55 protein-coding genes (2 of these 55 only partly in view) are annotated in these 55,227 nt (G+C 71.7%); 29 read left to right on the forward strand and 26 right to left on the reverse strand.

Annotated elements, in window-relative coordinates; genetic code table 11:
- Window positions 1–1,197, reverse strand: the 5' portion of a protein-coding gene (locus AB0J71_RS27270; protein ID WP_364416648.1) for an alpha/beta fold hydrolase. The gene continues 264 nt to the left of window position 1, outside the view; the window shows 1,197 of its 1,461 coding nt (coding positions 1–1,197); its start codon is at window positions 1,195–1,197; the stop codon falls past the left edge of the window.
- 92 nt (window positions 1,198–1,289) lie between these two features.
- On the reverse strand, window positions 1,290–1,502 hold the full coding sequence (locus AB0J71_RS27275) for a DUF2530 domain-containing protein (protein WP_352320918.1): 213 nt from the start codon (window positions 1,500–1,502) through the stop codon (window positions 1,290–1,292).
- A 154-nt stretch (window positions 1,503–1,656) separates the two neighbouring features.
- On the opposite strand from AB0J71_RS27275, the gene AB0J71_RS27280 reads away from it, so the two are divergent.
- The 4 genes from AB0J71_RS27280 (at window position 1,657) to thpR (ending at window position 5,479) form a co-directional block, all read left to right on the forward strand.
- Window positions 1,657–3,030 carry an NCS2 family permease gene (locus tag AB0J71_RS27280; protein WP_364416650.1) on the forward strand — a complete coding sequence of 458 codons (1,374 nt, stop codon included), beginning with the start codon at window positions 1,657–1,659 and terminating at the stop codon, window positions 3,028–3,030.
- A gap of 124 nt (window positions 3,031–3,154) precedes the next feature.
- Window positions 3,155–3,601, forward strand: a complete 447-nt coding sequence (locus tag AB0J71_RS27285; protein ID WP_352320922.1) for a MarR family transcriptional regulator — start codon at window positions 3,155–3,157, stop codon at window positions 3,599–3,601.
- Window positions 3,602–3,624: 23 nt separating this feature from the next.
- A complete protein-coding gene (locus AB0J71_RS27290) occupies window positions 3,625–4,866 on the forward strand; it encodes an MFS transporter (RefSeq protein WP_352320924.1) in 1,242 nt (413 codons plus the stop codon).
- Window positions 4,867–4,921: 55 nt separating this feature from the next.
- A complete protein-coding gene (thpR, locus tag AB0J71_RS27295; RefSeq protein ID WP_364416652.1) occupies window positions 4,922–5,479 on the forward strand; it encodes an RNA 2',3'-cyclic phosphodiesterase in 558 nt (185 codons plus the stop codon).
- 164 nt (window positions 5,480–5,643) lie between these two features.
- Here the strand turns inward: thpR and AB0J71_RS27300 are convergent, their stop codons facing one another.
- Window positions 5,644–6,612: an aldo/keto reductase gene (locus tag AB0J71_RS27300; RefSeq protein ID WP_364416654.1), complete on the reverse strand. Its 969-nt coding sequence runs from the start codon at window positions 6,610–6,612 to the stop codon at window positions 5,644–5,646.
- A 70-nt stretch (window positions 6,613–6,682) separates the two neighbouring features.
- On the opposite strand from AB0J71_RS27300, the gene AB0J71_RS27305 reads away from it, so the two are divergent.
- Complete coding sequence (locus AB0J71_RS27305) at window positions 6,683–7,954, forward strand: MATE family efflux transporter (protein ID WP_364416656.1); 1,272 nt, start codon at window positions 6,683–6,685, stop codon at window positions 7,952–7,954.
- A gap of 35 nt (window positions 7,955–7,989) precedes the next feature.
- Window positions 7,990–8,988 (forward strand): hypothetical protein, encoded by a 999-nt coding sequence (locus AB0J71_RS27310; protein WP_364416658.1) that lies wholly within the window; start codon window positions 7,990–7,992, stop codon window positions 8,986–8,988.
- A 4-nt stretch (window positions 8,989–8,992) separates the two neighbouring features.
- Here the strand turns inward: AB0J71_RS27310 and AB0J71_RS27315 are convergent, their stop codons facing one another.
- Entirely contained in the window at window positions 8,993–9,364 is a 372-nt protein-coding gene (locus AB0J71_RS27315) for a hypothetical protein (protein WP_352325024.1), read from the reverse strand.
- Window positions 9,365–9,437: 73 nt separating this feature from the next.
- Between AB0J71_RS27315 and lhgO the strand changes: the two genes are divergently transcribed.
- From lhgO to AB0J71_RS27345, 6 genes are all read left to right on the forward strand, one after another.
- On the forward strand, window positions 9,438–10,628 hold the full coding sequence (gene lhgO, locus AB0J71_RS27320) for an L-2-hydroxyglutarate oxidase (protein WP_364416660.1): 1,191 nt from the start codon (window positions 9,438–9,440) through the stop codon (window positions 10,626–10,628).
- Between the two features lie 17 nt (window positions 10,629–10,645).
- Window positions 10,646–11,338: a response regulator transcription factor gene (locus AB0J71_RS27325; protein WP_352361663.1), complete on the forward strand. Its 693-nt coding sequence runs from the start codon at window positions 10,646–10,648 to the stop codon at window positions 11,336–11,338.
- Entirely contained in the window at window positions 11,338–12,750 is a 1,413-nt protein-coding gene (locus AB0J71_RS27330; RefSeq protein ID WP_364416662.1) for a HAMP domain-containing sensor histidine kinase, read from the forward strand. The genes AB0J71_RS27325 and AB0J71_RS27330 overlap by 1 nt, the downstream gene beginning before the upstream one ends.
- An 83-nt stretch (window positions 12,751–12,833) precedes the next feature.
- Window positions 12,834–13,493 carry a response regulator transcription factor gene (locus AB0J71_RS27335; protein WP_357696674.1) on the forward strand — a complete coding sequence of 220 codons (660 nt, stop codon included), beginning with the start codon at window positions 12,834–12,836 and terminating at the stop codon, window positions 13,491–13,493.
- A gap of 109 nt (window positions 13,494–13,602) precedes the next feature.
- Window positions 13,603–15,393, forward strand: coding sequence for a GTPase domain-containing protein (locus AB0J71_RS27340; RefSeq protein ID WP_364416664.1), 1,791 nt, complete (start codon window positions 13,603–13,605; stop codon window positions 15,391–15,393).
- Complete coding sequence (locus AB0J71_RS27345) at window positions 15,390–16,997, forward strand: YfjP family GTPase (protein ID WP_352325029.1); 1,608 nt, start codon at window positions 15,390–15,392, stop codon at window positions 16,995–16,997. Before AB0J71_RS27340 ends, AB0J71_RS27345 begins: the two co-directional genes overlap by 4 nt.
- Window positions 16,998–17,033: 36 nt before the next feature.
- On the opposite strand, the gene AB0J71_RS27350 is transcribed toward AB0J71_RS27345, so the two are convergent.
- The 4 genes from AB0J71_RS27350 to tdh form a co-directional block, all read right to left on the reverse strand.
- Window positions 17,034–18,191: an MFS transporter gene (locus AB0J71_RS27350; RefSeq protein ID WP_364416666.1), complete on the reverse strand. Its 1,158-nt coding sequence runs from the start codon at window positions 18,189–18,191 to the stop codon at window positions 17,034–17,036.
- A gap of 69 nt (window positions 18,192–18,260) precedes the next feature.
- Window positions 18,261–19,163 carry a LysR family transcriptional regulator gene (locus AB0J71_RS27355; RefSeq protein ID WP_352325030.1) on the reverse strand — a complete coding sequence of 301 codons (903 nt, stop codon included), beginning with the start codon at window positions 19,161–19,163 and terminating at the stop codon, window positions 18,261–18,263.
- A gap of 13 nt (window positions 19,164–19,176) precedes the next feature.
- Window positions 19,177–20,349, reverse strand: a complete 1,173-nt coding sequence (locus tag AB0J71_RS27360) for a glycine C-acetyltransferase (RefSeq protein ID WP_352325031.1) — start codon at window positions 20,347–20,349, stop codon at window positions 19,177–19,179.
- Entirely contained in the window at window positions 20,349–21,377 is a 1,029-nt protein-coding gene (gene tdh / locus AB0J71_RS27365) for an L-threonine 3-dehydrogenase (RefSeq protein ID WP_352325032.1), read from the reverse strand. Before tdh ends, AB0J71_RS27360 begins: the two co-directional genes overlap by 1 nt.
- A gap of 170 nt (window positions 21,378–21,547) precedes the next feature.
- On the opposite strand from tdh, the gene AB0J71_RS27370 reads away from it, so the two are divergent.
- The 5 genes from AB0J71_RS27370 to AB0J71_RS27390 all read left to right on the forward strand — a co-directional run bounded on the left by AB0J71_RS27370 (window position 21,548) and on the right by AB0J71_RS27390 (window position 27,457).
- Window positions 21,548–22,681, forward strand: a complete 1,134-nt coding sequence (locus tag AB0J71_RS27370; protein WP_352325033.1) for an ROK family protein — start codon at window positions 21,548–21,550, stop codon at window positions 22,679–22,681.
- Window positions 22,682–22,832: 151 nt separating this feature from the next.
- Window positions 22,833–23,744, forward strand: coding sequence for an ABC transporter permease subunit (locus tag AB0J71_RS27375; RefSeq protein ID WP_352325034.1), 912 nt, complete (start codon window positions 22,833–22,835; stop codon window positions 23,742–23,744).
- A gap of 11 nt (window positions 23,745–23,755) precedes the next feature.
- Window positions 23,756–24,622: a carbohydrate ABC transporter permease gene (locus tag AB0J71_RS27380; protein WP_352325035.1), complete on the forward strand. Its 867-nt coding sequence runs from the start codon at window positions 23,756–23,758 to the stop codon at window positions 24,620–24,622.
- A gap of 16 nt (window positions 24,623–24,638) precedes the next feature.
- On the forward strand, window positions 24,639–26,261 hold the full coding sequence (locus AB0J71_RS27385) for a hypothetical protein (RefSeq protein WP_352325036.1): 1,623 nt from the start codon (window positions 24,639–24,641) through the stop codon (window positions 26,259–26,261).
- A 26-nt stretch (window positions 26,262–26,287) separates the two neighbouring features.
- Window positions 26,288–27,457, forward strand: coding sequence for a Gfo/Idh/MocA family oxidoreductase (locus AB0J71_RS27390; RefSeq protein ID WP_364416668.1), 1,170 nt, complete (start codon window positions 26,288–26,290; stop codon window positions 27,455–27,457).
- 46 nt (window positions 27,458–27,503) lie between these two features.
- Here the strand turns inward: AB0J71_RS27390 and AB0J71_RS27395 are convergent, their stop codons facing one another.
- From AB0J71_RS27395 to AB0J71_RS27425, 7 genes are all read right to left on the reverse strand, one after another.
- Window positions 27,504–28,589 carry an SPFH domain-containing protein gene (locus AB0J71_RS27395; RefSeq protein WP_352324977.1) on the reverse strand — a complete coding sequence of 362 codons (1,086 nt, stop codon included), beginning with the start codon at window positions 28,587–28,589 and terminating at the stop codon, window positions 27,504–27,506.
- A gap of 4 nt (window positions 28,590–28,593) precedes the next feature.
- Entirely contained in the window at window positions 28,594–29,025 is a 432-nt protein-coding gene (locus AB0J71_RS27400) for an NfeD family protein (RefSeq protein ID WP_352324976.1), read from the reverse strand.
- A gap of 90 nt (window positions 29,026–29,115) precedes the next feature.
- Entirely contained in the window at window positions 29,116–30,267 is a 1,152-nt protein-coding gene (locus AB0J71_RS27405; protein ID WP_352324975.1) for an Ig-like domain-containing protein, read from the reverse strand.
- A gap of 78 nt (window positions 30,268–30,345) precedes the next feature.
- Window positions 30,346–31,449, reverse strand: coding sequence for a fumarylacetoacetase (gene fahA / locus AB0J71_RS27410; RefSeq protein WP_352324974.1), 1,104 nt, complete (start codon window positions 31,447–31,449; stop codon window positions 30,346–30,348).
- The gene (locus tag AB0J71_RS27415) at window positions 31,446–32,219 is read right to left on the reverse strand and encodes a hypothetical protein (protein WP_352324973.1); all 774 of its coding nucleotides are present in this window, start codon (window positions 32,217–32,219) and stop codon (window positions 31,446–31,448) included. Before AB0J71_RS27415 ends, fahA begins: the two co-directional genes overlap by 4 nt.
- Entirely contained in the window at window positions 32,201–33,370 is a 1,170-nt protein-coding gene (locus AB0J71_RS27420) for a homogentisate 1,2-dioxygenase domain-containing protein (RefSeq protein WP_352324972.1), read from the reverse strand. Before AB0J71_RS27420 ends, AB0J71_RS27415 begins: the two co-directional genes overlap by 19 nt.
- Before the next feature lie 77 nt (window positions 33,371–33,447).
- On the reverse strand, window positions 33,448–34,077 hold the full coding sequence (locus AB0J71_RS27425; protein ID WP_352324970.1) for a helix-turn-helix domain-containing protein: 630 nt from the start codon (window positions 34,075–34,077) through the stop codon (window positions 33,448–33,450).
- 84 nt (window positions 34,078–34,161) lie between these two features.
- On the opposite strand from AB0J71_RS27425, the gene AB0J71_RS27430 reads away from it, so the two are divergent.
- From AB0J71_RS27430 to AB0J71_RS27440, 3 genes are read left to right on the forward strand one after another with little or no spacing between them, the layout of a single operon-like run.
- Window positions 34,162–34,800, forward strand: coding sequence for a hypothetical protein (locus tag AB0J71_RS27430; protein ID WP_352324969.1), 639 nt, complete (start codon window positions 34,162–34,164; stop codon window positions 34,798–34,800).
- A 39-nt stretch (window positions 34,801–34,839) separates the two neighbouring features.
- Complete coding sequence (locus AB0J71_RS27435) at window positions 34,840–35,994, forward strand: FAD-dependent oxidoreductase (RefSeq protein WP_364416670.1); 1,155 nt, start codon at window positions 34,840–34,842, stop codon at window positions 35,992–35,994.
- A gap of 57 nt (window positions 35,995–36,051) precedes the next feature.
- Entirely contained in the window at window positions 36,052–36,531 is a 480-nt protein-coding gene (locus tag AB0J71_RS27440) for a hypothetical protein (protein ID WP_352324967.1), read from the forward strand.
- Here AB0J71_RS27440 and AB0J71_RS27445 read toward each other — a convergent pair.
- The gene (locus AB0J71_RS27445; protein ID WP_352324965.1) at window positions 36,523–37,773 is read right to left on the reverse strand and encodes an MFS transporter; all 1,251 of its coding nucleotides are present in this window, start codon (window positions 37,771–37,773) and stop codon (window positions 36,523–36,525) included. The genes AB0J71_RS27440 and AB0J71_RS27445 overlap by 9 nt on opposite strands.
- Window positions 37,774–37,931: 158 nt before the next feature.
- On the opposite strand from AB0J71_RS27445, the gene AB0J71_RS27450 reads away from it, so the two are divergent.
- Both AB0J71_RS27450 and AB0J71_RS27455 read left to right on the forward strand, forming a co-directional pair.
- On the forward strand, window positions 37,932–38,075 hold the full coding sequence (locus tag AB0J71_RS27450; RefSeq protein WP_352324964.1) for a hypothetical protein: 144 nt from the start codon (window positions 37,932–37,934) through the stop codon (window positions 38,073–38,075).
- A gap of 140 nt (window positions 38,076–38,215) precedes the next feature.
- Window positions 38,216–39,502, forward strand: coding sequence for a hypothetical protein (locus AB0J71_RS27455; protein ID WP_352324963.1), 1,287 nt, complete (start codon window positions 38,216–38,218; stop codon window positions 39,500–39,502).
- A 36-nt stretch (window positions 39,503–39,538) separates the two neighbouring features.
- Here the strand turns inward: AB0J71_RS27455 and AB0J71_RS27460 are convergent, their stop codons facing one another.
- Both AB0J71_RS27460 and AB0J71_RS27465 read right to left on the reverse strand, forming a co-directional pair.
- A complete protein-coding gene (locus tag AB0J71_RS27460) occupies window positions 39,539–40,723 on the reverse strand; it encodes a helix-turn-helix domain-containing protein (RefSeq protein WP_364416672.1) in 1,185 nt (394 codons plus the stop codon).
- Between the two features lie 63 nt (window positions 40,724–40,786).
- Window positions 40,787–40,987 carry an EF-hand domain-containing protein gene (locus AB0J71_RS27465; RefSeq protein ID WP_352324961.1) on the reverse strand — a complete coding sequence of 67 codons (201 nt, stop codon included), beginning with the start codon at window positions 40,985–40,987 and terminating at the stop codon, window positions 40,787–40,789.
- A 142-nt stretch (window positions 40,988–41,129) separates the two neighbouring features.
- Between AB0J71_RS27465 and AB0J71_RS27470 the strand changes: the two genes are divergently transcribed.
- Complete coding sequence (locus AB0J71_RS27470) at window positions 41,130–41,369, forward strand: hypothetical protein (RefSeq protein WP_352324960.1); 240 nt, start codon at window positions 41,130–41,132, stop codon at window positions 41,367–41,369.
- Here the strand turns inward: AB0J71_RS27470 and AB0J71_RS27475 are convergent.
- Window positions 41,323–42,201 carry a LysR family transcriptional regulator gene (locus AB0J71_RS27475; RefSeq protein ID WP_352324959.1) on the reverse strand — a complete coding sequence of 293 codons (879 nt, stop codon included), beginning with the start codon at window positions 42,199–42,201 and terminating at the stop codon, window positions 41,323–41,325. The genes AB0J71_RS27470 and AB0J71_RS27475 overlap by 47 nt on opposite strands.
- Window positions 42,202–42,263: 62 nt before the next feature.
- Between AB0J71_RS27475 and AB0J71_RS27480 the strand changes: the two genes are divergently transcribed.
- Window positions 42,264–43,247, forward strand: a complete 984-nt coding sequence (locus AB0J71_RS27480) for an aldo/keto reductase (RefSeq protein ID WP_352324958.1) — start codon at window positions 42,264–42,266, stop codon at window positions 43,245–43,247.
- Here AB0J71_RS27480 and AB0J71_RS27485 read toward each other — a convergent pair.
- The 3 genes from AB0J71_RS27485 to AB0J71_RS27495 all read right to left on the reverse strand — a co-directional run bounded on the left by AB0J71_RS27485 (window position 43,213) and on the right by AB0J71_RS27495 (window position 46,113).
- On the reverse strand, window positions 43,213–44,631 hold the full coding sequence (locus AB0J71_RS27485; RefSeq protein ID WP_364416674.1) for an MFS transporter: 1,419 nt from the start codon (window positions 44,629–44,631) through the stop codon (window positions 43,213–43,215). The genes AB0J71_RS27480 and AB0J71_RS27485 overlap by 35 nt on opposite strands.
- Before the next feature lie 61 nt (window positions 44,632–44,692).
- Complete coding sequence (locus AB0J71_RS27490) at window positions 44,693–45,670, reverse strand: sigma-70 family RNA polymerase sigma factor (RefSeq protein ID WP_352324955.1); 978 nt, start codon at window positions 45,668–45,670, stop codon at window positions 44,693–44,695.
- 35 nt (window positions 45,671–45,705) lie between these two features.
- Window positions 45,706–46,113, reverse strand: coding sequence for an SgcJ/EcaC family oxidoreductase (locus AB0J71_RS27495; protein ID WP_352324954.1), 408 nt, complete (start codon window positions 46,111–46,113; stop codon window positions 45,706–45,708).
- Between the two features lie 166 nt (window positions 46,114–46,279).
- Here AB0J71_RS27495 and AB0J71_RS27500 point away from each other — a divergent pair, with 166 nt between their 5' ends.
- Entirely contained in the window at window positions 46,280–47,392 is a 1,113-nt protein-coding gene (locus AB0J71_RS27500) for an FAD-dependent oxidoreductase (RefSeq protein ID WP_364416676.1), read from the forward strand.
- Window positions 47,393–47,405: 13 nt separating this feature from the next.
- On the opposite strand, the gene AB0J71_RS27505 is transcribed toward AB0J71_RS27500, so the two are convergent.
- Window positions 47,406–47,867, reverse strand: a complete 462-nt coding sequence (locus AB0J71_RS27505) for a MarR family transcriptional regulator (protein ID WP_352324951.1) — start codon at window positions 47,865–47,867, stop codon at window positions 47,406–47,408.
- 162 nt (window positions 47,868–48,029) lie between these two features.
- On the opposite strand from AB0J71_RS27505, the gene AB0J71_RS27510 reads away from it, so the two are divergent.
- Window positions 48,030–49,694, forward strand: coding sequence for an alpha-amylase family protein (locus AB0J71_RS27510; RefSeq protein ID WP_352324950.1), 1,665 nt, complete (start codon window positions 48,030–48,032; stop codon window positions 49,692–49,694).
- Window positions 49,695–49,786: 92 nt separating this feature from the next.
- Here the strand turns inward: AB0J71_RS27510 and AB0J71_RS27515 are convergent, their stop codons facing one another.
- On the reverse strand, window positions 49,787–50,377 hold the full coding sequence (locus AB0J71_RS27515; RefSeq protein WP_364416678.1) for a TetR/AcrR family transcriptional regulator: 591 nt from the start codon (window positions 50,375–50,377) through the stop codon (window positions 49,787–49,789).
- A 67-nt stretch (window positions 50,378–50,444) separates the two neighbouring features.
- Between AB0J71_RS27515 and AB0J71_RS27520 the strand changes: the two genes are divergently transcribed.
- The 3 genes from AB0J71_RS27520 to AB0J71_RS27530 are packed head-to-tail and all read left to right on the forward strand — an operon-like array spanning window position 50,445 to window position 53,727.
- Complete coding sequence (locus tag AB0J71_RS27520; RefSeq protein WP_364416680.1) at window positions 50,445–51,167, forward strand: SDR family oxidoreductase; 723 nt, start codon at window positions 50,445–50,447, stop codon at window positions 51,165–51,167.
- A gap of 9 nt (window positions 51,168–51,176) precedes the next feature.
- The gene (locus AB0J71_RS27525; RefSeq protein WP_352328132.1) at window positions 51,177–51,950 is read left to right on the forward strand and encodes an alpha/beta hydrolase; all 774 of its coding nucleotides are present in this window, start codon (window positions 51,177–51,179) and stop codon (window positions 51,948–51,950) included.
- Between the two features lie 25 nt (window positions 51,951–51,975).
- On the forward strand, window positions 51,976–53,727 hold the full coding sequence (locus AB0J71_RS27530; RefSeq protein WP_352328131.1) for a 5'-nucleotidase C-terminal domain-containing protein: 1,752 nt from the start codon (window positions 51,976–51,978) through the stop codon (window positions 53,725–53,727).
- Between the two features lie 153 nt (window positions 53,728–53,880).
- Here the strand turns inward: AB0J71_RS27530 and AB0J71_RS27535 are convergent, their stop codons facing one another.
- Entirely contained in the window at window positions 53,881–54,621 is a 741-nt protein-coding gene (locus AB0J71_RS27535; RefSeq protein ID WP_352328130.1) for a cytochrome d ubiquinol oxidase subunit II, read from the reverse strand.
- A gap of 11 nt (window positions 54,622–54,632) precedes the next feature.
- On the reverse strand, window positions 54,633–55,227 hold the 3' portion of the coding sequence (locus AB0J71_RS27540) for a cytochrome ubiquinol oxidase subunit I (protein ID WP_352328129.1). It continues 656 nt past the right edge of the window; the window shows 595 of its 1,251 coding nt (coding positions 657–1,251); the start codon falls outside the window, past its right edge; the stop codon is at window positions 54,633–54,635.

Below are 55,227 nucleotides of genomic sequence, written 5' to 3' on the forward strand. Positions count from 1 at the left end.
CCAGTGGCCGCAGACGGTGGCGGTGCCCTCCGCCGACAGGATGGGGAAGATCTTCTTGATCCTGGCGTCGACCCGGGCCATGTCGGCGGCGGTCGGGCGCTCGGTGGTGTCGGCGCAGGTGATGGCCTGGAGGCTGGTCATCATGGTGGAGTAGGTGCCGTCGGGCCGCCGCCCGGTGTAGGCGTCGGCCAGGGCGAGCAGGGTGGCGCCGTCGCCCTTGATGCCGGCCGCGGCGGCCTGCTCCAGCACCGGCCAGGCCGACTTGGCGTACAGCGGGGTGATGACGGCGAGCTGGGCCAGGCCGTAGGTGAGCTGCCGGTCGCCGACCTTGAGCGGCTTGCTCCTGAGCCCGACGAGCAGCTTCTCGACGGCGCTCCGCACGGCGGCCGGGTCCTTGCCGAGGTCGCAGGTCTGCGCCACGCAGTCCTCGGCGAACGCCTCGAAGGCGTGGGCGAAGCCGGTGGCCTGGGTGACGGCGCGCTGCTCGAAGCTGACCGTGGGGTCGAAGGCGCCGTCGAGGACGAAGCGGCCGACGTTCGCGGGGAAGCGGGTGGCGTAGACGGCGCCGAGGTGGGTGCCGTAGGAGAAGCCGAAGTAGTTGAGCCGCCGCTCGCCGAGGGCCGTCCTGATGCGGTCGAGGTCCTGGGCGGCGTTCACGGTGCCCACGTGGGGCAGGATCGCGCCCGAGTCCTTCTCGCAGGCCGCGGCGAACTGCTGCGACATCGCCTCGCCGGCGGCCCCCGTGGGCCCGGCGAGGAGGGCGTCGAGCCGGCCGCCGCACCTGACGCCCGCGCTGCGCTCGACGCCGCGGGGGTCGAAGCTGACCAGGTCGTAGCGGGTGCCCAGGCTGCCGAACGCCTTCGCGGCCTGGGCCAGCGTGTCCACGCCGGACGCCCCGGGCCCGCCGAAGTTGAAGACCAGCGAGCCGAGCGGGTCGCCGGTGGCCTTGACGCGGATCAGCGCCAGATCGATCTTCCGGCCGCCGGGATCGCCGTAGTCCAGGGGCACCTGTACGGCCCCGCACTGGACGGCCTCGTCCTCGGGCAGCGGCTTGCTGTCGGGCCCGGTGAGCCCGGTGCACGGGCTCCAGGCGACGGCGCCCTTGCCGGGCCCGGTCTGCTTCGCGGGCTCACCTGTGGTGCCGCAGCCGGCGAGGACGGCGGCGCCCAGCAGGATCGTCAACATCGCCTTCTTCATGCTGACCAGCCTGCCGGGACGGTGTCCGCCCAGGTAGTGGAGGGAGACATGGGTTCCTGATGACTTCGGAGATGTCCGGAAGATGATGAATGTCAACCCCGGCGCGGGCGGCTGACGAACCACATGCCGAAGAGGCCGAAGCCGACCCCGGTGACGCAGGTCCAGATCCACCACGTGTTCTCGGGGGCCGGGCGGAAGATCAGCAGGACGATCAGGGCGACGGCCCACAGGGCGGTGCCGGCCCCGACGGCGGCCGTGTCGTTGGTCTTGATCGGCTCGGGATCGGGGCGCCACTGCTGCTTCACGTGTCCAGCCTAGCTTCCAATCGGGTCTCGATCCGATTGCGGACACTTTTCCCAGCTCACCACTACTGTCACTCTTCGGCGCGTGAGTGACATGCGTAATGCAATAGACCGTTTCTTCGCAATCTCTGAACGAGGCTCGACGATCTCCCGTGAGGTGCGCGGCGGCCTGGCCACGTTCTTCACGATGGCCTACATCGTGGTGCTGAACCCGATCATCCTCGCCTACGGCAAGGACATCGAGGGCCAGGTCATCGGTGACGGCACGACCCCGCAGGTGCCGCTGGTCGCCGCGGGCACGGCGTTCGTGGCCGGCGTCCTGACGATCATCATGGGCCTGGTCGGCCGGGTGCCGTTCGCGATGGCCGCCGGGCTCGGGCTGAACGCCTTCGTGACCTTCAACATCGCCACGATGATGACCTGGGAGGAGGCCATGGGCCTGGTCTTCCTCGAAGGCGTCATCATCGCGATCCTGGTGCTGACCGGCCTGCGGACGGCGGTGTTCCGCGCCATCCCGGCCCAGCTCAAGACCGCCATCAGCGTCGGCATCGGCCTGTTCATCGCGCTGATCGGCTTCGTGGACGCCGGTTTCGTGCGCAAGGCCGCGGGCACGCCGCTGGAGCTGGGCATCGGCGGCCAGCTCACCTCCTGGCCGGTGTTCGTGTTCATCGTGGGCCTGCTGGCCACGGCCGCCATGGTGGCGCGGAAGGTCAAGGGCGCGATCCTGATCGGCATCGTCGGCTCGACCGTGCTGGCGATCGTCGTCCAGGCGCTGACCAAGGTGGGGGCGGCCTCGCCCAAGAACGCCGGCGGCTGGCAGCTCAACGTCCCCGCCCTGCCCTCGGCCGACAAGATCTTCGGTTTCCACAACCCGCTGACGCTGTTCACGGAGTTCGACCCGATCGGCGCCTTCAGCCGGATCTCCGTGCTGCTGGCCGTGCTGTTCGTGTTCACCCTGCTGATCACCGACTTCTTCGACACGATGGGCACGATCGTCGGCGTCGGCCGTCAGGCGGGCCTGGTCCAGGCCGACGGCACGCTGCCGCGGACCAGGGAGATCCTGCTCGTCGACTCGATCGCCGCGGCGGCGGGCGGCGCAGGCTCGGTCTCCTCGAACACCACGTACATCGAGTCGGCCGCCGGCGTCGGGGAGGGCGCGCGGACCGGTCTGGCCAGCGTGGTCACCGGTGCGCTGTTCCTGGTCGCCATCTTCTTCGCGCCGCTGGTCGCCGTCGTGCCCTACGAGGCCGCCACGCCCGCGCTGGTCGTCGTCGGCTTCCTCATGATGACCGCCATCCGTGACGTCGACTGGGACGACTACGAGATCGCCATCCCGGCCTTCCTCACCATCGTCGTCATGCCGTTCACCTACTCCATCTCGAACGGCATCGGCGCCGGCTTCATCAGCTACGTGCTGGTCAAGGTCGTGCGGGGCAAGGCGCGCGAGGTCCACCCGCTCATGTGGGGCGTCACCGCGCTGTTCGTCCTGTACTTCGCGATCGGCCCGATCCGGGCCGCGATCGGTCTCTGACCTCGACACCAGGAGCCGCTCCGCGCATGTGGGGCGGCTTCGGGGTATCAAGGAGTGAGACGAACCTGACCTAGGGAAATATCTTGCCTTCGCATATAGTTAGCAAAGGTAATGAGACGTGCTAATGAACACCCAGCCCAAGATGGACCTGCGCAGCGACGCGGGCCTGGCCTCAGCCCTGCGCGTGTCGATGGCAAGGCTGACCAGGCGACTCCGGCGTCAGGCGGCGGCGCACTCGCTGACGCCCACCCAGTTCGCGACGCTCGCCGCCGTGGAACGGCATTCCGGGATAACCCCCGGCGAATTGGCCGAGCTAGAGAAGGTGCAACCGCCCTCGATGACGCGCGTGATCGCCGCGCTAGAGGAACGCGGCCTGGTCGCACGCACCCCGCACCCGACCGACCGGCGTCAGGTGACCGTGACCGTGACCGAGGCCGCCCAGACGTTGCTGAAGGAGGAACGCCGCCGCAAGGAGGCGTGGCTGACACAGCGGCTGAAGGAGCTCTCGCCGGAGGAGCGGTCGATCCTGCGGCAGGCGGCGCCGATCCTGGAGAAGCTCAGCAAGATATAGAGCCTGAGCAACCCAAGACCGGGATGTTCCGGTCGCTCAAGGTTCGCAACTATCGCATGTTCGCGGCAGGTGGCGCCGTCTCCAACGTCGGCACCTGGCTGCAGCGCACCGCCCAGGACTGGCTGGTGCTCGACCTGACCAAGGGCCCGCACGGCGTGGGGGGCAGCGCGGCGGCCCTCGGCCTGGCGACCGCCCTGCAGTTCCTGCCGATGTTGTTGTTCGGGCTCTTCGGCGGCGTGCTCGCCGACCGGTACCCCAAGCGGCCCATCCTCATCGCCGCCCAGTCGATGATGGCGGTGCTCGCGCTCACCATCGGCGTGCTGACCATGACCGGCGCCGCGCAGGTCTGGCACGTGTTCGTGATGGCGTTCCTGCTCGGCCTGATCTCCTGCGTCGAGGTGCCGACCAGGCAGGCGTTCGTGGTCGAGATGGTCGGACGGCAGGACCTGCCCAACGCCATCGCCCTGAACAGCTCCATCTTCAACCTCGCCCGCGTGGTGGGCCCCGCGCTGGCCGGCATCCTGATCTCGGTGCTGGGCGGCACCGGACCGATCTTCCTGATCAACGCGCTCACCTTCGGCGCGGTGATCTCCAGCCTGGTCTTCATGCGGAAGTCCGAGCTCAACCTGTCCGAGCCGGTGCCCAGGGCCAAGGGCCAGCTCAGGGAGGGCCTGCGGTACGTGCTGCGGCGCGAGGAGCTCCTCATGCCGATACTGCTGATCGCCTTCGTGTCGATGTTCTCGCAGTCGTTCTCGATGTCGATCGCGCTGATGGCCCGCGAGGTGTTCGGCGCGGGGGCGTCGTCGTTCGGGCTGGCCTCCAGCATGTTCGCGGTGGGCGCGCTGGGCGGCGCGCTGCTGGCGGCGCGGCGGGCCAGACTCTCGCGCAAGGTGCTCTTCTCCGGGGCGATCGGGTTCGGGCTGTTCCAGGTGCTGACCGGGCTGGCCCCCTTCTACCCGGTCTATCTGCTGCTACTCGTCCCGACCGGCATCGCGTTGATCACCATCAACACGGCCGCGAACGCCAGTGTGCAGATCGCCACGTCCCCCGAGATGCGGGGCCGGGTCATGGGCATCTACATGCTGGTCTTCACCGGGGGCGCGCCCATCGGGGCGCCGCTGATCGGGTGGCTGTCGGAGCTGGGCGGGCCGCGTACCGGCGTGCTGCTGTCGGGCGTGCTCGTCCTGGTGGGCACCGGGCTCGCGGTGCTGGTGACCAAGCTGATCGGCAACCGGATGGCCAGGCCGGCGCTCGCGATGGCATGACCCCGGGGGCATGACGATGGCGTGATCCGTCCCCGTCCGGGGACAATCGCATGACATGAGGCTCTTCGCGGCCGTGGTCCCGCCTGAGGAGGCGCTCGACGAGGTCGAGCGGGCCGTGGCGCCGTACGTCGGGCAGGTGCCGGGGCTGCGCTGGGCCGGCCGCCCGACCTGGCACGTCACGCTGGCCTTCTACGGCGAGGTGCCCGAACGGGCGCTGCCCGACCTCCAGGTGCGCCTGGAGCGGGCCGCCCACCGGCACACGGTGCTCGACGTGGCCCTCGCCGGGGCCGGGGCGTTCTCCTCGGCGCGGCGGGCCAGGGTGCTCTGGGCCGGGGTCGCGGGCGACCCCATGACCCGGCTGGCCGACTCGGCCCGCGCGGCCGGCCGCCGCGCGGGGGCCGTGCAGACCGACGAGAAACGGTTCCACGCCCACCTCACCCTGGCCAGGGCCCGGACCGACACCGACCTGCGAGAGCTGGTGGAGTCGCTGGCCGGGTTCGCCGGGTCGCCGTGGCGGGCCGAGCGGCTGCACCTGTTCCGCAGCCACACCGGGCCCCAGGTGAGGTACGAGTCACTCGGCGATTGGGCGCTCGCACCGGTGAAGCGGGGCTAGGCTCCAGGGCGTGGACCGTCCTCGCCCCTGGCTGCTGCCCCTCGTGCTCGGCCTGCTGTTCCTGATCGTCCTTCTCGGCGCCCTGCTGACCTGAGCCGCCTGCTGACCTGAGCCGCCCCGAGCGGCCGGGCCCGTGGTCGTGCCGGGCCCGGCCGGTCACGGCGTCACCAGGCGTAGTCCTCCGGGGCGGTGCGGTGGCCGGGGAAGATCTCGTCGAGGCGGGCCAGGGTGGCCTCGTCCAGCTCGATCTCCAGCGTGCGCATGCTGCCTTCGAGCTGCTCCAGCGTGCGCGGGCCGATGATCGGGGCGGTCACCGCGCGCTGCCGCAGCAGCCAGGCCAGCGCCACGTACGCCGGGTCCTCGCCCAGCTCGTCGCAGAGCTTCTCGTACGCCTCGATCTTGTCCCGGTGCTTGTCCAGCTCCCGAACCATGGTGTCGGAGGCGGACCGCCCCTTGTCGATCTTGCGCAGCACGCCGCCGAGCAGGCCGCCGGCCAGCGGGCTCCACGGGATCACGCCGATGCCGTAGTCCTCGCAGGCGGGCAGCACCTCCAGCTCCACCGCCCGGGTGAGCAGGTTGTAGTGGCTCTGCTCGCTGGTCAGCCCGAACGTGCCGCGCCGCGCCGCCGCCTCCTGGGCCTTGGCGATGTGCCAGCCCGCGAAGTTGGACGAGCCGACGTAGATGACCTTGCCCTGCTGCCGCAGGACCTCCATGGCCTCCCAGAACTCCTCGAAAGGTGTGTTCCGGTCGACGTGGTGGGCCTGGTAGATGTCGATGTAGTCGGTCTGCATGCGCTTCAGCGAGGCGTCGCAGGCCCGGCGGATGTTCAGCGCCGACAGGCGGCGCTCGTTGGGCCAGTCGCCCATGTCGCCGTAGAGCTTGGTCGCGATGACCGTGCGCTCGCGCCGGCCGCCGCCCTGGGCGAACCAGCGGCCCAGGATGTTCTCCGTGATGCCCTCGCCCCTCTTCCAGCCGTAGACGTTCGCGGTGTCGAAGAAGTTGATGCCCAGCTCGTGGGCCTTGTCCATGATCGCGAAGGAGTCTTCCTCCGAGGTCAGCGGGCCGAAGTTCATCGTGCCGAGGCAGAGCGGGCTCACCTGGAGGCCGCTGCGTCCGAGGTTGACATAGTCCATGGGGTCCACACTAAATACCTGGAGCGCGCTCCAGGCCATAGGGTGAGTTCATGATCTGCGCGGGGTCCTCGTGATCGCCCTGCTCCGCGCCGCGCTGCCGGTCTTCCTGGCGATGGTCACCGGCCTGATGGGCACGCTGGTGGTCACGTCCGTGCTCGGCAACCATGAGACGGTCGCGCTGGCCGCCTTCGCGGTGATGAGCGCGGTGCTCACCCCTGCCACCGCCGCCGTGCAGGGCGCGCTGCGGGGGCTCGGGCCGTTTGTGGCGCCGTACCGGGACGATCCGGGCGCGGCGGTGCCCGTCGTACGGGACGCGCGCTGGCTCAGCCTGGTCACGGGCACGCTGGGGGCGCTCGCGGTGCTCTGCGTGCCCGCGCTCGCGCGGGTGAGCGGGGTGCCCGGCGAGGTGGTCGGCGAGCTGGGCCTGCTGCCCTGGTTCCTGGCCGCCTACCTGCTGGTCTTCGCCACGACCGGCGGCGCGAGCACGATCCTGGTGGCGCTCGGGCGCAGCCGCGACGTGTTGTGGCCCAGCCTGACCTTCGGCGTGCTGCTGAGCGCGCTGACCGCGGTGCTGGCGCCGCGGCACGGCCTCGACGGCGTGGGCGTGGCCTGGGTGGCCGCCGGGATGGTGGCCGCGGTCGTGGCGAGCTTTCTGCTGCGCCGGGCGCTCGGGCGGCCGATCGGCCAGGGGCGGCCCAGGGTGGCCGAGATCGTCCGGCTGGCCAGGGTCAGCGTGCCGCTGGCGGCGACCGTGCTGATCATGTTCGGGGTGCTCGGCGTGGTCACGTTCGCCGCGGGCGCGACCGGCGCCCGCGACACCGCGGCGCACGCGGTGCTGACCACGCTCACCGGCCTCATCATGCTGGTCTCGCTCTCCGTCGCGCAGGCGTCGGTGCCCGAGGTGGCCCGCGCCGGCGACCCGGCCGGGGCGCGGCGGGCCAACCGCGCCGCCGCGCTGCTCGCCGTCGTCGGCACGCTGGCCGCGGCCCTGGTGCTGCTGCTGCTCGGCGAGCGCGTGCTCGGGCTGTTCACCGGCGACGCCGCCGTACGCGAGCGGGCCCTCGCGCTGCTGCCGCTGATGCTGGTGTCGTCGCTGGCCGACGCTGCGCAGGCGGTGCAGGGCATGGGGCTGACCGCGCTCAAGAGGTCCGGCGCGAGCCTGGCCTACTTCGTCCTCGGCTACGGCGTGCTCCTGGCGGCGGCCGTGCCGGTGGCGCGGACGTGGGGCATCACCGGGCTCTGGGCGGCCATGGCGGCGGCCAACGGCCTGCTCGTGGTGCTCCAGGGGGCCGGGTTCCGCCGTCACAGCGCCCGCGTGGGCACGGCCGAGGCGGTGGCCTGAGCCTCCCGGGCGCGGCCGTGGGGCATGATGGCGAGGTGGGGGATGTCGTGTTCCGGGTCCTGGCCGCCGTGGCGGCGACGTTCGCGCTGTCGGCGGCTCCGGCGTGGGCCGACGACGACGGGCCGGAGAAGCTGTTCACGTTCAAGGACCGCGCCATCACCGAGTCGAGCGGCCTGGCCGAGTCGCCCACGCACGACGACGTCTTCTACACCCACAACGACAGCTCCGCCGCCCCCGTCTTCTACGCGGTCGGCGCCGACGGGCGGACGAAGGCCACCTTCAACCTGCGCGGCGCGCAGGCCAGGGACTGGGAGGCCATGGCCGCGACCAGGGACCCGGACACCGGGCAGGGCACGCTCTGGTTCGCCGACATCGGCGACAACCTCGACGGCGCCTGGCCCGACGTGTCGATCTACAAGGTCGCCGAGCCGCGCACGCTCCGGGACGCCACGCTGCCGGCCACCCGCTACCGCTTCCGCTACGCCGGCGGCGGCCGCAACGCCGAGGGCATCATGATCAACCCGCGCACCGGCCGCCTCTACGTCGTGTCCAAGGAGTTCTCCGGGTCCGTCTACGCCGCGCCGAAGAAGCTCCGCACCGACAAGGTCAACATCCTGCGCCGGGTCGCCGCGGCCCCGATCATGGCCACGGACGCCGCCTACGCCCCCGACGGCTCCTCCTACGTCATCCGCACGTACTTCTCGGCCACCCTCTACCGCCCGTCGGGGGAGACGCTGGCCAGGGTTCCGATGCCGGAGCTGCGGCAGGCCGAGTCGATCGCCTACACCGCCGACGGCAAGGCCCTGCTGGTCGGCTCGGAGGGCCCGAACAGCCCGGTCTACCGGGTGCCGCTGCCCGAGCGCGCCCAGGCCACGCGCACCCCCACGCCGAAGCCCGTCGCGGCCCAGGAGAGCGCGCGGCCGTCCGACACCGGCGAGCCGAGCGGCCTGACCGCCAAAGACGTGCTGATCTGGCTGGCCGCGGCCGCGGGCGCGACCGGGGTGATCACCTTCATCGCGCGCCGCACCCGGTGAGCCGTCAGGGGTGGCGCATGGTCGCGGTGAACATGTCGCCGCGCAGCGCGCGCTCGACCACCTCGATCGAGCGCGACAGGCGCACCAGCCGCGGCCCCTCCTCGCGGTAGGCGTCGAGCACGGCCTCGACGGCGTGCGGCGGCAGGTGGCCCTTGAGATCGACGGCCGCGCCGCGATAGCCCGCGCGGGCGGCCTCCACCGCCGACCGGACGTGATGCCTGGCCATGCTGGCCAGGGCGACCGGGTGCCGCCGCAGCACTTCGTAGGCCCGGTAGTCGGGCGGCACCGCGTCGAGCAGCCAGGCCACCGCCGAGGTCTCCCAGTCGGGGACGCTGGGCGGGCGGACCTCGGCGGGCCACTCTGGCGGGACGTACATGAAGGCCATCGTACTCATGTTCGATTCGCCCAGGTATGGCGGCAGGGTGGCCTTTACCAGGAAAATCAGGTGTGTGACGGAAAAGATCGGTGTCGTCGGCGCCGGGATCGTCGGACTGGCCGTGGCGCGGGAGCTGGCCGCCGCCCGCGGCGCCGAGGTGACCGTGCTGGACAAGGAGCCGCGCGTCGGCGCCCACCAGACCGGGCACAACAGCGGCGTCGTGCACGCCGGGATCTACTACCCGCCGGGCTCGCTCAAGGCCAGGCTGTGCCGGGAGGGCGTGGCGCTGCTCAAGGCGTACTGCGCCGAGCACGAGCTGCCCTACCGGGAGGTCGGCAAGCTGGTCGTGGCGAGCACGCGGGCCGAGCGGGCGCCGCTGCGCGCGCTGGCCGAGCGGGCGCGGGCCAACGGCGTGCCGGACGTCGCCGAGCTGGACGGCCTCGGCCTGCGCGAGATCGAGCCGCACGCGGTCGGCGTCGCCGCGATCCACTCGCCGCACACCGCCATCGCCGACTTCCCCGCCGTCGCCCGCGCGCTCGCCCTCGACGTGGCCAGGGCGGGCGGCTCGGTCCGCCTGTCGCACGCCGTCCGGGCGATCCGCGAGACGTCGAGGGGCGTCGAGGTGCTGGCCGGGGGGCGGCGGTTCACCTTCGACCGGCTGGTGGTCTGCGGCGGCCTCGGCACGGACGCGGTCGCCAGGATGGCCGGGGCGGCGGGGGACGTGCGGATCGTGCCGTTCCGGGGCGAGTACTACGCGCTGGCCGGGACGGCCAGGGAGCTGGTGCGCGGGCTGATCTACCCGGTGCCCGACCCGCGGTACCCGTTCCTGGGCGTGCATCTGACCAGGCACATCGACGACGAGGTGCTGGTGGGGCCGAACGCGGTGCTGGCCTTGGCCTACGAAGGCTACAGATGGCGAGATGTACGAAATTTCGGTCAAATTGTGCGCTGGCCGGGGACACTTCGCATGGCTCGCACCCACTGGCGTACCGGGATCAGGGAGGTCTACGGCTCGCTCGTCAAGAGCGCGTTCGTCCGGGCCGCCCGGCGGTACGTGCCCGAGCTCACCGCCGCCGACCTCGTCAGGACCGGCGGCGGCGTGCGCGCCCAGGCCGTCGCCAGGGACGGCCGGCTGGTGGACGACTTCGTGGTGGACGTCCACGGGAGCGTGGTCCTGGTGCGCAACGCGCCCTCGCCCGCGGCGACGTCAAGCCTGGCAATTGCCCGGCATATTGCCGGAATTGTTCCAGCACTCTCCCGATGAGGGCATCCTTGGAGGTGATGGAATCACGCCTGCTGATAGTCGAGGACGACCCCAACATCCTCGAACTCCTCGCCGCGAGCCTGAGGTTCGCCGGCTTCGACGTGACCACGGCCAAGAGCGGCCTCGACGCCGTCAACGCCGTGCAACGGCACCGGCCCGACCTCGTCGTGCTCGACGTCATGCTGCCCGACCTGGACGGGTTCGAGATCGTCCGCCGGATGCGGAGCGGCGGCCTGCACACGCCCGTCGTGTTCCTGACCGCCCGCGACGAGACCGAGGACAAGATCCGCGGGCTCACGATCGGCGGCGACGACTACGTCACCAAGCCGTTCAGCCTGGAGGAGGTCGTGGCCAGGATCCACGCGGTGCTCCGGCGCACGAGCGGGGACGCGCAGGCCGCGCCGCCCAGGCTGACCTTCGCCGACATCGAGCTGGACGAGGAGAGCCACGAGGTCTGGCGCGGCGGCAACGCCGTCTCGCTCTCGCCGACCGAGTTCAAGCTGCTGCGCTACTTCATGACCAACGCCGGCCGTGTGTTGTCCAAGCCGCAGATCCTCGACCACGTCTGGGACTACGACTTCAGGGGCGAGGTGGGCATCGTGGAGTCGTACGTGTCCGTCCTGCGCCGGAAGATCGACAACCGTAGCCCCCGGCTCATCCACACCCTGCGGGGCGTCGGATACGTGCTGCGCCTGCCGCCGAGCCCCTGATGAGAGCCCTGCCGCTGAGGGTCAAGCTGATCGCGGCGATGCTGGCCCTGCTGGGCTGCGGCATGACCTTCGTCGGCCTGGTCAGCGTCTCGGTCCTGCACGGTTACCTCATGGACCGGGTGGACAGCCAGCTCAACCTGCTCAGCGTGCGCATGCACAAGAAGGTCGTCAGCGACTGGCGGCGGGACAGGGAGACCCCCGACCGCCCGATCCTCATCGAGTCCGACGCGATCGCGCTGGTCAAGGAGCCGGGTGAGGCGTTCGTCCCGATGTTGCGCGACCGCGACGTGGACGCCAAGCCCAAGCCCGTGCTGCGCGAGTCGCCCGGCGAGGACGCCTACACCGCGCCCGCCGCCGGCGGCGACGGCGAGTGGCGGGTGCTGCAGAGCGAGATCCAGCGGCGCACGCTTGTCGTCGCGGTGGACCTGGAGGAGGTGGACGCCATCACCCGGCGGCTCGTGCTGATCGAGCTGCTCGGCGGCGGCGGCATCCTGCTCATCCTGGCGGTCGCGGGCGTCACGATCGTGCGCCGCAGCATGCGTCCGCTCGGCCAGATCGAGCGCACGGCCGAGGCCATCGCGGGCGGCGAGCTCGGCCGCCGGGTGCCGGACGCCGACCCCCGCACCGAGGTGGGCCGCCTGGCCAGGTCGCTCAACGGCATGCTCGCGCAGATCGAGACCGCCTTCGCCGCGCGCTCGGCGTCGGAGGCGGCGGCCCGCCGCTCCGAGGACCGCATGCGCCAGTTCGTCGGCGACGCCTCCCACGAGCTGCGCACCCCGCTCACCTCCATCCGCGGCTTCGCCGAGTACGCCCGCCAGAACCCCGGCGCCGACCCCGCCGAGCTGATGCAGCGCGTGGAGAAGGCCGCCGGGCGCATGAGCCTGCTGGTGGACGACCTGCTGCTGCTGGCCAGGGTGGACCAGCAGCGCCCGCTCCAGATGCGCCCGGTGGACATGCTGGCCCTGGTCGCCGACGCCGTGCACGAGGCCAGGATCCTCGCCCCCGACCGTACGGTGAAGCTGGACGTGGTCGGCGGCGCGGCGCTCATCGTCTCCGGCGACGAGGTGCGCCTGCGGCAGGTCATCAGCAACCTCATGACCAACGCCATCGTGCACACCGAGCCCGGCACCCCCATCGTCGTCCGGGCCGGGGCGACCGACGACACGGTCTTCACCGAGGTCGTCGACAGCGGCCCCGGCCTGCCGCCCGAGCAGGTCGAGCGGGTCTTCGAACGGTTCTACCGCGCCGACTCCGCGCGCAGCCGCCGCCGCTCCTCCGAGGACCGCGGCAGCGGGCTCGGCCTGGCCATCGTGCAGGCGCTCGTGCAGGCCCACGGCGGGACCGTGACGCTGACCAGCTCGCCCGAGGAGGGCTCCACCTTCCGGGTCGAACTCCCACTCGCCTTGGAGTGAGCCTTCAGCTAACCCTCAGCTGCCTGGGTCACCCTGGAATCGTGACGAAACCCGAGCTCCGCGAGGTCCGCGAGGCGTTGATCATGGTGGTGGACGACGAGCCCAGCATCAGGGACCTGCTCTCCGCCAGCCTGCGCTTCTCCGGATTCGAGGTGCTGACCGCCGCCGACGGGCAGGAGGCCGTCGAGGTCGCCGAACGCGCCGCGCCCGACCTGGTGGTGCTCGACGTCATGCTGCCCGACCTGGACGGGTTCGAGGTGGCCAGGCGCATCGACGCGCCCGTGTTGTTCCTCACCGCCCGGGACGCCACCGAGGACAAGATCGCCGGCCTCCGGGTGGGCGACGACTACGTCACCAAGCCGTTCAGCCTGGAGGAGGTGCAGGCCAGGATCCGGGCGGTGCTGCGCCGTACCAGGACGGAGGGGGCTCCGGTCAGCCGGCTGAAGGTGGCCGATCTGGAGCTGGACGAGGACGCCCGCGAGGTCTGGCGGGCCGGCCGCCAGGTACGGCTGTCCCCGACCGAGTTCAAGCTGCTGCACTACTTCATGGTCAACGCCGGCCGCGTGTTGTCGAAGGCGCAGATCCTCGACCACGTGTGGAACTACGACTTCGGCGGCGACGCCGGCGTCGTCGAGTCGTACGTCTCCTACCTGCGGCGCAAGGTGGACGACGTCGAGCCCCGCCTGATCCACACGCTGCGCAGCGTCGGGTACGTGCTCAGGGAGCCGCCGCCCGCCGGTTGATCCCCGCCGCGCGGCCCCGGCCGGTGGACCGCCCCGGGCGCTCACCGTAGCGTGGACCTGCGGGCGCGAGGTGTCGAGCGGCGTACCGCGGGAAGCGGGGTTGGCACCTATGGATCTGCTGGGGGCGTTGGAGTCGTTGCGCCGCCCGCTCGATCGCGAGCTGTTCCCGCTGGCGATCGGCGAGGCCGCGGCGGACCGGCGTGCCCTGCGCGAGCGGGCCGGGCAGCTCGACGACTACCTGCTGCCGCGGCTGCGGGCGATCGACGCGCCGCTGCTGGCCGTCGTCGGCGGGTCCACCGGGGCGGGCAAGTCCACGCTGGTCAACTCGCTGGTGGGAGCCGACGTGGCCGAGCCAGGCGTGCTGCGGCCCACCACGCTGGTGCCCACGCTCGTCGTCAACCCGGCCGACCACGACTGGTTCACCGGCCAGAACGTGCTGCCCGGCCTGTCCCGCGCCACCGGCGACTCCGGCGGCGGCGCGGGCGCGCTGCGCGTGGTCGCCTCCGACGCGCTGGGCGCCGGGCTGGCGCTGCTCGACGCCCCCGACATCGACTCCGTGGTCACCTCCAACCGGGAGCTGGCCGCGCAGCTCCTCGCCGCCGCCGACCTGTGGCTGTTCGTCACCACCGCCGCCCGGTACGCCGACGAGGTGCCCTGGAGCTTCCTGCGCTCGGCCCGCGAACGCAGCACGGCCCTGGCCGTCGTCCTCGACCGGATCGCGCCCGAGGCCGTCGAGCCCGTCTCGCGCGACCTCGACCGGCTCCTGGTGGAGAACGGCCTGCCGGGCACCCGGCTGTTCACCGTGCCCGAGGCCGCGCTGCCCGACGAGAAGGCGCGGCTGCCGGAGGAGTCGGTGCGGCCCATCGTCTCCTGGCTCACGGGGCTGGCCGCCGACGCCGCCGAGCGGTCCCGTGTCGTCCGCCAGACGTTGTCGGGGGCCCTGGACAGCCTGGACACCCGCGTCCCCGCGCTGGCCACGGCCGTCGAACGCCAGCAGGCCGCCTTCGACGGGCTGCGCACGATCGTGACCGGCGCGTACGCGGGCGGCATGGCCGACTTCGACGAGGGCATGCGCGACGGGTCCCTGCTGCGTGGCGAGGTGCTCGCCCGCTGGCAGGACTTCATCGGCACCGGCGACCTCATGCGTTCCCTGGAGAGCCGGGTGGGATGGCTGCGCGACCGGATCGTCGGCTTCTTCACCGGCCGCGCCCCCGCCGTCGAGCTCAAGGACGCCCTGGAGAGCGGCGTCGAGTCACTGATCAGGGGCGCGGCCGACGGCGCCGCCGAACGCGCGCTCGAAGGGTGGTCGGCCGCGCCGGGCGGTGGCGGGCTGCTCGACCGGCTCGGCGCGATGGAGGCCGCGCGGCTCGGCCGGGCCTCTCCCGACCTCGCCGGACGGGCCGAGGCGGCGGTGCGCGGCTGGCAGGAGTTCGTCCTCGACCTCGTACGCGAGGAGGGGGCGGAGAAACGCACCACCGCCCGGCTGGCCTCGTTCGGGGTCAACGGGGCGGGGCTGCTGCTCATGCTGGCCGTGTTCGCCTCGACCGGCGGGCTCACCGGGATCGAGGTCGGCATCGCGGGCGGCACGAGCGTGTTGTCGCAGAAGCTGCTGGAGGCCGTCTTCGGCGACCAGGCCGTGCGCTCGCTGACCACGCGGGCCCGCGAGGACCTGCGCGAACGGGTGCGGGTGCTGCTGGCGGAGGAGGCCGCCCGCTTCACCGACCGGCTGGAGACCGTCGAACCGCCCAGGGGCACGGCCGAGGCCCTGCGCGCGGCGGCCCGCGCCGTCCACGACCACCGCGCCGAACTCCCCGCCGCCTCCGCCCCGACGGCGGAGCTGCCCGTTCCGCCGGCTCCCACAGCCGAGTTGCCCCCTCGCGACCGCTCGGAGGGGCCGTGAAGCTGCTGCGCCGCAAGGAGGGGCCCTCGCTCGACTCCCGGCTGACCGCCCTGCTGGAGGCCGCCGAGCTGGCCGAAGGACGCCTCCCCGAGCAGGACGTGTCCGCCGCGCGGTCCGTCGCCGAACGGGCCGGCGCCCGCCGCAGCCTCTCCGTCGACCACACCGTGGCCGCGCTCGCCGGCGCGACCGGCAGCGGCAAGTCCTCGCTCTACAACGCCCTGGCCGGCGAGGACCTGGCCGCCGTGGGCGTCACCAGGCCGACGACGTCCACCGCCCAGGCCGCCCTGTGGGACGGCGAGGGAGCCGGCCCGCTGCTGGACTGGCTCGACGTCCCGCGCCGCCACTCCGCCGCCGAGGCGCCCGGGATGTCGGGGCTCGTCCTCCTCGACCTTCCCGACCACGACTCCGTCCGGCTCTCCCACCGGCTCGAGGTGGACCGCCTGGTGGCGCTGGTGGACCTGCTCGTCTGGGTCGTGGACCCGCAGAAGTACGCCGACGCCGCGCTGCACGAACGCTACCTGCGCCCGCTGGCCGGGCACCGCGACGTGATGCTGGTGGTGCTCAACCAGGTGGACCGCCTGCCTCCACAGGCTGTGGACCGCTGCGTGGCCGACCTGCGCCGCCTCCTGGAGGAGGACGGGCTGGCGGGCGTGCCGGTGCTGCCGGTCTCCGCCACGACCGGGACGGGCTTGCCGGAGCTGCGCTCGCTCCTCGCCGACCGGGTCGCCGAGCGCGAGTCGTGGGCCGCCCGCCTGGCCGCCGACGTCACCGCCGCCGCCGGTCACCTGGCCGCGGACGGTTCGCGGCCGGACCCCGGCGACCGGCGGGCGGCCGGGCTGGACCGGCGGCTCACCGGCGCGCTCTCCCAGGCCGCCGGGGTGCCACTGGTCCTGGAGGCCGTGGCCAAGGGGCACCGGCACCGGGCCGTGGTCGCCACCGGCTGGCCGGTCACCCGCTGGTTGCGCAGGTTCCGTCCTGACCCGTTGCGCAGGCTCAGGATCGGGGTGGGGAAGCCGGGCAAGGAGATTGTGGGGCGTACGTCGGTGCCGGCGGCGTCGGCCGTACAGCGGGCGCAGGTCGAGACGGCGATCAGGGACGTCGGCGAGGCGGCCGCCGCGGGCCTGCCCGGCCCGTGGGCGGCGGCGGTGCGGCAGGCCGCGCGCTCGCGCTCCCCGGAGCTGGCCGACGCGGTGGACCGGGCCGTGGGCCGCACCACGGCGGGCACGACCCGCAGGCCGCGGTGGTGGCGGATGGTGAACGTGCTGCAGTGGCTGGTCTTCGCCGTCATGGTGGCGGGCGCCCTGTGGCTGGGCGTGTTGTTCGGTATGGACTACCTGCGCCTGCCGCAGCCGCCGCTCCCGACCGTGGGCGCGGTGCCCTGGCCGACCGTGCTGCTGGCGGGCGGCGCGCTGGCCGGGGTGGTGGTCGCGTTGTTGTCCAGGCTGGCCGCGTGGGCGGGCGGGCGGCGCCGGGCCAGACGTACGGCCCGTGCCCTGCGCGCCGCCATCGGCGAGGTCGCCGGGAATTACGTGCTGGCCCCGGTGACGGCCGAGCTCGACCGCTACGCCCGCTTCACCGAGGCCGTCACCACAGCCCGCTCCTGACCGCCGTCACCCGCGTCCCCGTGAGCAGGCCCGCCGTCACCCGTGCCTCCGGCTGAGCAGGGGGAGCGCGAGCAGCGCGCCCAGCAGGGCGGACGCCGCGCCCACCAGGAACGGCGCGGGCGCACCGAACCACTGCCCGGCCACCCCCGCCACCCCCGACCCGGCCGCGCCCCCCACCCCCACGGCCGTGGACAACCACCCGAACGCCTCGCCCTGTGCCCCCGGCGCGAACCGGTCCACCAGCAGCGACGACGTCGTCAACGCCGGATTCAGCACCAGCCCCCCGGCGAAGAGCACCAGCCAGAACACCGGCAACGCCCCCACCACCGCGAGCGGCGTCAGCACGACGCCGAGGGCCAGCATCAACCCCACCAGCCGCGCCGCCGGCGAGGACGCCCACGTACGGGCCGCGTACCCGGCCGCCCCGGCGATGCCGCCCAGCGAGAGCGCCGCCACCAGCACCCCGGTGGCGGCGGGCACGCCACGGGCGGCCGACAGCGCGGGCACCCCCACCTGCAACGCCCCGACGGTCCCGCCGAGCAGCAGCACCACGGCCAGCAGCACCGGCATCCGGCGGTCCGCGAAGACCCGCCCACCCTCCCGTACGGACGCCGCCCCGCCCGCCCGCAACGCCCGCGAGAACGCCAGCGTGCCCACCCCGGCCCCCACCGCCACCGCCCCCAGCGCCAGGGACGCCGAGGCCACCGCGATCACCAGCCCGAACAGCGGCGGCCCGGCCAGCATGGCCAGCTCCTGCACCAGGTAGACCAGGCTGTAGACGGCCGTACGGGCGCCGTCGGGCACCCGCCGCCCCCACTCGACGCGCATGCTCACCGAGATCGGCGGCAACCCGGCCCCGGCGACCCAGGCCAGCACCACGGACGTCCACACCGGCCATCCGGCCGCCGCCGCCGCGACGAGCGCGATCAACGCGACGACGTGCAGGAACGCCGTCGCCGCGAGCACCACCCGAGGTCCGCGCCGGTCCATGAGCCGCCCCTGGACGGGCCTGCCCATGCCCGCGCCCACCGAGAACGCCGCCGCGCAGGTGCCCGCGAGCGCCAGCGACCCGGTCGAGTCCTGGACGACCAGCACCATTCCCACGGGCGCGACCTGCTGGGTGAGCTGGGCGAGGAAGCCGGACACGGCCTGCGCCCCGGCCCCGGGCAGCCGGAACAGGTCCCGATACGGCATGTCCCTTCCCACCCGCCCACGCTAACCCGCAAGATCGCTCCCCGGCGACGCCCGGGATCGGCGGTGCGGTCAGTCGGAGGCGAGGGAGGCGGCGACCGTGCGCAACGCCGACAACAGCGGCTGGAGCAGGGGGTGCGCGTCGGCCCCGCGGCGGGTCGCGGCGAAGACGCGGCGGTCGGGGCCCGGCGTCTGGCGCACCACGACCCCGGCCAGCGCCATGTCCCGCAGCGCCAGCCGCGGCACGAGCGCCACCCCCGCGCCCGCCCCCACCAGCGCGACCACGGCCCGGAAGTCGTCGGAGCAGTGGACGACGTTGGGCGTGAACCCCACCTGCTGGCACGCGAACGTGATGACGTCGTGCACGGGGTTGCCCGGATAAGGACCGATCCAGGTGTCGGCGGCGAGCGACACCAGCGTGGCCGACCCCGCCTCCGGATGCCCCTCGGGCAGGACCAGGTCGAACGGCTCGGCGTACAGCGGGATGCGCGACAGCCGGCGGTCGGCGGCGTCGGGGCCGCCCCGGTACTCGACCGTCACCGCCAGGTCGGCCCCGCCGTCGAGCAGCATGGCCAGGCTGTGGTCGCCCTCGGCGTCGAGCACCCGCACCTGCAGGCCGGGCGCGGTGGCGCGCAGGGCGGCGATGGCGGGGGAGAGCACGGCGCTGATCGCGGTGGCGAAGCAGGCCACGGTCACCTCGCCGGCCTCGCCCGTGGTGTACGCGGCCACCTCGGCCTCGGCGCGTTCGAGCTGGGCCAGGACCTCGTTGGCGTGCCCCACCATGATCTTGCCCACGGCGGTGAGGCGCACGCCCCGGCCGTCCCGCGTGAACAGCCGGTGGCCCACCTCGTGCTCCAGCGCCACGAGCTGCTGGGAGACCGCCGACGGGGTCAGGTGGAGCGCCGCCGCGGCGGCGGTGACCGTGCCGTGGTCGGCCACCGCCCGCAGTGTGCGCAGCCGCCGCGTGTCAATCACGCAGCGAGGATACTCAACCCTGGCGTGCTTGGACGAAAGCCGCCACGGCCCGGTCGACGTCCTCGGTGGAGTGGGCCGCCGAGAGCTGCACCCGGATCCTGGCCTGGCCGTGCGGCACCACCGGGTAGGAGAAGCCGATCACGTAGACGCCCAGGTCGAGCAGGCGTTCGGCCATGGCCCCCGCCTCGGCGGCGTCGCCGATCATCACGGGCACGATCGGGTGCTCGCCCGGCAGGATGTCGAACCCGGCCCTGGTCATCTCGCTGCGGAAGCGCGCGGTGTTCGAGCGCAGCCGCTCGCGCGCCTCGCCGGAGGTCTCCAGCAGGTCGAGGATGCGCAGCGAGGCTGAGGCGATGACCGGGGCCAGGGAGTTGGAGAACAGGTACGGCCGCGACCGCTGGCGCAGCAGCTCGCAGACCTCCTTGCGGGCCGAGACGTAGCCGCCGCTGGCCCCGCCGAGCGCCTTTCCGAGGGTGCCGGTGATGATGTCGACCCGGTCGGTGACGCCGTGCAGCTCGGGCGTGCCGCGGCCGGTGGGGCCGACGAAGCCGACGGCGTGGGAGTCGTCCACCATGACCATGGCGTCGTACCGGTCGGCCAGGTCGCAGATCTCGCGCAGCGGGGCGAGGTAGCCGTCCATGGAGAAGACGCCGTCGGTGACGATCAGCCGCCGCCGGGCGTCGGACGCCTCCTTGAGCCTGGCCTCCAGCTCGGCCATGTCGCGGTTGGCGTAGCGGAAGCGCTGGGCCTTGGACAGGCGGATGCCGTCGATGATGCTCGCGTGGTTGAGGGCGTCGGAGATGACCGCGTCCTGGGCGTCGAGCAGGGTCTCGAACACGCCGCCGTTGGCGTCGAAGCACGAGCTGTAGAGGACGGTGTCCTCCATGCCCAGGAAGTCCGACAGGCGGGATTCGAGCTCCTTGTGCACCTCCTGGGTGCCGCAGATGAACCGTACGGAGGCCATGCCGAAGCCCCAGCGGTCGAGCGCCTGCTTGGCCGCCTCGACCACCTCGGGGTGGTCGGCCAGGCCCAGGTAGTTGTTGGCGCAGAAGTTCAGCACCTCGCGCCCGGCCACGCCGACCTGGGAGCTCTGCGGGGTGGTGATCACCCGCTCGGGCTTGAGCAGCCCGGCCTCGGTGATCTCGTCGAGCGTCGCACGCAGCTGCTCGCGCACGTTCGTGAACATCAAGCGCTCCAATCGAGGATGACCTTGCCCGTACGGCCGCTCGCGGCCGTGTCGAAGGCGGCGTCGAAGTCGTGGTACGGGAACCGATCGGTGATCACGGGGGAGAGGTCGAGGCCCTTTTCCAGCAGGACTGACATGTTGTACCAGGTCTCGAACATCTCCCGGCCGTAAACGCCCTTGATGGTGAGCATCGAGGTCACCACGGTGGCCCAGTCGACGGCGAACTCCTCGGCGGGAAGACCGAGCATCGCGATCTTCCCTCCGTGCGTCATGTTCGCGATCATGTCACGCATGGCCCCAGGGTTACCGGACATCTCAAGCCCGACGTCGAAGCCCTCCCGCAGGTGGAGCTGGCGCATGCCTTCGGCGATCGTCGCCCTGGAGACGTTGAGCGCGAGCGAGACGCCGAGCTTGCCGGCCAGGTCGAGGCGCTCGTCGCTGACGTCGGTGATCATCACGTTGCGCGCGCCGACGTGCGTGGCCACGGCCGCCGCCATCAGCCCGATCGGGCCGGCGCCGGTGATCAGCACGTCCTCGCCGACCAGCGGGAAGGACAGCGCGGTGTGCACGGCGTTGCCGAACGGGTCGAAGATGGCCGCCACGTCGGGATGAACGGGAACCCGGTGCACCCAGACGTTGGAGGCGGGCAGCGTGACGAACTCGGCGAACGCGCCGTCCCTGTTGACGCCGAGGCCGACCGTGTTGCGGCACAGGTGACGGCGTCCGGCCATGCAGTTGCGGCACTTGCCGCAGACGATGTGGCCCTCGCCGCTCACCAGGTCGCCGACGGCGATGTCCTCCACGCCGGGCGCGACCTCGACCACGTGGCCGGAGAACTCGTGCCCGACGACGAGCGGGAGCTTCAGCGTGTGCCGCGCCCAGTCGTCATATTTGCGGATGTGCAGGTCGGTGCCACAGATGCCGGTACGCAGCACCCGGATCTTCACCTCGCCCGGCCTGACCTCGGGCTCCGGCACGTCCACCAGCCAAAGGCCGGGCTCGGCCTTCTGCTTGACCAGCGCTTTCATCGCTTCACTTCCCCCTGCTCCGAACCTAACGCACTGTGCCCGCTCCCCTCGGAACATGTCCATCGAGGGATTCTTAAGTGCCCCCACAGCTCAGCTTCACGCGGCAGGGGGACCAGGCACAATTACGAAATAAGCTTGAAGATGACCTGCCCGGCGACTCGGAGGTATCGGTGCGACAGCAGAGCGGCGACGCCTCGCTTCTGCGCAAGCTCAACTCGGCGGCCATCCTGCGCGTGCTGCGCGAGGCCGACGTGGCCACGCTGTCGGAGCTGGCCAGGTCCGCCCGGGTGTCCAGGCCGACGGCCGAGGTCATCGTCGACGACCTCGTCGCCGAGGGCTGGGCGGAGGAGTGCGAGGAGGAGGCCGGCGACCGCCAGCGGGGGCGCCCGGCCAAACGCTTCAGGTTCCGCGCCTCTGCGGGGCACGTGCTGGGCGTCGGCATCGGCGGTTCCAGCCTGCGCGCCATGCTGGCCGACCTGAACGGCACGATCACCGTCACCCGCCGCGCGCCCAACCACCGCGACATGCCCGCCGCCGAGCGGCTCGACCAGGTCGTCGGGCTCGCCGCGGAGACCGCCGCCCAGGCCGGGCTGGCGCTGGCGGACGTCACCGTCGTCGGCGTGGGCACCACCGGCACGGTCGACGGCTCCGGGCGGGTCGTCAAGAGCATCGCCCTGTCCGACTGGACCGGCCTCGACCTGCAGGGCGAGCTGTCGGCCCGGATCCCCGCGCCGGTGCTGGTCGAGAACGACATGCGCCTGGCCGTCCTGGCCGAGCACTGGCGGGGCGCCGCCCAGGGCCGTGACGACGTCGTCTACCTGTTCACCGGCGACCGCATCGGCATGGGCCTGCTCATCGGCGGCCGGCCGTACCGGGGCGCGCACGCGGCCGGCGGCGAGATCGGGGCCCAGCCGAACAACAACTGGACCGCCTTCCGGCACGTCCTCGACTACGCGATGGCCGTCGAGCCGGGGGAGCTGCGCTCCAGCCGGCAGTGCGCCGAGTTCGCGATCGCCAGGGCCCGCGCCGGCGACGAGCGGGCGGGGCAGGCGGTCAGGGAGTTCGCGCGCGGCCTGGCCGCCGGGCTCGTCACGGTGGTCAACCCGCTCGATCCGGACATGGTGGTCATCGGCGGCAGCCTGTCCTCGGCCGGAGACCTGCTGGTCGAGCCGGTACGCGAGCTGTTCGAGGAGTACTGCCTCTACCCGCCGGAGGTGGTGGCGTCGGGGCTGGGCAGCGAGTGCATCACGCTGGGCGCTGTCCGGTTCGCCCTCGATCAGGCAGATCGCCTGCTCTTTACGTAGCCAACTTGGCTAATTAGGTCACCGTTCTGTCACAGCCATGTCGCTGAGCGACATCGATCCAGCAAGCATGCTCAGATCTGATCGCTTTAACCTAGTTATTTGCATAAATCGGTACTAGCCTCCAGCCATCCCGACCCGACTGGAGGTGAGCGTGGCCGCTGTCACCCTGCTTGAGCGGCTGAAGCGCGACTGGACGCTGCTGGCCCTGTGCCTGCCCGGCGTCCTGTACTTCGTGGCCTTCTTCTACGTGCCGCTGCTCGGCAACGTCATCGCCTTCAAGGACTACGCGCCGTTCCTCGGCATCGCCGGCAGCCCCTGGGTGGGCCTGGACAACTTCGTGATGCTGCTGGAGGAGCCGGAGTTCTGGAGCGCGGTCGGCAACACGCTGCAGATCACGGCGCTCCAGCTCGTCCTGTACTTCCCGGCCCCGATCGCGCTCGCGCTCCTGCTGAACTCCCTGATCGGCCACCGCGTCAAGCGGTTCATCCAGACCGTCGTCTACCTGCCGCACTTCCTGTCGTGGGTGGTCGTGGTGGCGATGTTCCAGCAGGTCATCGGGGGCGCCGGCACGGTCAGCTCGTTCCTGAACTCGCACGGCGTCACCATCGGCAACCTGATGTCGAACGCGGACACGTTCAAGCTGCTCGTGACGGCCCAGGTCATCTGGAAGGACTGCGGCTGGGGCACGATCATCTTCCTGGCCGCGATCACCGCGATCGACATGAGCCAGTACGAGGCCGCCGCCATCGACGGCGCCGACTGGAAGCGCCGCCTGTGGCACGTCACGCTGCCCGGTATCCGCTCGGTCATCCTCATGATGCTCATCCTGCGCCTGGGCGACATCCTGTCCGTCGGCTTCGAGCAGATGGTCCTGCAACGGGAGGCCGTGGGCGCCGGAGCAGCCGAGGTCATCGACACCTACGTCTACTACCACGGCATCCGTGACGGCGACTGGGGCATGAGCACCGCCGCCGGCCTCATGAAGGGCCTCATCGGCGCGGCGCTCATCTACGCGGCCAACAAGCTCGCGCACCGCTTCGGAGAGCAGGGGATCTACCGATGAGGCCGCCGTGGATGGAACGCCCGACCATCGCCGGGCGCACGCTCAAGTTCGTCGTGCTGACCGCGATCACCGTGGCCGTGCTGTACCCGTTCGGGCTGGCCGTCGGCACGAGCCTGATGGGCCGCGCCGAGAGCATCGCCAACGGCGGCAGCTACGTGCTCTGGCCCTCGCACCCCACCTTCGAGGCGTACTCGCTGATCCTGTCCGGCGGCGCGGTCACCCGGTCGGTGCTGATCAGCATCGGCATCACGCTCACCGGCACCGCGCTCAGCCTGATCTGCACGGTCTTCCTCGGCTACGCGCTGTCGCGGCGCGGCATGCTCGGCGGCAAGCCGATCCTGCTCATGGTGCTGGCCACGTTCCTGTTCACGCCCGGCATGATCCCGAGCTACCTCATGGTCAAGGAACTCGGCATGATCGACACCTACCAGTCGCTCATCGTGCCGGTGCTGGTCAACGCGTTCAACGTGGTCGTGGTCAGGTCGTTCTTCCAGAACCTGCCCGAGGAGCTGTTCGAGGCGGCCCGCATGGACGGATGCGGCGAGTTCCGGATGATGTGGCGGATCGCGATCCCGCTGTCCAAGGCGGTGATCGCCGTCGTCGGCCTGTTCTACGCGGTCTCGTACTGGAACACGTTCTTCACCGCGATCCTCTACATCAACGACCAGACCAAGCACCCCATCCAGGTCGTGCTGCGGCAGTTCATCTTCCGCGGCACCTCGGCCACGGGCTCCGACGTCGCGATCGTGCGTGACCTGCCCGCCTCGTCGGTGCAGATGGCGGTGCTCATCATCGCGCTCGTGCCGATCCTGCTCGCCTACCCCTTCCTCCAGAAGTACTTCACCAAGGGCGTCCTCACCGGCGCCATCAAGGGCTGAGAACCCGGGAGCAACCATGTCATCCATCATGTCCCGTCGTGGATTCCTCGGACTCGCGCTCGCCGGCGCCACCGTCGCCGGGCTCGCGGCCTGCGGCGGCGAGAGCGGCCCCGCAGGCGTGAAGAAGGGCGGCGCGGATCTGTCCAAGAAGCTGACGCTGCCGACGTACACCGCCGCCAAGATCCCCACGCCCGACCTGCCGATCGACGCCGGCCAGGACCCCGCGTACCTGAAGTACCCGAGCGAGCTGGTCAAGTCGGTCGCCACCCCGCCGGGCGACGGCCAGAAGATCACCTCGCTCACCCAGACGTGGGACGTCGCCCCGCCCGCCCCCGGCCAGAACACCTACCTGCAGGAGCTGAGCAAGGCCCTGGGCTCCGAGTGGAGCATGAACATCGTCGTGGGCGACGGCTACCCCGACAAGTTCAACGCCATCATCGCCAGCGACGACCTGCCCGACCTGGTCTGGTTCCCGCCGAACCAGGGCCTGCAGCGGGTGCCGGAGCTGCTGGCGGCCAAGTTCCACGACCTGACGTCGTACCTGAGCGGCGACGCGATCAAGAAGTACCCGAACCTGGCCAACCTGGGCGACGTGACCTGGAAGTCCGCCGTCACCGACGGGAAGCTGTACGGCGTCGCGGTCGCCTACAGCCGCTTCGGCCAGGTCTTCCTGGTCAACACCGACTACTGGCAGCCGGTCGGCGGCACCGAGTTCACCAGCGCCGACGACTTCCTGGCCAAGGCCAAGCAGCTGCTCGACGTGAAGAAGAACAAGTACCCGCTCGAACCGAGCTACTACAACCACGTGCACATGTTCAGCCACTGGTACGGCGCCCCCAACACCTGGAAGCTGACCGGCGGCAAGCTGATCCACCAGTTCGAGACGCCCGAGTACCAGGCGGCGCTGGAGCTGGCGGTCAAGTGCTTCAAGGCCAACCTGTTCTGGCCCGACCCCGCCCTGGCCACCATCAAGGACAAGGTCGCCAACGGCCAGATCGGCGCGTACGTCGAGTCGTTCCCCGGCTTCCTCAACGACGCCAAGACCCAGAAGTACAACCTGGGCGCGATCGTGCCGTTCGCGGCGACGCCGTCGTCCAAGCCGGTCTACAACGCCGGGCTCGGCTCGGTGGGCTTCACCTCGATCAGCAAGAAGGTGGACGCCAAGCGCATCGAGACCCTGCTCGGCGTGCTCAACTACCTGGCCGCCCCGTTCGGCACGGAGGAGTACGAGCGCGTCAACTTCGGCGTCGAGGGCACCCACTTCACCAAGAAGGACGGCGACCTCGCCTTCACCGACAAGGGCAAGGCCGAGGTGCCCACCACGCAGCAGCCGCTCTCGTTCGTGATCGGGTCGCCGTCCGCGCTGTTCCTGCCCGGCCAGCCCGAGCGCACCAAGCTCATCCACGACTTCGAGACCAAGATCGCTCCTATGCTTCAGGAGCGCGTCACCACCGGCCACTTCTCCGACACCTACACCCAGAAGAACGGCGAGCTGAGCACCATGGGCAAGGACATGGTCGACGACATCGTCACCGGGCGTAAGTCGATGTCGGACTGGCCGGCCTTCGTCAAGAAGTGGCTGGGCAGGGGCGGCGAGGCGATGCGGGCCGAGTACGAGGCCTCCATCGCCAAGGGCTGACCGTTCTACCGTTTGAAAGGACACTTGTGGAAGACCTGCGCATCGGAGTCATCGGGCTCGGCCTGCGGACGAGTCTCGCCCTGGCCGCCCACCGGCCGGGCGGGGGCTCGGTCGTGGCGGCGCTGTGCGACTCCGACCCGGCAGTGCTCAAGAAGCAGTCGGAGCGGTTCGAGGCGGGGTTCCTGACCGGGGAGTACCGCGAGCTGCTCGACCGGCCGGATCTCGACGCGATCGTCGTCAACACCCCCGACGACACGCACGAGCGCATCGCCATCGACGCTCTCCAGGCCGGCAAGGCCGTCTACCTGGAGAAGCCGATGGCCATCACCGTCGAGGGCTGCGACAACATCCTGCGGGCCGCCCGCGAGACGGGCAGCCGCCTGTACGTGGGGCACAACATGCGCCACATGGGCGTGGTGCGCCTGATGCGGGACATCATCCGCAAGGGTGTGATCGGCGAGCCCAAGACCGTGTGGGTACGCCACTTCGTGTCCTACGGCGGCGACTACTACTTCAAGGACTGGCACGCCGACCGCACCCGCACCACGGGCCTGCTGCTGCAGAAGGCGGCGCACGACCTCGACGTGATCCACTGGCTGGCCGGCGGCTACGCCACCCGCGTGAACGCCCTCGGCGACCTGATGGTCTACGGCGACCTGCCGCGCCGCGAGCCCGGGACGCCCCGGCCGGAGGGCTGGCTGCGGGAGTTCGAGTGGCCGCCCACACAGCGGCGCGACCTGAACCACGTGATCGACGTCGAGGACGTGTCGGTCATGAACATGCGCCTGGACAACGGCGTCATCGCCGCCTACCAGCAGTGCCACTTCAGCCCCGACTACGTGCGCAACTACACGGTCATCGGGACCGAGGGCCGGCTGGAGAACTTCGGCGACGGCCCGGGGGACACGGTCAAGGTGTGGAACACCGGCCCCACCTCCTACCGGGACGACTGCGACATCGCCTACCGGGTGCCGGCCGCGCAGGGCTCGCACGGCGGGGCCGACCCGCAGATCATGGCCGAGTTCTGCCGGTTCGTCAGGGACGGCGGGGCGACCGACACCTCACCCGTGGCGGCCCGGATGAGCGTCGCCGCCGGGTACATGGCCACGATGTCGCTGCGCGACGGCGGCATGCCGTACGACGTGCCGCCGCTGGACCCGGAGCTGGCCGCGTACTTCGACAACGGCCAGCGCTGAACGGCGCCGGGGCCGGGCGGGAGAGCCCGCGCGGCCCCGGCGGACGTCAGCGGCCGGTGTCCTTGGGCTCGCGCTCGCGCTCCAGGTCGGGGAACGGGGACGGCTCGTCGACGGCCTGGGCGATCTGGCGGGGGCCCTTGGGGCTCTCGGCCTCCTGCGCGTCGGCGACCGCCTCGGCCGCCGCCTCCGAGGCCGCCGCAATCTCCCTGTCCAGCTCCTCCGACGGCCGGGGCTGCTCCTCGCGGGTGGCGGCCGACTTCGGCAGCGCCTCGGTGAACGCCTTCGAGACGCCCTGCAACGCCGAGGTGACCTCGCTCGGGATGACCCAGAACGTGTTGCCGCTGCCCTGGGCGAGCTGCGGCAGCACCTGAAGGTACTGGTAGGCCAGCAGCTTGGGGTCGGGGTCGTTGCGGTGGACGGCCTGGAAGACCTGGTCGATGGCGCGCGACTGGCCCTCGGCCTCCAGGATGGCGGCCGAGCGCTGGCCCTCGGCCCGCAGGATGCGGCTCTGCTTGTCACCCTCGGCCGTGAGGATCTGCGACTGGCGCTGGCCCTCGGCGTTGAGGATCGCGGCCCGCTTGTCGCGCTCGGCCCGCATCTGCTTCTCCATCGCGTCCTTGATGGTCTTGGGCGGGTCGATGGCCTTGACCTCGACGCGGTTGACCCGGATGCCCCACTTGCCGGTGGCCTCGTCGAGCACGCCGCGCAGCTGGCTGTTGATGGTGTCGCGCGAGGTGAGCGTCTTCTCCAGGTCCATCGAGCCGATCACGTTACGCATGGTCGTGACGGTGAGCTGCTCTATGGCCGTGATGTAGTTGGCGATCTCGTACGCCGCCGCCCGCGGGTCGGTGACCTGGAAGTACAGGACGTTGTCGATCTCGACGACCAGGTTGTCCTCGGTGATGACCGGCTGCGGGCGGAAGGTCACCACCTGCTCGCGCAGGTCGATCATCGGGTAGACGCGGTCGACGTAGGGGATGACGAAGTTGAGACCCGGCTTGAGCGTGCGGTGGTAGCGGCCGAGCCGCTCCACGTTGCGCGCCCGCGCCTGTGGCACGATCCGCACGGCCTTGAGCACGGTGAACGCGGCGAAAAGGATGATCAGCAGTCCGGCTATCAGCAACGGGTCCATGCGGTCACTCCCGTGGATACACGAGGGCCGTGGCGCCCTCGATCTCGATGATGTCGACGGTCGCCCCGGTGGGGATCACCAGGGTCTCGTCATAAGCGCGTGCGGACCACTCCTCACCCCCGATACGGACCCGCCCGTCGCGGCCCGTGACCTCGGAGACCACGTACGCGGGCTTGCCGACCAGCGCCTCCACGCCGAAACGCTGCAACGGCGGCTGCTGAAGATGGCGGACGGCGAGCGGCCGGATGACCACCATCCCCGCCGCGGAGGACAGGGCGAACACGAGGATCTGCAAGGGGACGGGCAGCCCGACGGCGGCCGTCACGGCGGTCAGGAGAGCGGCCACGCCCAGGAGCCCGAGGGCCGCCGTGAGAGTGAACAGTTCGGCCACACCGAGGACGACTGCGAGGATTATCCAGATGACCCATTCATCCATGCTCCGGCCCTCCTGAACCTATAACGGGCCTGTGTGTGCGACTGGTTCCCCCTTACCACCGTAATCCCCCGTTCGTCCGCAGGGCACCCGTCACCGGCCGGCCGGCGGGGCCGCCAGGGCGCTTCCCAGCACCCACTTGTCCCACGGAAGTTGCCAGAAACCCCACCCGTTGTCCCATTCCAGCTGGCGGGCGGTGCCGGTGATCAGCACGGGGTCGCCGCGCAGCGAACCGGCGTAGAACCAGGCCGCCTGGTCGGGGCGCGCGTTGATGCAGCCGTGGCTGACGTTTTCCCTGCCCTGGGCCCAGACGTTGTCCTTCGCGTGCACGTACTCGCCGCTGTTGGAGATGCGCACGGCGTGCTCGATCAGCAGGTCGTAATAGCCGGGGTCGCCCTTGGTGCGGCCGGGGGAGATCATGCGGACCGGGTTGCCCTTGTCCATGGTCAGGTGCATGCCGCTGGTGGTGGTGTATTCGCGCGTGGTGGCCATGCCGGCGCTGATGGCCATCTGCTGCACCACCTTGCCGTCGCGGCGCACGACCATCTGGTGGGTGCGGGCGTCGACCGTGCTGGTCTGCCTGCGGCCCACGGTGAAGGCGAAGGTGGAGTCGAGGGTGCCGTAGACGCCGGGGGCCGGGCGCACCCCGGCCAGGTGGGCGCTGACCATCACCTGCTGCCCCGACGCCCAGAACCGGCGGGTGCGGTAGACCACCTGCGTGTCGCTGGTCCAGCGCCAGGCGCCCTCGGCCGGGGTCTTCGTGGTGACCTCCAGCGACCGCTCGACGGCCGCCTTGTCCTGGATCGGGGTGTCGAAGTCGATGACGACCGGCATGCCCACGCCGACGGTCTCGCCGGGCAGCGGCGCGGTGGCGGCCACCCCGAACGTGTGCTCGGCGGCACGGGTGCGGAAACGGCCCATGGAGACCGTGGACGGGCCGTTCTCGCCCGCGGCCGTGGCGGTGACGGTGTACTCGGTCGCGGGCTTGAGCGTCCAGTCGGAGCGCCACCTGGTGTGCGAGGCGTCGAGCCGGCCCGGGACGTGCTCGCCTCCCTCGTAGACCAGGACCTGGGTCAGCCGGCCGCCCTGCGCCGTGATGACCAGCCCCTTGTCGGGACGGGCCCGCTTGGCGTCGAAGGCGGGGAAGACGTGCACGACCGCGGGCGCGGCCGGGGAGTCGCCGACGGGACCGCAGCCGCAGCAGGCCAGGAGGAAGGCGACACACAGGATCGCGGCACGCCGCACGTCACTCTCCGAGGGCTTTCCGAGGGAAGGGGAGTTCCCAGGTTAGCGGTGAGTGACGGTCGAAGCACCTTGAGTTACTTATCCGATGGTTCCGGACACCTCGCCCAATGTCAGGCCGCCCGCGGTGGCCCGGATCGTCACCGTGTCGCCGTCCTGGAGGAAGGTGCGGGTGTCGCCGCCGGACAGCTTGATCGGTTCGGCGCCGTTCCAGGTCAGCTCGATGAGCGAGCCGCGCTCGTCGCGTTCGGGGCCGGAGATCGTGCCGCTGGCGAACAGGTCTCCGGTGCGCAGGGAGGCGCCGTTCACGGTCATGTGGGCGAGCATCTGGTCGGGCGTCCAGTACATGCTCGGGTACGGCGGACGCGAGATCACGTCGCCGTTGAGCACGACCTCGACGGCGATGTCCAGGCCCCAGTCGCCCTGCCTGCGCAGGTAGTCGAGCGGCTCGGGGTCCTGCGGGCGGCCCGGGATCCTGGGCAGCGCCTCCAGCGGCGTGACCCACGGCGAGACCGAGGTCGCGAACGACTTGCCCAGGAACGGCCCCAGCGGCACGTACTCCCACGCCTGGATGTCGCGCGCGCTCCAGTCGTTGACCAGCGTCACCCCGAACACGTGGTCCTCGAACGCCCCGGCCGGCGAGCCCAGCTCCGACGGCACGCCGACCACGAACCCCAGCTCTGCCTCGATGTCGAGCTTGGCGCACGGCCCGTAGACCCCGGCCCTGAGCTGGCCGTGCGGACGCCGGACCGGCGTGCCGGACACCACGACCGTGCCCGACCTGCCGTGGTAGCCGACGGGCAGGTGACGCCAGTTGGGCAGCAGCGGCTCGGCGTCGGGACGGAAGATGCGCCCGATGTTGCTCGCGTGGTCGAGCGAGCAGTAGAAGTCGACGTAGTCGGCCACCTCGAACGGCATGTGCAGTCGCACCTGGTCGAGTGGGATCAGGTGGCTCTCGGTGACCGAGGAGTCGCCGGTCAGCTTGTTCTGGATGAGGGTCCTGGTGTCGTGCCAGGCCGAGCGGCCCCTCGCCATGAACGGGTTGAGCGAGGGGGCGGCGAACACCTCGTCGTGCAGCGCGGCGGCCAGGTCGAGCACCTTGTCGCCGTACCTGACGCCCACTCTGGGCGATTCGCCCCGACGGGAGAACACGCCGTAGGGCAGGTTGTCCACTCCCCAGCTCACTGAATCACTCCTAGCGTCTGCAGGTCCTCGATGGGCGTGCCGGTGCTGCAGGAGCCGTAGCTCACCAGCAGCCGCCGCGCCCGCTTCGCGGTCTCCTCCGTCACGGCCCCGGCCAGCCGTACGAGGTGGCCGACGTCAGTGGTGCGCAGCACGGCCGCGGGGTCGCGGCCCTCCACAGCCTCGCAGACCGACAGCAGCAGGTTGAGGAAGCCGTGCCGGTCGACGCCGAGGCTCGGGTCGAAGTGCCGCACCGCGTGGTGCAGCCCGGCCGTGGCCTTGAACGGGACGTCGGCCTCGACGCAGCCCCGGACGAACGCCGCGAGGTGCTCCACCGACGGGAACGCCTCGGCCTTCAGCCCGCCGCAGCGCACCTTCAGCCCCACCCCGTCGGGCACGCCGGCGACCTTCCGGTCCGGCGGGACCTCGACGAACAGCCGCACGTGCGCGGGCAGGCCGAGGCGCCGGGCCAGCCCGGCGACGGACTCGTCGGCCCCGAGCGGGATCTCGACGAAGTCCACCGGCAGGTCGCCGAAGTCGGGAAGCTCGGGCGTGTCCACGATCAGCCCGATGCGCCGCGGCCGGTAGGCGTGCCCGCGCAGCCGGTCGAGCCGGCTGGCCGGGCAGAGGAAGCGGTGGGTGAGCACGCCGTTGCCGTGCTCCAGGTCGCGCTGGTTGCGGGCCAGCGCCTCGTCCATGTGCAGCGACGTCGGCGGGAACAGGCCCGCGTCGTCGACCAGTTCGGCGTAGAGACTCATCGTGCCCAGGTCCATGCGTAGCCGGGATCCTCACAGGACAGCGCGCCCGGCCCGAGGTCGAGCGGGCGGAAGGTGTCGACCATCACGGCCATCTCGCTCGTGGTGGTGACGCCGCGGGCGACCGCGTCGATCACCGCCTCGACCGCGCCGGGCTGCGGGCCGTGGGTGAAGCCGGCCGGGTGCAGCGAGACCGAGCCGACGTCGATGCCCGAGCCCTTGCGCGCGGTGTAGTCGCCGCCCACGTAGAACATGAACTCGTCGGAGTCCACGTTGTGGTGGTTGTACGGGATCGGGATGGCCTCGGGGTGGTAGTCGAGCGGCCGCGGGCAGAACGAGCAGACCACGAACCCGGGCCCCTCGAACGTCTGGTGCACCGGCGGCGGCGCGTGCGTCTTCTTCACGATCGGCTCGAAGTCGTCGATGTTGAAGGCGTATGGATAGAGGTAGCCGTCCCAGCCGACCACGTCGAAGGGGTGGTTGCGGTAGACGAGCCTGGTCAGGCCGCCGCGCGTGCGGACCAGGACGGGCACCTCCTCGCCCTCCACGAGCAGGGTCTGCGAGGGGGCGCGCAGGTCGCGTTCGCAGTACGGCGCGTGCTCCAGGAACTGCCCGTACTGCGACAGGTAGCGCTTGGGCGGCCTGATGTGCCCGGACGCCTCGATGGCCAGCACGTTGACCTGCCCGTCGGGCACCCAGCGGTGGATCGTGCCGGTCGGGACGACGACGTAGTCGCCCTCGCCGGCCTCGATGACGCCGTAGGTGGACTCGAAGCGGACCGAGCCGCGCTGCACGTAGACGCACTCGTCGCCCATGGAGTTGCGGTACAGCTCGCTGGGGCGGTCGCTGGTGGCGTACGACAACCGGACGTCGGCGTTGCCGGCGAGCAGGATGCGGCCGTCGACCAGGTCGCCGGCGCTGGACAGCTCCTGCGTGCGGAAATGGCGCGGGGAGAGCGGCAGGTTGGGCTCCAGCCGCGTCGCGGACGCGGGCGCGACCGCCTCGGCCTTGATGATCGCGGTGGGCAGGTGGCGGTGGTAGAGCAGCGAGGAGTCGGACGAGAAGCCCTCCTCGCCCATCAGCTCCTCGGCGTAGAGGCCGCCGTCCGGCCGCCTGAACTGCGTGTGCCGTTTGCGGGGCACTTCCCCAACGACGCGGTAGTACGGCATCCGCCCTCCATGTTGTCCGCTTACCGGACGCATGTGTCCTCTATGTGTGACTACCGTCCGACATCGGTGTGGAGATGTCAACCCAGCGCGGCGGCCAGCTCGGCGGCCGCCGCCACCACGCGCGGCCCCGTCCCCTCCTCCAGCGGGCCGAACGTCACCACCCCCACCGAAGCCTCCAGCCACGGCAGCCCGGTCACGGGGGCGGCGATGCCCCGCGCCCCCACCTGCAACTGCCCCTCCGTCACGAGGTATTCGTCGCGCCCCTCGCGCAGGGCCAGGATCGCCCGGCCCGCCGCGCCTTTCGCCAATGGATGGCGCGACCCCTCCCGGTAGGCCACGTGCAGGTCGGTCCAGGACGGCTCCACCACCGCCACCGCCAGCCCGTCGTCGCCCTCGGCCACGGTCAGGTGGGCCGTCGCGCCCACCTGCTCGGCCAGCCGCCGCAGGGTCGGCACCGCCGCCGCGCGCAGCAACGGCTGCACGGCCTGGGCCAGCACCAGCACCCCGAACCCGAGATGCACCCGGCCTTCGGCGTCGCGGCGGACGAACCCCTCGTTCAGCAGCGTCGTCAGCAGCCGGTAGACCACCGGCCGGCTCAGCGACAACTCGGTGCTCAGCTCGGTCGGGGTGCGCCCGCCCTTCCCGTCGGCGAGAAGTCGCAGCAGGCGCAGCCCGCGTTCGAGCGTCTGGGCGGATTCGGCGGCCATGACTTTGATTATGGAGTGACCGCTGACCAGTGAAAGAGCACGGTGAAGGGGTACGTAGGGACGAGAGGCGTCGGGGGGGTGGAGATGCGGCAGAGGTGGCTGTTCCTGGTCGCCGGGCTGGCTCTCTGCGCCCTGCCGCCGGCCGTGCCGTCGCTCACCACGCCGATCGCGTACATGGCGAGGGAGACCCTGATCGACCCGCCGCCGCGCGCGGAGGGCGACCGGCTGGTGGAGAACACCTTCTACCTCACCCAGGGCATCACGGTGAGCCAGTGGCTGCTGCCGGTCGCCAAGGGCGTCACCTTCCGCGCCGGTTACGTCGCCGTGGGGGTCAGCGTCGACGCGAGCGGGCGGCTGTCCGGCACGCCCTCGCGCGTGGGCACGTTCATCGCCCCGGTCCGGCTCTGCGCCGGGCACGCGTGCGAGGAGCAGCTCATCACCCTCGTCGTGCTCGGGAACGTTCCATGGGAGCCGCGCGAGCTGACCTTCCCGGGCCGGGCCGGCGTCCCGCTGGCCGGCGAGATCGGCATCAACGGCGGTCCCCCGGGCGTCGTCCCCACCTTCAGCGTGACCGACCACGCCAAGCTGCCCGTGGGCGTGACGATCGGCCCCGACGGGCACGTGGGCGGGGTGCCCCAGGCGGCCGGCATCTCCGAGGTCCCGGTGCGCGTCTGCGTGGCGGGCAACTGCGCGGGCGTCGTGGTCCGGTTGATCATCGTCTGAACCCTTGCGCGGGGCGGTTCCTGCGGTCACGGTGGTTCCATGAAATCGGTCATTGTGGTCGGAGCCGGTATATGGGGGTCGTCGCTGGCGTTGCGGCTGGCCGAAACCGGCTGGCAGGTGACCCTGGTCGAACAGCACAAGCCCGGACACGTCCGGCAGGCCAGCGCAGGGGAGACGCGGCTCCTGCGCTGCGCGCACGGCGCCGACGACTGGTACGCGCGGCTGGCCTGGGAGGCGCGGGAGGGCTGGCGGCTGCTGGGCGAGCGGGCCGGCGAGGATCTGTTCCTGGAGTCGGGCATCGTGTGGTTCGCGGCCCGGCCGGACGGGTGGGAGCACGCCAGCGCCCAAGTACTGAAAAATCTTGACATCCCGGTTGAGGTGCTCGACCCGGCGGACGGCCGGCGGTTCTTCCCCGACTACCGCGGCGACGACCTGAGCTTCCTGCTCCACGAGCCGCACGCGGGCGTGCTCAGGGCGCGGCGGGCGACGCAGGTGACCGCCCGGCTGGCCCTGGCGGCCGGCGTCCGGCTGGTCAGGGGACGGGCGGCGCCCGTGCCGGGGCTGAGCGCGGTCGAGGTGGACGGCGAGGTGCGGCGGGCCGACCGGGTCGTGTGGGCGTGCGGCGCCTGGCTGCCCGGCCTGTTCTCCGTGCCGGTCACGGTGACCAGGCAGGACACGGTGCACTTCGCCGCGCCCGCCGCGTGGTCGTCCCCCGAGACGCCCGCCTGGATGGACTACGGCTCCTCGGCCTACGGGCACGGCGACGTGGACGGGGTCGGCATGAAGGCCACCTCCGACGCCGAAGGGGAGCCGTACGAGCCGGAGGGGGGCAGCCGGGTGGTGCACCCGTCCGCGGTCGAGCAGGCCCGCGGCTACCTGCGGCGCAGGTTCCCCTCGCTGGCGGCCGCGCCGGTGCTGTTCAGCCAGGTCTGCCAGTACGCGCTCACCCCCGACGCCGAATGGATCATCGCCGAGCACGCGCCCGGCGTGTGGCTGCTCGGCGGCGATTCGGGCCACGGGTTCAAGCACGCCCCGGCCCTGGCCGCGTACGTGGCCTCGATCCTGGACGGCGAGCGCGCCCCCGAGCCGCGCTTCGGGCTCGGCCACGAGCGCGCGGTCGCCCGCGGCCTGCGCACGAGCGGAGACCTCGGGGTAGGGCCCGCCTCACCGGGATTCGGGGGACGACGGGCATGATCGGCGCGGGCCCGCGGATCAGACTTTCCCTGTAGCCGACACGACAGGGAGCCCGCCATGACCGCCGCCCTCGCCTCGCAGACCGCCGAGCCCCGTACCCCCCAGCCGCCGCCCGTCGTGCACGCCGCCGCGCTGCTGTGGATGTCCGCCGTCGCGGCGGGGGCGTTCGAGACCGTGCTCGCCGTCGGCAGGGAGCTCTACGAGGGCACCTCGGGCGTCCTGGACCTGCTGCCCGGCGCCGGTCTGCGGGTGGCCGTGTTCGCCGCGGCGGTCTTCCTGACGCTGCGGATGCGCACGGGGCGGAACTGGGCCAGGCTCACGCTGGCCGTCGGGCTCGGCGTCTTCGGCACGTTGTCGCTGGTCGTGGGGCCGATCCAGTGGCTGCTGCACGGCGGCTCGATCGCCGAGGCCGCCGCCGGGGCCGACGTGGTGACCTGGCTCTTCACGATCAGCCGGGTGCTGCACGTGACGGCCGTGCTCGGGGCCGTCACGCTGATGTTCCAGCCGAGGGCCAACGCCTGGTTCCGCTCAGAGTGAGACCGGCTCCGGCTCCGGCTCGGGGGCGCGCAGGTTGCGCACCCCCGGCGCGGCCAGCGCGGCGAGCGTGGACAGCACGACGAGGGCGGCGCAGCCGAGCAGCGCCCCCTCGGTGCCGAAGGCCACCGCCGCCGGCGCGGCCAGCATGAGCCCGATCGGCCCGAACATCAGCGACCCGAGCGCGTCGTACGAGCTGACCCGCGACAACGACTCCGCCGGGATCTCGCGCTGCATCGTCGTCTGCCACAACACGCCGAAGACGTCGAAGCACACGCCCAGCACGAACGCCCCCGCCACGATCGCCCACAGCGGCGCGTCGAGCCCGAGCAGCACGTACGGCAGCGCGGTCGGCAGGCACAGCAGCGTGCCGAGCAGGATCGGCCGGCGCGGGCGCAGCCGCAACGACACCAGCACCCCGGCGATCGTCCCGACGGCCTCGCCGGCCAGGAACGCCGACCAGGCCGCCGGCCCGCCCAGCGTCTCCTTGGCCAGCAGCGGCCCGAGCACGCCGTGCCCGGCCTGGATCGCCATCACCAGCACCGAGAACTGGGCGACCACCACCCAGATCCACTGCCGCGAGCTGAACTCCCGCCACCCGTGGCGCAGGTCGGCCAGCACCGAGTGCCGCTCGGCCGCCGCGCGCTCGGCGGGGGTCAGGCGCAGCAGCGCGATCAGCACGCCGGCCACCGCGAACATCGCGCCGCTGACCAGCAGGGCCCAGCCGCCGCCGAACCACAGCACTGTGGCGCCGCTCAGCACCACCCCGGTCACGCGCGAGGCGTTCGCGCCGAGGCCGAGCAGCGCGTTGCCGGCCTGCAGCCGGTCGGCGGGCACGACCTCGGGGATGATGCCGGTCAGCGCCGGGAACATGACCGCCGTGCCCACGCCGCAGGCCGCCGCCGCGACGCTCATCACGGGCAGCGGCGCCCAGCCGGTCAGCATCATCGCCGCCAGCGCGAAGTAACCCAGCGCCATGAGCAGCTCGCCGGCCATCATCACCCGCTGCCGCGGCAGCCGGTCCGCGATCACCCCGCCGATCAGCATGAACACGATCATGGGCAGCGACTCGGCGGTGAGCACCACCGACAACGTCGTGGCGCTCGCGCCGGGCAGTTCGAGGATGCCGAAGGCGAGCGCCACGGGCGCGAAGGCGCTGCCGAGCATGGAGATGGTCCGCGCGGACAACAACAGGGCGAACTTGCGGTCGCGGAGCAGCCCGAGGTCGCGAAGGTAGCTGTGCACTGGGCCGGTCCCCTCGAAAACGGTCAAATCCGTCCCAGTCTGCCGTTTGTGGCGGCGGGTTGTCGTCCCAATATTTGTCACGGCGGTGACAGGACCGGTCGGGAAAAGTGCGGGCGCCGGGCAAGAACCGTGCCCGGTTCCCGCGTAGTTTCCGAGGCATGCCTGACACGCAGGTCGATCACCCGTCCCGCCGGGAGGAAGCGCCGCCTACCGGGTGGGTCAGGGTCGTGCAGGGGCGTACGAGGGTGGTGCGGGAGAACCCGGACGGCTCGGGCTGGCACTGGGTGGAGGAAGACGGATGATCCCCCTCGCCGTCCCGACTGGGACGCCTACTGCCCGTCGAGAAGCGCGTGAGGACCGCCGTGGATCTCATTGAAGGTTGTTGATCGTCCAGATAGTGTGCTATTTGCCCACGATCGCCCCCCATGGGAGTAAAGGCGTCATGCGACTGCGGAAGATCTTCGTCATCGGACTGACCCTGTCGTTGCTCGGCGTCGGAGTTCCCGCCTGGTCGCAGGACGATCCACGGGGCTGCAACGACCTGATGTCCGCCGACACCCCGGCGTACGTCGTCTGCCGCTGGCTGGCCACCCCCGAGGAGGCCGCCGACATCGCCCGGTTCTGGCTGGACAACGACGGCAAGAACATGATCGACTCCGGCCCGATGCGCGAGATCGTGGTCGACTGCTCCGAGCCGGGCAACGAGTGCGCGACCGACTCCGAGGGCGACGGCGAGATGCACGACGTCGACTCCCCGGACGTCGACGGCGCCGAGGACGGCGGCACCCCCGACCAGTGCCCGGACGGCCAGAAGTGCCACGTCGACCCCGACGAGATCTCGGCCGCCGCCAAGACGGCCGCCGCCGAGAGCCCGGCGGGCCAGGCCGTGAAGACCGCGGTCGAGGCGGGCCTGCGGACCTGGATCGAGACCGAGCTGGCCGACGACTACAAGGCCGGCAAGCTGGCCGAGGCCGCCAAGAAGGTCGCCGCCCTGGCCGCGCGGCCGGGGGTCGCCGGGATCAGGTTCACCTCGCAGCTCGGCTACAACCAGACCTTCGCCACGGCCGAGGAGCTGGACAAGTTCGTCACCGAGGCCACGACCGCGCTGCGCAACCTCGTGCCGGGCAAGAAGCTGGCGGCGCACACGGTGGTCCCGCTGTTCGGCTGCGGCGCCAACGACGCCTGCAAGGCCGAGATGACCAAGAAGTACCCGCTGCTCGACCCCGCCCGCATCGGCGCCTGGCTCTCCGGCGGCCAGATCGACCAGCTGACCCTGGACACCGGCCACCTGGCCACCGAGTACGCCACCTGGAAGATCGACGCCGCCGAGGCCCAGCGCAACCAGTGGATCCAGGTCCGCGCCCGCGCCTGGGACGCCTACGCCCAGATCGCCGCCGAGGACGCCGGGTTCACCGCCGCCGGCACCTCCAAGCTCACCGCCGAGCAGGCCACCCAGGCCATCACCGACCGCATCGCCGCCCCGCTCCAGGCCGACGCCGCCGAGACCGTCGTCCTGTGGAGCCGCTGGCAGGACGCGCAGGGCCAGGTCAACCGCGTGTACGGCGAGAAGTGGGCGGCCAACCCCACCTGGGACCAGCTCAAGAAGCTCGGCACCGTGCGCCCGCGGCTGGCCACCGTCTACGACTACAGCAGCCCCGAGGCCGACGTCGCAACGGACATCAAGAACCTGTCCGAGGTCTTCGGCCAGGTCTACCTGCACACCGCCTGACGCGAGCCGCCGCGCCGGCCTGGCGCGGCGGGCCGGTCACGGCCGGGCGGCGATGAGGGCCTGGCGGGCCCTGAGCGCGATCTCCAGCTCGAACCGGACGTCGGGGTCGGCGAGCTGGTCGCCGTAGAGCTCTTCGAGCTGCCGCAGCCGGTAGCGCACGGTCTGCGGATGCACGTGCAGCCGGGCGGCCACCTCGCCGGCGCCCCGGCCGTGCCGCAACCAGGCGAGCAGCGTCTCGGCCAGCCGGTCCTGCTGGGCCGGCCGCAGGTGGGCCAGCGGCGCGAGACGTGCCTGCGCCATGGCGCCGACCAGCTCCTCGTCCTTGAACACCACGAGCGTGGCCATGTGGTCGGCGCAGCGCAGCAGCCCGCGCGGCAGCACGCCGCGCCCGGACAGCTCCAGCGCCTCGCGCGCCCACCTCAGGGACGTCGCCGCCGCGGCCAGCGGCACCGCCGGGCCGATCGCGGCACGGTGGCCGCGCAGCGCGTGGTCGAGCAGCTGCACCTGTCCCGGCCCGTCCGGGTCGGGCACCAGCAGGCACGGCGCGGGCCGCTCCAGCCCGCCGAGCACGTCCGGCGGCAGGACGGGCGCCCGGTACGTCCCGTGCCGGTCGTCCAGCGCCACGGCCGCCACGGTTCTCGGCAGCCGCCACCCGGCGGCCCTGGCCAGGTCGGCGACGGCCTCGGGGGCGGCGGCCGGGCGGCTGAGGAGCAGGTCGAGCAGCCGGTTGCGGCGGCGTTCGAGCTCGCCGGCGGCGTGCGCCCTGGCCTCGTCGAAGCCCTGGGCGGCGGCGTCGGCGAGCTGGTCGAGGCAGACGAAGATGGCCTCGCCCAGGTCGTACAGGGTCTGCGGGGTCAGGCCGAGCGGGTCGGCGATCTCCGTCAGCCGCCGCCAGCAGACGCGGGCGCCGAGCCGCATGGCCGTCTGCAGCGGCTCCAGGTTGCGGCCCTCGGCCGCCTCGCCCCTGCCGATCATGCGGAACGGCTCGGGGTCGAAGGGGGCGGCCGGGTTCTCGATGCGGTCGAGGAAGCCGTCGATGGCCTCCTCGACCGCCATCTTCACGACTTTGATGTAGATCTCGTCGGCGGGTCTGGCGTACTCGGGGATCCGGGTCCGGATCTCCTCGGTCACCTCGGCCGAGACCCTTCCGATGCCCGCCTTGAGCGTTCTCACGATGTCCGCGGGGAGCCGGGTTTCGCTGATGTCACTCTTGATGGTCATCGTCCCTCCTGTCGCCATTGTGGATCAGGCGACAAGAGTTTGCCTAGCAAGAGCTTGTTTCTGTCATTTCTGCAGGAATGCGCCGAACTCGTCCACGTCAATCAGGCCGTCGCCGTCCTTGTCCAGTTTCCGCACGCCTTCCTGGGCCGCGTCCAACGTGATGGGCTGGCCGAGGATCTCCATCAGGCGGACGAGTTCGACGGCGGAGATGCGGCCGTCCTTGTCGACGTCGATGAGGTCGAAGGTGATGGCGTGGTCGCTCATAGGGGGTGCCTTTCCTGTGTTACCGGTGCGTCGGGTCAGACCTTAGTGGCGACTTCCCGAAACGTGCCGATGAATTCGGGCTGATCGCCGGAAAAGCGAGCCTTTCCCTGATTTGCGGCTCCCGGGGTGAGAGCACGGATGGATGCGCATCCGGAAGGCGACCCCGGCCGACGCCCAGGCGATCGCCGAGATCCACGTACGGTCCTGGCAGGCCGCCTACCGCGGGCTGCTCCCGCAGGACCACCTCGACGGCCTGGACCCCGCCGCCCGGCGGCCCGGCTGGGAACGCCTGCTGGCGGCTACCGGCGCTCGCTCGGCTGACCGGCCGGGCCGCGTCAGACCGTGGCGGCGGCCCGTTTCAGGGCCTCGACGAAGGCGGTGACGTGGGGACGGGCGTCCCCGCGGCGCCAGGCGATGGCCAGCCGGCCCGGCTGGAGACCCGTCACCGGGCGGTAGACCATGCCTGGACGCTTGTAGAGCGCCGCGTTCCCCTCGGCCACGAGGACGACGCCCAGACCGCTGATCACGGCCTCGAACACCTCCTCGGGCGTGTTCGCCGTGACGCCCACGACCGGGTCGTCGTCCCGGGCGTCGCGGGCGAGCCAGAAGTCGCGCAGCGGGCCGGCCGCCGCGGGCAGCGCGATGAACGGCTCGTCCCGCAGCTCGGCGAACGGGACCTCGGCCAGGCCGGCCAGCCGGTGCCCGGCGGGCATCGCCACCCCCCGCTCCTCGGTGACCAGCACGTACGTCTCCAGCCCCGGCGGCACCGGCAGCCAGATGAACGCCACGTCGGAGGAGCCGTCGGCCAGGCCGCCGCTCGGGTCGTCCCAGCCCACGAGCCGGAGCGACACCTCCCAGCCCGGCCGGGCCTGCCGGAACAGCCGCAGCGCCTCCTGCTGCAACCCCCGGCCGACGGCCGTCTGCATGCCGATGACCAGCGTCCCGGCGGGGGCGGCGGCGCGGGCCGCCTCCACGCCGGCGGCCCAGCGTCCGAGCAGGTCGCGGGCCACCGGCAGCAGCGCCTCGCCCTGCCGGGTCAGCGTCACGCCGCCGTGCACGCGGTCCAGCAGCGCGAAGCCGAGCTGCCGCTCCAGCACCCTGAGCTGCTTGGACAGGGCCGGCTGCGAGACGAAGAGCCGCTCGGCGGCGCGCGTCACGTTCAGCTCCTCGGCCACCGCGACGAAGTAGCGGAGCTCCCGCAGGTGCACGTCCATAACCGATGGTTATAGCAAAGGGTCTTGGACGCCGGGCGTCCGCCGGCGGCACGATCATCGTCATGAAGACACGCGAACTCGGAACACTGCAGGTCCCCGCGCTCGGTTACGGCGCGATGGTGCTCTCGCCCGGTGTGTACGGCGACATCGACGACACCCGTGCAGAGAAGGCGTTGCGGGCCGCCCTCGACGGCGGCGCCACCCACGTCGACACCAGCGACGCCTACGGGGTGGACGGCCACAACGAGCGCCTGGTCGGCCGCGCGCTCAAGGGACGCCCCCGCGACGAGGTCGTGGTGGCCACCAAGTTCGGCCTGGCGATCCCCGAAGGCGAGCCCAGCCGCCCGTACCCGGTCGGGTACGCGTTCAACGAGCTGCGCGTGAACGCCGACCCGCGCCTGGTCCGCCGCTACGCCGAGCGCAGCCTGCGCAACCTGGACACCGACGTGATCGACCTGTACTACCTGCACTACCCGGACCCCGGCGTCCCGCTGGAGGAGACCGTCGGCGCGATGGCGGACCTGGTGCGCGACGGCCTGATCAGGCACATCGGCCTGTCCAACGTGACGGCGGCCCAGCTGAGGGCCGCGCACGCGGTCCATCCGGTGACGGCCGTGCAGAACGAGTGGTCGATGTGGCGGCCGGTGGAGCCGGACCTGCTGGCCGCGGCCCGCGAGCTCGGCGTCGGCCTGGTGGCCTGGAGCCCGCTGGGCAACGGCTTCCTGACCGGTACGGTCCAGCGGCTGGAGGAAGGCGACTTCCGCCACAACGCGCCGCGGTTCTCGGCGGAGAACCTGGCCGGCAACAACGACAGGTACGCCCCCGTCCGCACCCTGGCCGCCAGCCTCGGCATCACCCCCGCCCAGCTGGCCCTGTCCTGGCTGCTGCACCAGGACGAGCACGTGGTGGCGATCCCGGGCAGCCGCACCCCGGCCCACATCGAGGAGAACCTGGCCGCCGCCGACCTCACCCTGCACCCGGACACCCTGAACCGGATCGACGAGGCGCTGGTCAGGTTCGACGTCTCCGGCGGGACACTCCTGTGAACGCCGGGCCGCTCCCCAGGGTGGCCCGGCCGGCGCACAGGGCCGCGCCCACGAGCAGGGCGGCGACCGCGCCGACGACCCGCAGCAGCCCGTCGGCTGAGGACGGCGCGGCGAAGTAGACGCTGCCGAGCCCGGCGACGGCGGTCACCCCGGCCAGCACCGGCCCGGTGGCGTTCAGCGCCGAGATCGCCGACGCCAGCCGCGGCTCGACCAGCGTGGTGACGCGGGCGATCAGCGGGCTGTACCCGGCGGCGTGCCCGGCCCCGGCCAGGAGCAGCAGCGGGACGGCCACGTCCGGCCGCCACTCGTCCCGGCACAGCAGCACCAGCAGGCCCGCCCCGGCGGCGAAGGCGACCGGCCCCGCGACCGGCAGGACCCGCTGCAACCCCTGCGGATACCGGGTCCAGCTCAGACTCAGCGCGCCGAACCCCAGCGCGTACGGGACGAAGGCCAGCCCCGCCCACAGCGGCGAGTACCCCAGCGCGGTCTGGAGGTGCAGCGTGAGGGTGAGCAGGAAGACGGTGTAGCAGCCCATGACGATCCAGCACGCCGCCAGCCCCGGCCGCACCCCGCGCGGCCGTACCGAGGCCAGGTCCAGCAGCGGGTGCCGGGCTCTGCTCTCGTGCCGGACGAACACCGCCGACAGCGCGGCGCCGCAGGCCAGCGAGATCCACATCCAGAGCGGCCGGCCGAGGTCGGGGCCGAAGATCAGCGGGACGGTGATCGCGGCCATGGCCGCGGTGAGGATCGCCACGCCGCCCGGATCGAGGCGCGCCCGCGCGTCCACGGGCGAGGGCGGCAGCAGGCGCGGCCCCACGGCCAGCGCGAGCACGCCGATCGGGATGTTGATCAGGAACACCGGCCGCCAGGACAGGCCCAGGAGGTCGGCGCTGACGACCAGCCCGCCGACGACCTGCCCCAGCGCGACGCCCAGGGCGAGCACCATGCTGTACAGGCCGATCGCGCGGCGGCGGGCCTCGCCCTGCCAGTGCGTCTGGATGAGCGCGAAGATCTGCGGGGTGAGCAGCGCCGCCCCGGCGGCCTGCGCGACGCGCGCGAGCACCAGCACGCCCACGTCGGGGGCCAGCCCGCACAGCAGCGAGGCGCCGGTGAACCAGCCCAGCCCGAGCAGGAACGCGCGCCGCTGCCCGACGAGGTCGCCGATCCGCGCGCAGGTGACCAGGAGCACGCCGACGGTCAGCAGGTAGCCCGACACGACGAGCTGGATCGCCGTGCCGCCGGCGTGCAGGTCCTCGCGGATGGTCTGCGCGGCGACCGACACGATCGAGCCGTCCATGGAGGCCATGACCTGACCGGTGAGCAGCACGGCGAGCATCGGGCCACGGCGCACGCCGGTCACCGGGGGAGAAACGGGAGAAATCACCCGCCCAGCATCGGCCGTGCGCCTCCGCCCGGTCTTGAAGAAACTTGCAGGCCCACCTGGGTCATCGGGGCGCGTCGAACCCGGCCGCCAGACCGAAGGCCGCGAAGATCTCGGTCCCCTGGAACACCGAGTTCCGGCTGATGCCCGCGGCGGTGACGGTGAAGAGCTGGAGCGTGTGGGGCTCGTACCGGTCGCCGGCGCGGCGGAAGGCGCCGAACCCCGGCTGGCCGTTGGCCGTGACCGCCTCCAGCCGCCAGTCGGTGCCGGCCGCCTCGAAGACCCAGTCCATGAACAGGCCGTAGTTGCCGCGCCCGGCGAACCAGTTGAGCATCGGCGGCATCTCCATGACGACGTCCTCGGTGAGCAGCCGTTTGAGCTCCTCGACGTCGGCCTGCTCGAAGGCCCGCATGTAGCGGTCGACCCACGCGCGCTGTTCGGCCAGCGGCGGCTCGCCGAGCGGTTCCGGCCGGACGCCGGCCTCCTTCACCCGGGCACGGGCCCGTTGCAGGGCACTGTTCACCGACACGACGGTGGTGCCGAGGATCTCCGCCGACTCCGAGGCGGAGAAGCTCAGCACGTCCCGCAGGATCAGCGCGCCGCGCTGGCGCGCCGACAGGTGTTGCAGGGCGGCGGCGAACGCCAGGCGCAGGCCGCTGCGCTCGACCACGGCGCCGGCCGGGTCGCCCGCGTCCAGCATCGAGTCCGGCAGGGGCTGGAGCCAGGCCAGGTTCTCCCCCTGGACGAGCGGCGCCAGCGGGTCGGACGCGGCCACCAGCCCCGACGGCAGCGGCCGGCGGCCCCGGACCTCCAGGGCGGTCAGGCAGGCGTTGGTCGCGATCCGGTAGAGCCAGGTGCGCAGGGAGCTTCGGGTGCCGTCGTACTGCTCCCGCGCCCGCCACGCCCGCAGGTACGTGTCCTGGACCAGGTCCTCGGCGTCGTGGGGCGAGCCGAGCATCCGGTAGCAGTACGCCAGCAGCTCCTTGCGGAACGGCTCGATCCGGCGATCGAAGCCCACTTCTCCCGGCGTCACCACGTCCACGCCCCTGCCCTGCCTTCCGCCTGCCTGTGGGTGCCTCAGCCGGCCACGACGGCCGGGCTGTTGTGGTAGGCGGCGAGCCGCCAGGCGTCGTCCCGCTTTTCCAGCACCCAGGTCGCGTACACCATACGCTCGGCGGGGACCTCGGTCTCGCCGGGGAAGAGCACGCCGGTCTCGCTCACCGCGATCGCGGCGCTCTCGCCCAGGAAACGGATGCTCTCCAGCCTGTCGGCGGTCGTGCTGCCCTTGAGGTAGGACGCGAAGCCCTCGGCCATCTTCCGGCGCACCTCCTCCCGCGACCGGCGCACGCTGCCGGGCATGATCGCGGTGGCGTCCTCGGTGTAGTCGGTGACGAAGGCGTCGGCGTCGCCGTCGGCCCATGCCTGGTAGAGGCGCTCAAGGACGCTCTTGATGGCGGCCACGTCGTGCGGTCGGGTCTCGGTCATGGCTGTCTCTCCTCATCGCTGGTGACAGGTTCACGCATACGTACCGGCGGGGGCGCCGGAACTCATCGCGTCCGGGCGGAGAAGTTTCGGGCGGTTGCGGTTCGGGTTACGAACTATTATGGTTCGTAATACGAACAAGCTGAGGTCCTGACGGGAGAGGTGCACCATGAGCCGTACTGTGGCGATCATCGGTGGTGGTTACGGCGGCGCGGCGGCCGCCAAGGCGCTGGACGAGCACGCGGACGTCGTGCTCATCGAGCCCAAGGACGCCTTCGTCCAGAACGCCGCGTCCATGCGGGCCCTCGCCCGGCCGGAATGGGCCGGGAAGCTGTTCTTCCCCTACGACCGGTTGATGGAGCGTGGCCGGATCATCCGGGAGCGGGCGGTCTCGGTGGACTCGCGGGGTGTGCTGCTGGCGTCCGGGGAACGGGTGGAGGCCGACTACCTCGTGCTGGCCACCGGGTCGGGGTACCCCTTCCCGTTCAAGTTCGAGGACGACCTGGCCGGGCAGGCGCGGGAGCGCATCCACGCCGTCCACGGGGAGCTGGCGGCGGCCGGGCGGGTGCTGATCGCCGGGGCCGGGCCGGTCGGGCTGGAGCTGGCCGGGGAGATCAAGGCGGTGTGGCCGGACAAGCGGGTCACCGTCGTCGATCGCGGCACGCAGCCGCTGCCGGCCTTCGAGCCGCAGGTGCGCGCCGACCTGCGCAGGCAGCTCGCCGAGCTGGGGGTGGAGCTGCTGCTCGGCACCACGCTGGACGCCGAGCCGCCCGTCGAGCCGGGGCGGGCCGAGCCGTTCACCGTCGGGTCCACGGCGGGGGAGCTGTCGGCCGACATCTGGTTCCGCGCGTACGGCGTGCGCGTCCGGACCGGCTACCTCGACGGTGACCTCGGCGACGCGCGCACGCCCGGCGGCCACGTACGGGTGACCGAACGGCTCAACGTGGAGGGCCACGAGCACGTCTACGCGATCGGCGACATCACCGACCTGGCCGAGGCCAAGATGGCCGGGAACGCGATGCAGCACGCCGAGGTCGTGGCCGCGAACATCGTCGCCCAGCTGCGCGGCGAGCGGCCCTCGTCGGTCTACCGGCCCTCGCCGCTGCCGTTCGTGCTGCTGCCGCTGGGGGCCGAAGGCGGCGTCGGCCAGCTGCCCTCGCCCGACGGGCCGATCGTGTTGCCGGCCGGGTCGGTGGCCGACTACAAGGGCCGGGACCTGTTCACCGGACGGTTCGCCGAACTGTTCGGGGTCGCCGGCGAGCCGGCGCCGGCCGGGGTGTGACCGCGGGCGGCGGTCAGGGGGTGTCGGCGCGCTCGATGAAGACCGTGGGGGCGTTGTTGTCCCGCACCAGGCGGGAGAGCAGGTCGGCGAGGGTGGCGCGCTCGGCCTCGCCGAGCCCGGACGGCAGCTCGTCGATGCGCCGGCACGCCTCGGTGTAGAACTCCTCGGCGAGCTTGGCGCCCTCCTCGGTCAGCGTGACCTGGACGGCGCGCCGGTCGGCGGGGTTGGGCTCGCGGCGGACCATGCCGCGCTGGGCGGTGCGGTCGACCAGCTCGGTGAGGCTGGACTTGGCCAGGCGCAACATCGCCCCCAGCTCGCTCATCCCGTACGGCTGGGCCATCAGCACGCACAGCAGCTGGCCCTGCTGGGAGGTCAGCCCGTACGCGCGGGCCGATTCGGCGTAGACGGCGTTGACCAGGAAGGTCGAGCGCACCAGGGCGGAGACGACTCCCAGCTGCTCCTCGGGCTTGGCCATGAGATCAGCCTAACATCGGTTCGGCTACCGAACTATTCGGGCGGGATCCGCACGGCTGCTTGGGTTCGGCGATGCCCCCGGTGGCCCGAGGTCACAGAATTAGAACCGGACGCAAATCACCAATAGGACATTTCTTCTGGCCGGGTGGGTAGCAGGGCCGCCATGCGACTGACGTACACCTCTGACGTCTGGTGGAAGAACGCCGTCGTGTACTGCCTGGACGTGGAGACGTTCAAGGACGGTAACGGCGACGGCGTGGGCGATTTCCGCGGCTTGACCCAGCAGATCGACTATCTCGCGGGTCTCGGCGTGACGTGCCTCTGGTTGATGCCGTTCTTCCCCACCCCCAACCGGGACGACGGGTACGACATCACCGACTTCTACAGCATCGATCCCCGGCTGGGGACCCTGGGCGACTTCGTGGAGTTCATGCGGACCGCCAACGACCGGGGCCTGCGGGTGATCGCGGACCTGGTCGTCAACCACACCTCGGACCAGCACCCGTGGTTCAAGGAGTCGCGCAAGAGCAAGGACTCGCCGATGCGCGACTGGTACGTCTGGTCCGACACCCCCGAGCCCGACGACCCGAAGCAGGTGGTCTTCCCCGACAAGGAGGACTCCATCTGGCAGTACGACGAGGGCAGCGGCCAGTACTACCTGCACAGCTTCTACCGTCACCAGCCGGACCTGAACGTCGGCAACCCCGAGGTCAGGGACGAGATCACCCGCATCCTGGGCTTCTGGATGGAGCTCGGCCTGTCGGGCTTCCGCGTGGACGCGGTGCCGTTCCTCATCGAGAACGTCAACCCCAAGCTGGCCAACCCGCACGAGTTCCTGGCCGACCTGCGGGCCTTCATGACCAGGCGCAAGGGCGGCTCGATCCTGCTGGGCGAGGTCAACCTGCCCTACAAGGAGTTACTGCGGTACTTCGGTGAAGGGCTCGGTGACCAGATCACCATGTGCTTCGACTTCATCGGCATGCAGAACAGCTGGCTCTCCTTCGCCCGCAACAGCGCCCGTCCCCTGATGGACGCCCTGCAGGAACGCCCCCGGGCCCCCAAGGACTGTCAGTGGGCGATGTTCCTCCGCAACCACGACGAACTCACCCTCGACAAGCTCACCGAAGAGGAACGCCAGGAGATCTTCGAGGCGTTCGGCCCCCGTAAGGACATGCAGATCTTCGGCCGCGGGCTGCGGCGGCGGCTGCCCACGATGTTCGGCGGCGACCTGCGGCGCATCAAGATGGCCTACAGCCTGCTGTTCTCCCTTCCCGGCACCCCCGTGATCTTCTACGGCGAGGAGATCGGCATGGGGGAGAACCTGGACGAGGAGGGGCGGATGGCCGTCCGCATCCCCATGCAGTGGTCCGAGGACGGCGGCTTCAGCCAGAACGGGGAGACGGTCCGCGAGATCCCCGAGGGCTCCTTCGCCCCCGACCGGGTCAACGTGGCCGACCAGAAACGCGACACCGACTCGTTGCTGCGCTGGTTCCAGCTCCTCATCGAGCGGTACCGCGAATGCCCCGAGCTGGCGTGGGGGCAGTACACGGTGCTGGACACCGGCGACGACGCGGTCTTCTCGCACCGCTGCGACGCCGACGGCGCGACGGTCGTGGTCGCCCACAACCTGTGCGACACGGCCAGGGACGTCGAGCTGCGGCTGGACGGCCTGGAGAACTGCGACCTCACCGACCTGCTGGTGGACGGCACGATCAAGGTGTCGGCCGACGGCACGGCCAAGCTCGCGCTGGGACCGCACGGCTGCCGCTGGCTGCGCGCCTCGCCCCCCGAACTGCCCCCGGAGGACGCGGGCGTCATGTCGCAATGAGCCGTCATGAGGCGGACGCCCCAGAGCCTTCATGAGCCGGGCGGCCGCGCGGCCTTCCCGCGGCCGTCCGGGAGGGGCGGCGGGTAGGCCCGTCAGGGCGGTGGCGGGTAGGCCGCCATGGCGAGTTCGGCGACGCTCAGCAGGTCGGCGTAGGAGGCGCCGTCGCGGGACTGCGTGGACATGCCCTGGATCACCGACGCGAAGAAGGTGGCCAGGGCTTCGGCGTCGGTGCCGGGGGGCAGCCGGCCGGCCGCCACGTCGTCGTCCACGCGCTTTCTGATCGCCGCCTTCGCCGCCTCCCTGAACCCTCGCAGCAACTCCTTCACGTCGGCGGACTCCGGCCCGCAGTTGACCGCGGCGCTGATGATCAGGCAGCCGGGCGGGTGGTCGGCGTTCGTGTACACGGCGGCCGACTCGCGCAGCACGCGTTCGACGGCCCGGCGGCCGGTGGGCTCCTCGGCGAGCGCCCTGGTGGTGAACGCGCCGTGGGTCAGCTGGTAGCGGCGCACCGCCTCCTCGAACAGCCGCCGCTTGTCGCCGAAGGCGGCGTACAGGCTGGGGGGCCTGATGCCCATGGCGGTGGTCAGCGCCGCGATCGAGGTCGCCTCGTAACCGTGCTCCCAGAACGCGCGCAGCGCGCTCTCCAGTGCCGTGTCCCTGTCGAATGCCCGCTGCCTCGCCATGCACTCATTCTATAGCGATCGCTATGTTATGGTTTCTGTATCGATCGCTAAAGAAAGGATTCGAGCGATGAGGACTGCCCTGGTGACGGGCGCCGGAAGGGGCATCGGCCGGGCCATCGCGCTGCACCTGGCCAAGGACGGGTTCCGCGTGATCGTGAACTACGCCAGGGACGCCGCCGCGGCCGAGGAGGTCGTCGGGCTGATCGGGGCGAACGCGGTGGCCGTGCGGGCCGACCTGGGGGTGCCCGAGGAGGTCGAGCGGCTCGCCCGCCGGGTGGCCGAGGAGACCGACGTGCTCGACGTGCTGGTCAACAACGCCGGCATCGGCCTGTCCAAGCCGCTCGCGCAGGAGACGGAGGAGGGCTACGACCGGCTGTTCGCGGTCAACGTCAAGGGCCTGTTCTTCCTCACCCGGCAGGTGCTGCCGCTGATCCCCGACGGCGGCCGCATCGTGAACATCACCTCCGGCGCGGCCCGCATCGCCTATCCGGAGGGCATCGCGTACGCGATGACCAAGGGCGCCGTGCAGGTGTTCACGCTGGCCCTGGCCAAGGAGCTGGGACCGCGCGGCATCACGGTCAACAACGTCGCGCCCGGCATCATCGACACCGACGTCAACGCGGGCTGGCTGACCGACCCCGAGGCCCGTGCGTACGCGGCGAGCAGGCACGCGCTCAACCGCATCGGCGAGCCCGGCGAGATCGCGGACGTGGTCGCGTTCGCCGCCTCGCCCGCGGCGAGCTTCATCACCGGCACCACCCTCGACGCCACCGGCGGCGGAAACCTCTAGGAGACCCCCATGCCCACAGTCGTCCACGACGGCGGACACGTGCACTTCGACCGGGCGGGCAGCGGCCCCGGCCTGGTCATGGTGCACGGCACCGGCGGCGACGCCGCCACCAACTACGGCCACCTCGTCCAGAACTTCACCGACATCCGCACGGTGATCACCCCCGACTACGCGGGCAGCGGCCAGACCGCCGACCCCGGCGGCGACCTCACCCTCGACCTGCTGATCGAGCAGGTCGCGGCGACCTTCCCGGAGGGCGGCCCGTCCGACCTGGTCGGCTTCTCGCTGGGCGCGGTGGTGGCGGCGGGGGTCGCCGCCCGGTATCCCGAGCGGGTCAGGCGGCTGGTGCTGATCGCGGGCTGGACGCACGCCGGCGACCCCCGGCTCCGGCTCGGCCTGCGCACCTGGGCCCGGCTGGCGGCCACCGACCCCGAGAGCTTCGCGGCGTACGGCCCGCTGGTCGGCTTCAGCCCGGCCTTCGTGAGCGGCCTGGGCGAGGACGGCCTGAAGGCCGTGATGGCCGGCGACCCGCCCCCCGGCACGGTACGCCAGATCGAGCTGGACCTCAGGACCGACATCAGGGACCTGCTCCCGAGCATCACCGCGCCCACGCTGGTGATCGGCTGCACGCAGGACCACCTCGTCCCGGTCGGGCACGCCCGCGCCCTGCACGCCGCGCTGCCCGGCAGCCGTTACGCCGAGCTGGACAGCGGGCATGTGGTGCTACACGAACGTCCCGAAGAGGTGACAGCCTTGATCCGCGATTTCGTAACCAACGAGTAATTTGTCCTGGTTACCCTCCAGGCACATGCAGACCAAGAAGCTCGCCGCCACCGGGGCCGCCGCGCTGACCGCGCTGGCCCTGGTGGCGCTCCCCGCCCACGCGAGCGGGGACAAGAGCGTCACCGTCACCGTGATGGGGACGTCGGACATCCACAGCAACGCCCTCAACTGGGACTACTTCAAGGACGCCGCCTACGCCGACAAGCAGGGCAACACCATCGGCCTGGCCCAGGTGTCGTCGCTGGTCAACAAGGTCCGGGCCGAGCGCGGGGCGGACCACACGCTGCTGTTCGACTCGGGTGACACGATCCAGGGCACGCCCCTGGCCTACTACTACGCCAAGGTCGAGCCGATCACCGAGACCGGGCAGACCCACCCGATGGCCAAGGCCATGAACGCCATCGGCTACGACGCCGTCACCCTCGGGAACCACGAGTTCAACTACGGTCTGCCGCTGCTGGCCACCTGGATCAGGCAGATGCGGGCGCCGGTGCTGGGCGCGAACGCCGTGCACGCCGGGAGCGGGCTGCCGGCGTACCGGCCGTTCGTGATCAAGACCATGAAGGTGAAGGGCGACAAGCCGATCAAGGTCGGCGTGCTCGGCCTGACCAACCCCGGCGTGGCCATCTGGGACAAGGCGAACGTCGAGGGCAAACTGCGCTTCACCGACCTGGTCGAGTCGGCCAGGAAGTGGGTGCCGGTCATCCGCGGCCTCGGCGCGGACGTGGTCGTGGTGACTGCGCACGCGGGCGACAGCGGCATGTCCTCCTACGGCACCGACCTGCCCGTGGAGAACGCCTCGGCGATGGTCGCCGAGCAGGTGCCGGGCATCGACGCGGTGCTGTTCGGGCACGCGCACAACGAGGTCGCCCAGCGCTTCGTGACCAACAAGGCCACCGGGCGGCAGGTGCTGCTCACCGAACCGGGCAAGTGGGGCCAGCGCCTGTCGCGGCTCGACTTCACCCTCACCAAGCAGCACGGCAAGTGGGTCGTCACCGGCAAGAGCTCGGCCACGCTCAACACCAACACGGTGACGGAGGACCCGAAGATCGTCTCGCTGCTCAAGCCGCAGCACGACACCACGGTCGGCTACGTCAACAAGGTCGTCGCCAAGTCGGCCGAGGAGCTGTCGGCGGCCGAGTCGCCGTACAAGGACACGCCGATCCTCGACTACATCCAGCAGGTGCAGACCGAGACCGTGAAGGCCGCGCTGCCGGGCAACACCCTGCCGGTGTTGTCGATCGCCGCGCCGTTCAGCCGCACCGCCGTCTTCCCCGCCGGTGACGTGCGGGTCAGGGACGTGGCCGGGCTCTACGTCTACGACAACACGCTGCTGGCGATCAAGCTGACCGGCGCCCAGATCAAGGACTACCTGGAGTACTCGGCCCGGTACTTCAACCAGCTCAACCCGGGCGACCCGGTGGACGTCACCAAGCTGACCAACGCCGGCAACACCCCGGACTACAACTACGACCAGCTCTCGGGCGTCTCCTACGACATCGACGTGGCCAAGCCCGCCGGGCAGCGCATCGCCAACCTCACCTTCGAGGGCGCGCCGATCCCGGCCGGCAAGGAGTTCGTGGTCGCGATCAACAACTACCGCCAGTCGGGCGGCGGCGGCTTCCCGCACGTCACCACCGCTCCCGTGCTGTACAACGCGCAGGTGGAGATCCGCCAGGCGCTGATCGAGCACGCCACCGCCAAGGGCACGATCAACCCCGCCGACTTCGCCTCCGCCAACTGGCGGCTGACCCGCGATGGCGCTCCGCTGTTCTGACCCGGCGCCAGGCGGGTGCCCCACGACGGTCACCCGCCTGGTCACAGGCACGACGGGCTCACAGACACGACGGGCCCACAGGCACGACGGGCCCACAGGCATGACGGGCCCACAGGCATGACGGGCCCACAGGCACGACGGGCCCACAGGCACTCACAGGTACGACGGCCCGGTCACCCGGTGCCGGAACGTCCACCACACCCACCCCTGCGAGGCGACCAGCAGCGGGATCAGGGCGAGGATCACCGGCGTCAGCAGCGCCCCCGACGACCCCGCCACCAGTGGCAGCCGCAGCCCGGCCAGCACCCCCACCACCAGCAGCGCGCCGGCCGTCAGCGCGTACGTGCGGCCCTCGCCCGCCTCGCCGGACAACACCCCGGCCCGCTCCCGCAACGATCCGCGCAGCCGCAGCGCCGCGAACGCCAGCCCGTGCACCGCGAACAGCGCCGCCACCACCAGCGCGGCCAGCAGCACGAGCGGCCCCTGGATGCCGAGCAGCACCTCGGCGAGCAGCAGCCCCCAGCTCAGCGCCAGCCCCCAGCTCCCGGCCACGATGCCGCCGTCCCAGAACGCCTGCCAGCGCGCGCCGGGCACCCGCCCGCGCAGCCACAGGCCCATGTCCCTGACCACCCACGAGACGAGCAGCGCGACGACCACCGCGTAGTTGCCGCTCAGGAGGTGGCCCTCCAGGTCGGGGAAGAGCCCCGCGAGCACGCCGGCCGAGGCCACCAGCCACACCTCGTTGCCGAGGAAGAACGGCGCGATGGCGGCGATCACCTCGCGCCGCTCGCCCGCCGACCGCCCGAGGTAGGGCAGCGCCATGCCGACCCCGATGTCGGCCCCGCCGAGCACGAGGTAGCCGAGGGCGAAGAAGGCCAGGACGAAGATCTCCATGATCGGCTCCTTCAGAACGCCGGGACGGGGACGGGGGCCTCGGCCGGAAGGGCGCCGAGCGCGACCGCGCCCGGCCCGCGCCTGGCCGCCCGGGCCAGCAGCCAGTAGTTGACCGCGATCAGCGCCGTGAACACCGACACGAACGCCGTCAGCGACAGCCGCATCTCGCCCGCAGTCACCGGCGACATGGCCTCGGACGTGCGCAGCAGCCCGTAGACCACCCACGGCTGGCGCCCCAGCTCGCGGAAGGTCCACCCGGCGAGCATGGTGACGAACGGCACGGGGATCATCAGCGTCAGCAGCCAGTGCCAGGCCCGGAAGCCCCGAACGACCGGCCGGAAGAACATCAGCAGCAGGCTCAGCCCCGCCACGACGGTCATCACCACCCAGAGGATCATCATCGTGATGCCCGCCGCCTGCACCCAGCCGGTCGGCGGCAGGTAGTCGCCCGGCCCGAACCTGGCCGCCATGTCCGCCTGCACCGCGGCCAGCCGCTCGGCCTTCCCCGTCCAGGCCGCCGCCTTGGACGGCTGGAGGGTCTGGAACCCGAGCCCGCCGAACGTCACCGTGAAGAACGAGGCCGGCAGCGCGACGCCGACGCCGATC

This window comes from Nonomuraea sp. NPDC049637 (assembly GCF_040675235.1).
Lineage (GTDB): Bacteria > Actinomycetota > Actinomycetes > Streptosporangiales > Streptosporangiaceae > Nonomuraea.

Bases quoted from the DNA above. Each gene is read 5' to 3' on its own strand.
- AB0J71_RS27285 (WP_352320922.1), top strand. From the start codon at position 3,155: ATGAACACCCAGCCCAAGATGGACCTGCGCAGCGACGCGGGCCTGGCC.
- AB0J71_RS27290 (WP_352320924.1), top strand. From the start codon at position 3,625: ATGTTCCGGTCGCTCAAGGTTCGCAACTATCGCATGTTCGCGGCAGGT.
- thpR (WP_364416652.1), top strand. From the start codon at position 4,922: ATGAGGCTCTTCGCGGCCGTGGTCCCGCCTGAGGAGGCGCTCGACGAG.
- AB0J71_RS27300 (WP_364416654.1), bottom strand. From the start codon at position 6,612: ATGGACTATGTCAACCTCGGACGCAGCGGCCTCCAGGTGAGCCCGCTC.
- AB0J71_RS27315 (WP_352325024.1), bottom strand. From the start codon at position 9,364: ATGTACGTCCCGCCAGAGTGGCCCGCCGAGGTCCGCCCGCCCAGCGTC.
- AB0J71_RS27325 (WP_352361663.1), top strand. From the start codon at position 10,646: ATGGAATCACGCCTGCTGATAGTCGAGGACGACCCCAACATCCTCGAA.
- AB0J71_RS27330 (WP_364416662.1), top strand. From the start codon at position 11,338: ATGAGAGCCCTGCCGCTGAGGGTCAAGCTGATCGCGGCGATGCTGGCC.
- AB0J71_RS27335 (WP_357696674.1), top strand. From the start codon at position 12,834: ATGGTGGTGGACGACGAGCCCAGCATCAGGGACCTGCTCTCCGCCAGC.
- AB0J71_RS27340 (WP_364416664.1), top strand. From the start codon at position 13,603: ATGGATCTGCTGGGGGCGTTGGAGTCGTTGCGCCGCCCGCTCGATCGC.
- AB0J71_RS27350 (WP_364416666.1), bottom strand. From the start codon at position 18,191: ATGCCGTATCGGGACCTGTTCCGGCTGCCCGGGGCCGGGGCGCAGGCC.
- AB0J71_RS27360 (WP_352325031.1), bottom strand. From the start codon at position 20,349: ATGTTCACGAACGTGCGCGAGCAGCTGCGTGCGACGCTCGACGAGATC.
- tdh (WP_352325032.1), bottom strand. From the start codon at position 21,377: ATGAAAGCGCTGGTCAAGCAGAAGGCCGAGCCCGGCCTTTGGCTGGTG.
- AB0J71_RS27380 (WP_352325035.1), top strand. From the start codon at position 23,756: ATGGAACGCCCGACCATCGCCGGGCGCACGCTCAAGTTCGTCGTGCTG.
- AB0J71_RS27385 (WP_352325036.1), top strand. From the start codon at position 24,639: ATGTCATCCATCATGTCCCGTCGTGGATTCCTCGGACTCGCGCTCGCC.
- AB0J71_RS27395 (WP_352324977.1), bottom strand. From the start codon at position 28,589: ATGGACCCGTTGCTGATAGCCGGACTGCTGATCATCCTTTTCGCCGCG.
- AB0J71_RS27400 (WP_352324976.1), bottom strand. From the start codon at position 29,025: ATGGATGAATGGGTCATCTGGATAATCCTCGCAGTCGTCCTCGGTGTG.
- AB0J71_RS27415 (WP_352324973.1), bottom strand. From the start codon at position 32,219: ATGGACCTGGGCACGATGAGTCTCTACGCCGAACTGGTCGACGACGCG.
- AB0J71_RS27420 (WP_352324972.1), bottom strand. From the start codon at position 33,370: ATGCCGTACTACCGCGTCGTTGGGGAAGTGCCCCGCAAACGGCACACG.
- AB0J71_RS27425 (WP_352324970.1), bottom strand. From the start codon at position 34,077: ATGGCCGCCGAATCCGCCCAGACGCTCGAACGCGGGCTGCGCCTGCTG.
- AB0J71_RS27430 (WP_352324969.1), top strand. From the start codon at position 34,162: ATGCGGCAGAGGTGGCTGTTCCTGGTCGCCGGGCTGGCTCTCTGCGCC.
- AB0J71_RS27435 (WP_364416670.1), top strand. From the start codon at position 34,840: ATGAAATCGGTCATTGTGGTCGGAGCCGGTATATGGGGGTCGTCGCTG.
- AB0J71_RS27440 (WP_352324967.1), top strand. From the start codon at position 36,052: ATGACCGCCGCCCTCGCCTCGCAGACCGCCGAGCCCCGTACCCCCCAG.
- AB0J71_RS27450 (WP_352324964.1), top strand. From the start codon at position 37,932: ATGCCTGACACGCAGGTCGATCACCCGTCCCGCCGGGAGGAAGCGCCG.
- AB0J71_RS27455 (WP_352324963.1), top strand. From the start codon at position 38,216: ATGCGACTGCGGAAGATCTTCGTCATCGGACTGACCCTGTCGTTGCTC.
- AB0J71_RS27460 (WP_364416672.1), bottom strand. From the start codon at position 40,723: ATGACCATCAAGAGTGACATCAGCGAAACCCGGCTCCCCGCGGACATC.
- AB0J71_RS27465 (WP_352324961.1), bottom strand. From the start codon at position 40,987: ATGAGCGACCACGCCATCACCTTCGACCTCATCGACGTCGACAAGGAC.
- AB0J71_RS27470 (WP_352324960.1), top strand. From the start codon at position 41,130: ATGCGCATCCGGAAGGCGACCCCGGCCGACGCCCAGGCGATCGCCGAG.
- AB0J71_RS27475 (WP_352324959.1), bottom strand. From the start codon at position 42,201: ATGGACGTGCACCTGCGGGAGCTCCGCTACTTCGTCGCGGTGGCCGAG.
- AB0J71_RS27480 (WP_352324958.1), top strand. From the start codon at position 42,264: ATGAAGACACGCGAACTCGGAACACTGCAGGTCCCCGCGCTCGGTTAC.
- AB0J71_RS27495 (WP_352324954.1), bottom strand. From the start codon at position 46,113: ATGACCGAGACCCGACCGCACGACGTGGCCGCCATCAAGAGCGTCCTT.
- AB0J71_RS27500 (WP_364416676.1), top strand. From the start codon at position 46,280: ATGAGCCGTACTGTGGCGATCATCGGTGGTGGTTACGGCGGCGCGGCG.
- AB0J71_RS27505 (WP_352324951.1), bottom strand. From the start codon at position 47,867: ATGGCCAAGCCCGAGGAGCAGCTGGGAGTCGTCTCCGCCCTGGTGCGC.
- AB0J71_RS27510 (WP_352324950.1), top strand. From the start codon at position 48,030: ATGCGACTGACGTACACCTCTGACGTCTGGTGGAAGAACGCCGTCGTG.
- AB0J71_RS27515 (WP_364416678.1), bottom strand. From the start codon at position 50,377: ATGGCGAGGCAGCGGGCATTCGACAGGGACACGGCACTGGAGAGCGCG.
- AB0J71_RS27520 (WP_364416680.1), top strand. From the start codon at position 50,445: ATGAGGACTGCCCTGGTGACGGGCGCCGGAAGGGGCATCGGCCGGGCC.
- AB0J71_RS27525 (WP_352328132.1), top strand. From the start codon at position 51,177: ATGCCCACAGTCGTCCACGACGGCGGACACGTGCACTTCGACCGGGCG.
- AB0J71_RS27530 (WP_352328131.1), top strand. From the start codon at position 51,976: ATGCAGACCAAGAAGCTCGCCGCCACCGGGGCCGCCGCGCTGACCGCG.
- AB0J71_RS27535 (WP_352328130.1), bottom strand. From the start codon at position 54,621: ATGGAGATCTTCGTCCTGGCCTTCTTCGCCCTCGGCTACCTCGTGCTC.